General features: G+C 65.0%; 49 protein-coding genes and 2 tRNA genes (1 of these 51 cut by a window edge). 18 read left to right on the top strand and 33 right to left on the bottom strand.

From position 1 onward, the window contains the following. Window positions 1-1,622: OmpA family protein (locus I6F09_RS27205; RefSeq protein WP_225189471.1), on the top strand; the 1,622-nt coding region annotated here is incomplete at its 5' end. A gap of 50 nt (window positions 1,623-1,672) precedes the next feature. Here the strand turns inward: I6F09_RS27205 and I6F09_RS27200 are convergent. Further along, window positions 1,673-2,629 (bottom strand): homocysteine S-methyltransferase family protein, encoded by a 957-nt coding sequence (locus tag I6F09_RS27200; RefSeq protein ID WP_225157748.1) that lies wholly within the window; start codon window positions 2,627-2,629, stop codon window positions 1,673-1,675. Between the two features lie 228 nt (window positions 2,630-2,857). Between I6F09_RS27200 and I6F09_RS27195 the strand changes: the two genes are divergently transcribed. Then, entirely contained in the window at window positions 2,858-3,478 is a 621-nt protein-coding gene (locus I6F09_RS27195) for a TetR/AcrR family transcriptional regulator (RefSeq protein WP_036002793.1), read from the top strand. Window positions 3,479-3,570: 92 nt separating this feature from the next. Here I6F09_RS27195 and I6F09_RS27190 read toward each other — a convergent pair whose 3' ends face one another. The 7 genes from I6F09_RS27190 to I6F09_RS27160 form a co-directional block, all read right to left on the bottom strand. After that, a complete protein-coding gene (locus I6F09_RS27190) occupies window positions 3,571-5,328 on the bottom strand; it encodes an alkaline phosphatase (RefSeq protein ID WP_225148245.1) in 1,758 nt (585 codons plus the stop codon). 114 nt (window positions 5,329-5,442) lie between these two features. Then, a complete protein-coding gene (gene argG / locus I6F09_RS27185; protein WP_225189470.1) occupies window positions 5,443-6,780 on the bottom strand; it encodes an argininosuccinate synthase in 1,338 nt (445 codons plus the stop codon). Between the two features lie 91 nt (window positions 6,781-6,871). Next, window positions 6,872-7,648 (bottom strand): phosphatase PAP2 family protein, encoded by a 777-nt coding sequence (locus tag I6F09_RS27180; RefSeq protein WP_036002803.1) that lies wholly within the window; start codon window positions 7,646-7,648, stop codon window positions 6,872-6,874. Window positions 7,649-7,705: 57 nt separating this feature from the next. Then, a complete protein-coding gene (locus tag I6F09_RS27175) occupies window positions 7,706-8,200 on the bottom strand; it encodes a hypothetical protein (RefSeq protein WP_036024186.1) in 495 nt (164 codons plus the stop codon). A gap of 163 nt (window positions 8,201-8,363) precedes the next feature. Beyond that, a complete protein-coding gene (gene rlmN / locus I6F09_RS27170; RefSeq protein ID WP_036002808.1) occupies window positions 8,364-9,566 on the bottom strand; it encodes a 23S rRNA (adenine(2503)-C(2))-methyltransferase RlmN in 1,203 nt (400 codons plus the stop codon). A gap of 187 nt (window positions 9,567-9,753) precedes the next feature. Next, a complete protein-coding gene (locus I6F09_RS27165) occupies window positions 9,754-10,422 on the bottom strand; it encodes an invasion associated locus B family protein (protein WP_036002810.1) in 669 nt (222 codons plus the stop codon). 116 nt (window positions 10,423-10,538) lie between these two features. Next, window positions 10,539-11,378 carry an SDR family oxidoreductase gene (locus I6F09_RS27160; protein ID WP_225148242.1) on the bottom strand — a complete coding sequence of 280 codons (840 nt, stop codon included), beginning with the start codon at window positions 11,376-11,378 and terminating at the stop codon, window positions 10,539-10,541. Window positions 11,379-11,632: 254 nt separating this feature from the next. Between I6F09_RS27160 and I6F09_RS27155 the strand changes: the two genes are divergently transcribed. After that, entirely contained in the window at window positions 11,633-12,607 is a 975-nt protein-coding gene (locus I6F09_RS27155; RefSeq protein ID WP_036002812.1) for an NADPH:quinone oxidoreductase family protein, read from the top strand. A gap of 173 nt (window positions 12,608-12,780) precedes the next feature. On the opposite strand, the gene I6F09_RS27150 is transcribed toward I6F09_RS27155, so the two are convergent. Beyond that, complete coding sequence (locus I6F09_RS27150) at window positions 12,781-13,167, bottom strand: YkvA family protein (protein WP_036038785.1); 387 nt, start codon at window positions 13,165-13,167, stop codon at window positions 12,781-12,783. Between the two features lie 114 nt (window positions 13,168-13,281). Beyond that, the gene (locus I6F09_RS27145) at window positions 13,282-13,572 is read right to left on the bottom strand and encodes a 4a-hydroxytetrahydrobiopterin dehydratase (protein ID WP_036002826.1); all 291 of its coding nucleotides are present in this window, start codon (window positions 13,570-13,572) and stop codon (window positions 13,282-13,284) included. A 152-nt stretch (window positions 13,573-13,724) separates the two neighbouring features. Here I6F09_RS27145 and I6F09_RS27140 point away from each other — a divergent pair, with 152 nt between their 5' ends. From I6F09_RS27140 to I6F09_RS27130, 3 genes are all read left to right on the top strand, one after another. Next, window positions 13,725-15,170, top strand: a complete 1,446-nt coding sequence (locus tag I6F09_RS27140) for a TAXI family TRAP transporter solute-binding subunit (protein ID WP_225172098.1) — start codon at window positions 13,725-13,727, stop codon at window positions 15,168-15,170. A gap of 183 nt (window positions 15,171-15,353) precedes the next feature. Further along, window positions 15,354-16,895, top strand: a complete 1,542-nt coding sequence (locus tag I6F09_RS27135; RefSeq protein ID WP_109142011.1) for an alkaline phosphatase D family protein — start codon at window positions 15,354-15,356, stop codon at window positions 16,893-16,895. Window positions 16,896-17,106: 211 nt separating this feature from the next. Further along, window positions 17,107-17,730, top strand: coding sequence for a hypothetical protein (locus tag I6F09_RS27130; protein ID WP_225189469.1), 624 nt, complete (start codon window positions 17,107-17,109; stop codon window positions 17,728-17,730). Between the two features lie 3 nt (window positions 17,731-17,733). Here I6F09_RS27130 and I6F09_RS27125 read toward each other — a convergent pair whose 3' ends face one another. Continuing rightward, a complete protein-coding gene (locus tag I6F09_RS27125; protein ID WP_225186435.1) occupies window positions 17,734-18,114 on the bottom strand; it encodes a response regulator in 381 nt (126 codons plus the stop codon). A gap of 179 nt (window positions 18,115-18,293) precedes the next feature. On the opposite strand from I6F09_RS27125, the gene I6F09_RS27120 reads away from it, so the two are divergent. The 5 genes from I6F09_RS27120 to typA all read left to right on the top strand — a co-directional run bounded on the left by I6F09_RS27120 (window position 18,294) and on the right by typA (window position 23,789). Then, window positions 18,294-19,058, top strand: a complete 765-nt coding sequence (locus I6F09_RS27120; RefSeq protein ID WP_036002835.1) for a helix-turn-helix domain-containing protein — start codon at window positions 18,294-18,296, stop codon at window positions 19,056-19,058. A 222-nt stretch (window positions 19,059-19,280) separates the two neighbouring features. Beyond that, window positions 19,281-19,997, top strand: coding sequence for a prolipoprotein diacylglyceryl transferase family protein (locus tag I6F09_RS27115; protein ID WP_225189477.1), 717 nt, complete (start codon window positions 19,281-19,283; stop codon window positions 19,995-19,997). Continuing rightward, window positions 19,994-21,439: a radical SAM protein gene (locus I6F09_RS27110; RefSeq protein WP_225189468.1), complete on the top strand. Its 1,446-nt coding sequence runs from the start codon at window positions 19,994-19,996 to the stop codon at window positions 21,437-21,439. The genes I6F09_RS27115 and I6F09_RS27110 overlap by 4 nt, the downstream gene beginning before the upstream one ends. Further along, window positions 21,436-21,723 (top strand): hypothetical protein, encoded by a 288-nt coding sequence (locus I6F09_RS27105; protein ID WP_074447589.1) that lies wholly within the window; start codon window positions 21,436-21,438, stop codon window positions 21,721-21,723. The genes I6F09_RS27110 and I6F09_RS27105 overlap by 4 nt, the downstream gene beginning before the upstream one ends. A 239-nt stretch (window positions 21,724-21,962) precedes the next feature. Further along, a complete protein-coding gene (gene typA, locus I6F09_RS27100) occupies window positions 21,963-23,789 on the top strand; it encodes a translational GTPase TypA (RefSeq protein WP_036002847.1) in 1,827 nt (608 codons plus the stop codon). 3 nt (window positions 23,790-23,792) lie between these two features. Here the strand turns inward: typA and I6F09_RS27095 are convergent, their stop codons facing one another. Then, the gene (locus I6F09_RS27095; RefSeq protein WP_225127913.1) at window positions 23,793-25,655 is read right to left on the bottom strand and encodes an exosortase/archaeosortase family protein; all 1,863 of its coding nucleotides are present in this window, start codon (window positions 25,653-25,655) and stop codon (window positions 23,793-23,795) included. A gap of 214 nt (window positions 25,656-25,869) precedes the next feature. Here I6F09_RS27095 and I6F09_RS27090 point away from each other — a divergent pair, with 214 nt between their 5' ends. Further along, complete coding sequence (locus I6F09_RS27090; RefSeq protein WP_225127914.1) at window positions 25,870-27,117, top strand: NAD(P)/FAD-dependent oxidoreductase; 1,248 nt, start codon at window positions 25,870-25,872, stop codon at window positions 27,115-27,117. Between the two features lie 22 nt (window positions 27,118-27,139). Here I6F09_RS27090 and I6F09_RS27085 read toward each other — a convergent pair whose 3' ends face one another. From I6F09_RS27085 to I6F09_RS27070, 4 genes are read right to left on the bottom strand one after another with little or no spacing between them, the layout of a single operon-like run. Next, complete coding sequence (locus I6F09_RS27085; RefSeq protein WP_036024199.1) at window positions 27,140-27,547, bottom strand: thiol-disulfide oxidoreductase DCC family protein; 408 nt, start codon at window positions 27,545-27,547, stop codon at window positions 27,140-27,142. 60 nt (window positions 27,548-27,607) lie between these two features. After that, window positions 27,608-28,927: an SDR family oxidoreductase gene (locus I6F09_RS27080; protein ID WP_225189467.1), complete on the bottom strand. Its 1,320-nt coding sequence runs from the start codon at window positions 28,925-28,927 to the stop codon at window positions 27,608-27,610. Between the two features lie 8 nt (window positions 28,928-28,935). Beyond that, the gene (locus tag I6F09_RS27075) at window positions 28,936-29,403 is read right to left on the bottom strand and encodes a DUF2269 domain-containing protein (protein WP_225189466.1); all 468 of its coding nucleotides are present in this window, start codon (window positions 29,401-29,403) and stop codon (window positions 28,936-28,938) included. Continuing rightward, entirely contained in the window at window positions 29,400-30,299 is a 900-nt protein-coding gene (locus I6F09_RS27070; protein WP_057025833.1) for an alpha/beta fold hydrolase, read from the bottom strand. The genes I6F09_RS27075 and I6F09_RS27070 overlap by 4 nt, the downstream gene beginning before the upstream one ends. A gap of 272 nt (window positions 30,300-30,571) precedes the next feature. Here I6F09_RS27070 and I6F09_RS27065 point away from each other — a divergent pair, with 272 nt between their 5' ends. Both I6F09_RS27065 and ppa read left to right on the top strand, forming a co-directional pair. Further along, the gene (locus I6F09_RS27065) at window positions 30,572-31,081 is read left to right on the top strand and encodes a GNAT family N-acetyltransferase (protein WP_024338772.1); all 510 of its coding nucleotides are present in this window, start codon (window positions 30,572-30,574) and stop codon (window positions 31,079-31,081) included. 179 nt (window positions 31,082-31,260) lie between these two features. Continuing rightward, entirely contained in the window at window positions 31,261-31,797 is a 537-nt protein-coding gene (gene ppa, locus I6F09_RS27060) for an inorganic diphosphatase (RefSeq protein WP_036002867.1), read from the top strand. A gap of 104 nt (window positions 31,798-31,901) precedes the next feature. Here ppa and folD read toward each other — a convergent pair whose 3' ends face one another. Genes folD through I6F09_RS27045 form a run of 3 tightly spaced genes read right to left on the bottom strand, consistent with a single transcriptional unit; the run spans window position 31,902 to window position 33,468 of the window. Further along, window positions 31,902-32,786, bottom strand: a complete 885-nt coding sequence (gene folD / locus I6F09_RS27055) for a bifunctional methylenetetrahydrofolate dehydrogenase/methenyltetrahydrofolate cyclohydrolase FolD (protein ID WP_036002869.1) — start codon at window positions 32,784-32,786, stop codon at window positions 31,902-31,904. Between the two features lie 10 nt (window positions 32,787-32,796). Then, entirely contained in the window at window positions 32,797-33,162 is a 366-nt protein-coding gene (locus I6F09_RS27050; RefSeq protein WP_051056859.1) for a DUF167 domain-containing protein, read from the bottom strand. A gap of 15 nt (window positions 33,163-33,177) precedes the next feature. Then, on the bottom strand, window positions 33,178-33,468 hold the full coding sequence (locus tag I6F09_RS27045) for a YggT family protein (RefSeq protein WP_036002872.1): 291 nt from the start codon (window positions 33,466-33,468) through the stop codon (window positions 33,178-33,180). 204 nt (window positions 33,469-33,672) lie between these two features. On the opposite strand from I6F09_RS27045, the gene I6F09_RS27040 reads away from it, so the two are divergent. After that, window positions 33,673-33,748, top strand: a tRNA-Ala gene (locus I6F09_RS27040). A 122-nt stretch (window positions 33,749-33,870) separates the two neighbouring features. Here I6F09_RS27040 and I6F09_RS27035 read toward each other — a convergent pair. The 7 genes from I6F09_RS27035 to I6F09_RS27005 form a co-directional block, all read right to left on the bottom strand. Further along, window positions 33,871-34,683: an enoyl-CoA hydratase gene (locus I6F09_RS27035; RefSeq protein ID WP_036002884.1), complete on the bottom strand. Its 813-nt coding sequence runs from the start codon at window positions 34,681-34,683 to the stop codon at window positions 33,871-33,873. Between the two features lie 124 nt (window positions 34,684-34,807). Further along, on the bottom strand, window positions 34,808-35,602 hold the full coding sequence (locus tag I6F09_RS27030) for a glutamine amidotransferase (protein ID WP_109142003.1): 795 nt from the start codon (window positions 35,600-35,602) through the stop codon (window positions 34,808-34,810). Between the two features lie 129 nt (window positions 35,603-35,731). After that, window positions 35,732-36,511, bottom strand: a complete 780-nt coding sequence (locus tag I6F09_RS27025; protein ID WP_109142002.1) for an SDR family oxidoreductase — start codon at window positions 36,509-36,511, stop codon at window positions 35,732-35,734. Between the two features lie 188 nt (window positions 36,512-36,699). Next, a complete protein-coding gene (locus I6F09_RS27020; RefSeq protein ID WP_225142336.1) occupies window positions 36,700-37,221 on the bottom strand; it encodes a TerB family tellurite resistance protein in 522 nt (173 codons plus the stop codon). 178 nt (window positions 37,222-37,399) lie between these two features. Continuing rightward, window positions 37,400-38,809 (bottom strand): adenylate/guanylate cyclase domain-containing protein, encoded by a 1,410-nt coding sequence (locus I6F09_RS27015; RefSeq protein ID WP_036002893.1) that lies wholly within the window; start codon window positions 38,807-38,809, stop codon window positions 37,400-37,402. A gap of 50 nt (window positions 38,810-38,859) precedes the next feature. After that, window positions 38,860-40,230: a cytochrome P450 gene (locus I6F09_RS27010; protein WP_036002897.1), complete on the bottom strand. Its 1,371-nt coding sequence runs from the start codon at window positions 40,228-40,230 to the stop codon at window positions 38,860-38,862. 35 nt (window positions 40,231-40,265) lie between these two features. Continuing rightward, entirely contained in the window at window positions 40,266-41,627 is a 1,362-nt protein-coding gene (locus I6F09_RS27005) for a hydrolase (protein ID WP_225189465.1), read from the bottom strand. Between the two features lie 136 nt (window positions 41,628-41,763). On the opposite strand from I6F09_RS27005, the gene I6F09_RS27000 reads away from it, so the two are divergent. After that, window positions 41,764-43,452, top strand: coding sequence for an MFS transporter (locus I6F09_RS27000; RefSeq protein WP_036002980.1), 1,689 nt, complete (start codon window positions 41,764-41,766; stop codon window positions 43,450-43,452). A 134-nt stretch (window positions 43,453-43,586) separates the two neighbouring features. Here I6F09_RS27000 and I6F09_RS26995 read toward each other — a convergent pair whose 3' ends face one another. Together I6F09_RS26995 and I6F09_RS26990 are read right to left on the bottom strand one after the other, a co-directional pair. After that, a complete protein-coding gene (locus I6F09_RS26995; protein WP_036002903.1) occupies window positions 43,587-43,802 on the bottom strand; it encodes a hypothetical protein in 216 nt (71 codons plus the stop codon). 152 nt (window positions 43,803-43,954) lie between these two features. Continuing rightward, window positions 43,955-44,248, bottom strand: coding sequence for a hypothetical protein (locus I6F09_RS26990; RefSeq protein WP_036038816.1), 294 nt, complete (start codon window positions 44,246-44,248; stop codon window positions 43,955-43,957). Between the two features lie 252 nt (window positions 44,249-44,500). Here I6F09_RS26990 and I6F09_RS26985 point away from each other — a divergent pair, with 252 nt between their 5' ends. Beyond that, window positions 44,501-45,556: a polysaccharide deacetylase family protein gene (locus tag I6F09_RS26985; RefSeq protein WP_036002909.1), complete on the top strand. Its 1,056-nt coding sequence runs from the start codon at window positions 44,501-44,503 to the stop codon at window positions 45,554-45,556. A gap of 132 nt (window positions 45,557-45,688) precedes the next feature. Here I6F09_RS26985 and I6F09_RS26980 read toward each other — a convergent pair whose 3' ends face one another. The 5 genes from I6F09_RS26980 to I6F09_RS26960 all read right to left on the bottom strand — a co-directional run bounded on the left by I6F09_RS26980 (window position 45,689) and on the right by I6F09_RS26960 (window position 50,278). Beyond that, window positions 45,689-46,081: a hypothetical protein gene (locus I6F09_RS26980; RefSeq protein WP_225189464.1), complete on the bottom strand. Its 393-nt coding sequence runs from the start codon at window positions 46,079-46,081 to the stop codon at window positions 45,689-45,691. A gap of 144 nt (window positions 46,082-46,225) precedes the next feature. Then, window positions 46,226-46,301, bottom strand: a tRNA-Thr gene (locus I6F09_RS26975). A gap of 99 nt (window positions 46,302-46,400) precedes the next feature. After that, the gene (locus tag I6F09_RS26970) at window positions 46,401-48,200 is read right to left on the bottom strand and encodes a heme biosynthesis HemY N-terminal domain-containing protein (RefSeq protein WP_225189463.1); all 1,800 of its coding nucleotides are present in this window, start codon (window positions 48,198-48,200) and stop codon (window positions 46,401-46,403) included. 35 nt (window positions 48,201-48,235) lie between these two features. Next, window positions 48,236-49,468, bottom strand: a complete 1,233-nt coding sequence (locus tag I6F09_RS26965) for a hypothetical protein (protein WP_225189462.1) — start codon at window positions 49,466-49,468, stop codon at window positions 48,236-48,238. Window positions 49,469-49,531: 63 nt separating this feature from the next. Further along, window positions 49,532-50,278, bottom strand: a complete 747-nt coding sequence (locus tag I6F09_RS26960; protein ID WP_225189461.1) for a uroporphyrinogen-III synthase — start codon at window positions 50,276-50,278, stop codon at window positions 49,532-49,534. 157 nt (window positions 50,279-50,435) lie between these two features. On the opposite strand from I6F09_RS26960, the gene tsaD reads away from it, so the two are divergent. After that, window positions 50,436-50,816 carry the 5' end (the start) of a tRNA (adenosine(37)-N6)-threonylcarbamoyltransferase complex transferase subunit TsaD gene (gene tsaD / locus I6F09_RS26955; RefSeq protein ID WP_193374949.1) on the top strand. It continues 687 nt past the right edge of the window, so the window shows 381 of its 1,068 coding nt (coding positions 1-381); its start codon is at window positions 50,436-50,438; its stop codon lies off the right edge, out of view.

The following is a 50,816-nucleotide window of genomic DNA, read 5'->3' as shown; positions in this document are numbered from 1 at the left end:
CAGCGGCTCCGCCGGCTCGGCCGACGCCCGCTCCTGCGCCCACGGCAACACCGCCTGCTCCGACAGCCGCGCCCCCGGCCCGCCCCGGCGCGCCTGCGCCGGCAGTCACGCCGGCTCCAACGGCGACACCAACACCGACGACGCCACCTGCGCCAACCGCAACGCCGGCTCCCGGCAGCACGCCCGGCGCACCGCCGGCTGGTCGCCCCGGCGCACCTCCGCCCGGCGTACGTCCTGGCGCGCCGCCGCCCCCGCCGGGATCACCCGCACCCGGCGCCACGCCCGCTCCAACGGCAACGCCCGCGCCCGGCAGCACGCCGCCACCCCCGCCGCCCGGACGTCCGGGGTCGGCAACGCCCGCGCCCGGCGCAACCCCGGCCCCGACAGCGACGCCAGCCCCGGGACAACAGGGTGGAACGCCTCCTGCCGGCGCGCCCGCCGCCGGGACTCCGGCTGCGCCGCCGCAGGCTGGTGCGCCCGCCCGGCCGCCGGCACCTCCGGCCGGCGCCGCGGCTCCGACCGTGGTGCCCGGCACGCCGGCCGCAGCGCCGCCGCCCGACCGGGCACAATACAGACCGCCGACCGTCGCGCCGGCTTTCCGCGCCGCGCCGACAGTCGCCGCGCCCCTGCCGCCGCCGCCGCGTCCGCAGCAGCGTGACCTGACGCCGCTCGCGATCGGCGCGGGCGTGGTGGCCGGCGCCGTGATCGGCGCCACCATCGCCGATATCCATAACCAGCGGCGCGAGGTCGTCGAAGGCGGCCGCACCGTCTACACCGAGCCGGACCGCATCATCATCCGCGATCCGGGCGGGCAGGCTTACGTCCGCGGCAACGATCTCTATCGCTTCCGCTATGGCGCCCGCGACATCCGCACCGACACCGTCGGCGGCGAAACCCGCACCGTCGTGATCCGTCCCGACGGCAGCGAGGTGATCACCGTGGTCGGGCCGGACGGCTCGCTGCTGCGTCGTATCCGCCGGGACCCGCGCGGACGCGAGATCGTGATCATCGACAACACCTACCGCGATCCGCGGGCGGTCGGCGGCTTCTACGTCGACGTGCCGCCGCCGGTGGTCAACATTCCCTACGATCGCTACATCGTCGACGCCCAGGAGGCGCCGCCGCAGGTGATCTACGAAACGATGCGGGCTCCGCCGGTGCAGCGGATCGACCGGCGCTACTCGCTCGACGAGATCCGCTACAGCCCGAATGTTCGCATGCAGATGCCGAGCATCGACGTCAACACGATCAACTTCGAGACCGGATCGTGGACCATTCCGCCGGATCAGGCGGCGCGGCTGCAAGTGATCGCCGACGGCATCAACCAGGCGCTCCAGGCCAACCCGCAGGAGGTGTTCCTGATCGAGGGCCACACCGATGCGGTCGGCAACGAGGTCGACAATCTGTCGCTGTCGGATCGCCGCGCGCAGGCCGCAGCCGAATTGCTGACGCAGCAATTCAGTGTGCCCGCGGAGAACCTGACGTCGCAGGGCTATGGCGAGCAGTATCTGAAGGAGCAGACGCAAGGCGCGAGCCTGATCAACCGGCGCGTCACCGTCCGTCGCATCACGCCGTTGCTCAACGGCGACCAGGCCAACGCGGCGCCTCCGCCGCGCCAGTAAGACCTTCGCAAGAAGACAATGGCCGGGAGCGATCCCGGCCATTTTTCTTGTCACGCCGTCATTGCTTCCGACGGCAGGCATGCCTCGCAAACGGCGGCAACATGCCGGTGATCAGTGCCGCAACAGCCGCCGAGAATGCGCATGCCGGGGAATGCGCGCCTCAGCAAATGGTAGCGGCGGCCGAGATCTTGGGGATCACCACTGTCCAGCGCCTCCGATTCGTCGAGCTCGGCGTGGCTCTTGACCGATGCATTGGCTCTGATGCCGTGGATGCGCTGAACCCACGCCTCGCCTGCGGCGAGTGCACTCTCGAAGTGAGTTGGGTGCGCGCAATTGATCAGGAAGTATTCGCAGGCACGTTCAGTTGCGTCGTCGACCGCCTCGATCGCCTCGCGCAGCGACTCTCCCCGGACGAGGCGGCCATCGGTTTCGACCGTGAAAGAGATGGCGACCGGAATGTCCTGCCTCTTGGCTGCACGGACCACGCCCACCGCTTCGTTGATGCTGTTCAGCGTGAATGCAGTCACCATGTCGGCGCCCGCCTCGGCGAAGGCCGCGATCTGGCCTGAGTGGTAGGCTTCCGCCTCCGCCGCGTCCATGTTGCCGGCCTTGTAGCCGTCGCCTCGCGGACCGATCGCGCCGTTGATGACGCAAGGCATGCCGGGCAACTCCCAAGCGCCGCGCAATTCGTCGAGGAAGCGGATGGCGCGCATGTTGATGGCCTCGAGCCTGGCGGCATCATAGCCGAGCTTGGCGCCCCAATCAGGGTTGGCGCGCCAGGTCGGACTGTCGAGGACAAAGCCGAGCCCATGCTGCCGCGCGATACGCAGGTAGGCTTCGTAGTACTGCCTCAAATGCGCGCGGCCATCCGCGCTGTCGAGCAGCACAAATGCCGCAAAGTGGGGCAGCTCCAGCCCGTGCTGAAAGATGAGGGTTGTTTCCATGCCGCCATCGGTCAGGAAAATGCCGCCGCCGCGCTGCGGCAGACCATGTCTGTATCTGGCCATTGATCGCTCCATCATTTGGACGGGCCGCTCTTCACTCGGTCGCGCTAGGCCCGTGTTCGGTCGCGGCATTTGGTGCCGCATAATGTCGCGTCGCTCTAGAAGCCCCGTGGTGCGGCTGAACTTCCACCCGCAAGCGGAGACAAATCAATGATTTGCACGAGTCACGCGGAGGGGGCCTTGGCCCCAAGGGCGAATTTCCGCACCGTCGGTACAGTTCTGGAGACATCGATGGGAAAGGGCGAAGCGACGCGCGAGCGCATTCTCGAGATCGCGGAAGCGGCGGTGCTCGCAAAGGGCTTCGGCGCCACCTCGATCGAGGAGGTCATTGCCGAGGCCGGACTGACCAAGAGCGGCTTCTTCTATCACTTCAGGGACAAGAACGCGCTCGCACGGGAGATGCTGCGTCGCTACGTGGATACAAATGACCGCCTGTTCGACGAGATCTTCAGGCGCGGACGTGAGCTCTCCGACGACCCGCTGCAGTCGTTCCTGATCTCGCTGAAACTACTCGCCGAAGTCATGGCCGATCTGCCGAACGGCCATCCCGGCTGCCTGATCGCCAGCATCTGCTACCAGGAGCGCCTGTTCGACCGCGATGTTCGCGATCTAACCGCGCAATCGGTCCGGAGCTGGAATGCGCACTTCCGCGAGATTCTCGACGGCATCGCCGCCATCTATCCGCCCCGCGAGCCGATCGATCTCGACGATCTCGCGGAGATGATCTCGTGCGTCGTCGACGGCGCAATCATCATGTCGAAGACGCTCAACGACCCGAAGCGGCTGGAGCGACAGATCCTGCTCTTCCGCAGCTGCGTGAAGCTGGTCTTCACGCCGCCTCACTCGTCGTGAATTGATGGAACGTGAGCGGACCAGGGCGGCCCGGCCTGCCGCGCTCGCCTGCGGCAGGAATGTGATTGGGCCCAGGTTGGCAGTCGCCCCCATCATTCTCGCGCAGCCAATCCCAGCGCATCGGCCATGACACGGAACACTTCGGTATTGTCCATCGAGCCGTGCACGCGCTCGCTCCCCGGGCCCGCCGCCGTGACAATGACGTCCTCGCCCGAATGCACGCTGGCGCCGACCAGCGACGACAGATTGCCGGGGCGCAGCACCGCGCCCGGGACCTCCTTGTATTTGTCGTTGGCCTTGAAGGTGCCGTCGTCGCCGGCCTTGACGGTCGGCTCGTTGGGATTGTCGAGCTTCGGACGGAACGTCTCGTAATGATCGGGCAGGCTCGCCGAGAAAATGGCAAGCCGGCGGCTCACGTCGATGCGTGACGGGTAGCCTTCCGCGTCTGGGGCCGGATAGTTCGGAAATCCGGCCTTGTCGTAAACCCCGACGCGCTCGCGTAAGGGAACGTTGGGCACGGTGGCCATGTCGTCATTCACCGTGCCGACCAGGCTGTTGGGGTGATTGTGATCGGCCAGCACCAGGATGAGGGTGTCGTCGCCGCGTGCGCGCGCCCATTCGCGCGTCTGACGCACCGCGTTGTCGAGCATGATCGTGTCGTAGACCGCGCGCTCCATGTCGAGCAAATGCGCGTACTTGTCGATCATTCCGGATTCGACCATTAGGAAGAAGCCGGCTTCGTTCTTCGAGAGGATTTTCAACGCTGCCTGCACCTGTTCGGTCAGATCAGGCTGCTCGGGGAATTTCTTGACGCCGCCGCCCTTGAGGAATTTGCGGTCGAGCGCGCCGTCCATGTTGCCGGTGGCGAACAGGCCGAGCAGCTTGCTCGTCTCCTGCTTGGCGGCAGAGGCGCTGAGTTCGCCCGCGGTGGTCGCCACCTGATAGCCGGCATCGCGAAACTTCGCGATGTAGTCGGTCTCGTCCTTGCGCTTGGAGCCGGCAGCCGACTTCGGCAGAAAATTTGCGCTGCCGCCGCCCAGCATCACATCCGGCTTTGCCGCGAAGAACTGCTCGACGATGTCGTCATAGGCGGCGCGCCGGCGGGTGTGCGCGACCATCGCCGCCGGCGTCGCGTCTTCGATCTCGGTATTGGTGACGACACCGATCGCCATACCGAGCCGCCTTTTGGCAAGGCTAGTGATGGTTTCGACCTTGGGATCGTCGAGCGGGCTTGCGCTGCGGTCAGCGTAGACGCCGAGGGCATTAACGGCGCTCTTGTGCCCGGTCGCATAGGCGCTCGCCGAGTTCGCGGAATCCGTGATGATCGAGTCCGAGCCGGCGGTTGCCACCAGGGCCATATGGGGCATGTCGTCGATGGCGAGCTTGCCGCGGCTCTTGCCTTCCGAAATGCCCTTGGACAGGATTCGCGCGGCGACCCGATGCGCCGGCGACATGCCATCGCCGATGAACAGGATGACGTTCTTCGCCTTGCGCGGGCCGGTGTCGTAGACCGTCCAGGTGACGCTGCGCTGGCGCGTGCCGTCGCTCACCTCCACGGCGACGCTACCCGGCTTGGTCAGCGTGACGTCGCGCAGGACCAGGGCCGACTGCTCCTTGCCGTCCTCGCGCTCGACGAAGGTTCCGGAGCGGCCGAACGCGGCCGCGTAATCCGCGCCGTTCACCGTCACCTTCAACTTGGCGGGATCGACCAGCCCCGGGAGCTCGACCTTGAAGTCGAACTTGGCTCCGGCCAGGATCTCGGCGCGGTCGATCGGATAGATCGTCTGCGCCGACGATGATGATGCCCAACAGAGAACAATGAGAGAGGCGAGTGCCGATCCCCTGACCATGTGCGATGCTCCGCAATCCCGTTTCCAACAGTGGAAGCGTAGCGGTCGAGAATGACAGCGTCATTAAGCTCGGAGCGCGGATGGAGCGAAGCGCAATCCGGGCTCCGGAAAGCCTCAGCCCTTATCGCTCTCGAGCCGGAAGATCTGCGAGCCTTCGCTGCCCGACAACAGGCCGGTCTTCGAATAGAGACCGAGCTTGGTGCGGGTGTCGGCGATGTCGAGGTTGCGCATGGTGAGCTGGCCGATGCGGTCGGCCGGCGTGAAGGCGGCGTCCTCCACCTTCTCCATGCTCAGCCGCTCCGGCGCATAGGTAAGGTTGGGGCTCTCGGTGTTGAGGATCGAATAATCGTTGCCGCGGCGCAGCTCGAGCGTGACTTCGCCGGTGACGGCGCGGGCGACCCAGCGCTGTGCGGTCTCGCGGAGCATCAACGCCTGCGAATCGAACCAGCGGCCCTGATAGAGCAGGCGTCCCAAGCGCATGCCGCTGATCCTGTACTGTTCGATCGTGTCCTCGTTGTGGATGCCGGTGACGAGGCGCTCATAGGCGATGTGCAGCAGCGCCATGCCGGGCGCCTCATAGATGCCCCGGCTCTTGGCCTCGATGATGCGGTTCTCGATCTGGTCGCTCATGCCGAGGCCGTGACGACCGCCGATCGCGTTGGCCTCGAGGAACAGCGAGACCGGATCGGAGAAGGTCTGGCCGTTCAGCGCGGTCGGCTGCCCTTCCTCGAAACGCACCACGACCTTCTCGGCCTTGACGGCGCAGTCGTCGCGCCAGAACGGCACGCCCATGATCGGGTTGACGATCTTGATGCCGCTGTCGAGGCTCTCGAGATCCTTCGCCTCATGGGTGGCGCCGAGCAGATTGCTGTCGGTCGAATACGCCTTCTCGGCGCTCATCTTGTAGGCGAAGCCCTGCGCGGTCATGAATGCCGACATCTCAGCGCGGCCGCCGAGCTCGTCGATGAACTGCTGGTCGAGCCAGGGCTTGTAGATCTTCAAGCCGGGATTGGTGAGCAGGCCGTAGCGGTAGAAGCGCTCGATGTCGTTGCCCTTGAAGGTCGAGCCGTCGCCCCAGATGTTGACACCGTCTTCCTTCATCGCTGCGACCAGCATCGTGCCGGTGACGGCGCGCCCGAGCGGCGTGGTGTTGAAATAGGTGATGCCGCCGGTCGAGATATGGAAGGCGCCGGACTGGATCGCGGCTATGCCCTCGTGAACCAGCTGCGTGCGGCAATCGACGAGCCGCGCGTTCTCGGCACCGAACTCCATCGCCTTGCGCGGGATCTCGTTGTAGTCGGCTTCATCCGGCTGACCGAGATTGGCAGTGTAGGCGTAGCAGCGCGCCCCCTTCTGCTTCATCCAGAGCAGCGCCGCAGAGGTGTCGAGGCCGCCCGAAAAAGCGATGCCGACTTTCTCACCCTTGGGCAGGCTTTTCAGGATCGTGGTCATGGGGCTTCCAATCGGGTCTCAAGCTGATGTGATGGGTGCGTTCGACCGCGCGAATATCAAATTTCGCGGGGCTCGGCACCCCTTTAATAGCTCAAACCGAGGGCTCGGGGCCGGTCTTGCGGCCGAACAGGCGCTGGCGGAGCCGGTAGGCGGGCATGTTCAACCGGGTCAGGGCGGCGTCCACCGCTTCGTCCGAGAACCGCGTCCGCGGCCAGCGGTAAATCAGCGCGTAGGCGAACCAGATCACGACGAAGGTGACGAGGCCGGCGATCGACACGTCCGTGAAAAAGTGCCCGCCGAAGGCCATGCGCAGGGCGCTGGTCAAGGCGCCGAACACCACGGCGGCGGCATAGGCGAGCGGCCGCCACGCCGGCGGCGCCAGCGCGGCCGGCGCCAGCGTCCAGAACGCCGTCGCGCCTTCGCCGGAGAAGAACGAGCAATTGCGCCCGCAAGTGCCGCGCGGATCCCACCACGGCACGAATTGCTGATCGCCGGCAAACTCGGTCACCACCACCGGACGCGGACGGCCCCAATAATTCTTGAACGTCAGGTTGGTCAAAATACCGGCCGACATGGTCATCGTCACCAGCAGGAAGATGACCGTACGCCCCGGCACCATCAGCGGCCGGTCGGGCCGGATCATCTTGACCACGAGCGCGACGATCGAGGGAAGGGCGAAGGCCCAGGCGATCCACATCGCCGCATCGCGCGCAAAGCCGGCCCACCCGTTCAGCTTGAGCGGAAACGTCTTGGTCTCCGCGTCGAAGAACAGCGAAGCGAGCTTGAGGTCGAGCTCGGGATAGAGGCCGAAGACGACGCCGATCACGAGCCACAGCGCCAGGGCAATGAAGAGTCCGGTACGGTTCATGGCGCGCGGTTTAGCGGAGTGGGATGGAGATGGAAACCCCAGGGGAGGGTAGGAAACTCACCGCGGGCCCGGCCTTGAATTCGCCGGCAATGGCGGCGGTGGTTTCCGCGGGGACGGCGGTTCGCGCCAGACGCCGGCGTTGCGGCCGGCGATCAGCCAGTAGACGAAGCCGGCAACGATGCCCGCGCCGGTCATGATCTCCAGGTGACGCCGGACGATGCCCTCAAACTGCAACGTGTCGGAATGGAACGGGACGAGGCCGAGATAGCAGGCGAGCCCGACAAGGCCGCCGCCGACGGCATAGGCGATCGCACTGCGGATATAGAGCGCTTCGGTGATCGCGACGATCACCGCCGCCGGCACCAGCGCAAAGCCGGACACGAAGATGAAGCCGAAGCCGAGCAGGATGTCGATCGTGCCCTGGTCGACCGGACCGGCGCCGAGATCGGCGAATTCCGGAAACAGCAGCGCGACGACGACGATCATGCCGCCGACAAAGCAGGCGGCGAGGAAGCCGATGAAGATGACGACGAGGCGGCCGATCAGGGACATGACGTCAAAATCACCTCGCCGTCATTGCAAGGAGCTCGCGACAAAATTGCGCAGCAATTTTGCGCTGATGCGACGAAGCAATCCAGACTGAGGCCGCGGAGATATTCTGGATTGCTTCGCTGCGCTCGCAATGACGAGGAGGCGAGAGCACGGGCATGACACACTAATCCGTCATCGCCATGGCGCGCAGCGCCTGGCGCTCGCGCGCTGAGAGCTTTTCCGTCTCCGACTTGAGCTGGCCGCAGGCGGCGAGGATGTCGCGGCCGCGCGGGGTGCGCACCGGCGAGGAATAGCCGGCGTTGAAGATATATTCGGAGAACTTTTCGATCTGGTCCCAGTCCGAGCATTCATAAGCGGTGCCGGGCCAGGGATTGAACGGGATCAGGTTGATCTTGGCCGGAATGCCCTTGAGCATCTTTACCAGCAGCTTGGCGTCGTCGAGCGAATCGTTGACGCCCTTGAGCATCACATATTCGAAGGTGATGCGGCGCGCGTTGGAGGCACCGGGATAGTCGCGGCAGGCCTGCAGCAGCTCCTTGATCGGATATTTGCGGTTGAGCGGCACCAGCTCGTTGCGCAGCTCGTCGCGCACCGCGTGCAGCGAAATCGCGAGCATGACGCCGATCTCCTCGCCGGCGCGCACGATGTTCGGCACCACGCCCGAGGTCGACAACGTGATACGGCGGCGGGAGATGCCGATGCCTTCGTTGTCGCCGACGATCAGAAGCGCATCGCGCACCGCGTCGAAATTGTAGAGCGGCTCGCCCATGCCCATCATCACGATGTTGGTGACGCGGCGCGTGCCGTCCTCGCGATCGGCCCAGTCGTTGAGACGGTCGCGCGCGACCATCACCTGGCCGACGATCTCGCCGGCGGTGAGGTTGCGCACTAGGCGCTGGGTGCCGGTGTGGCAGAAGGCGCAATTGAGCGTGCAGCCGACCTGCGAGGAAACGCAGAGCGTGCCGCGGTCGGTCTCGGGGATGTAGACGCATTCGACTTCATGCGCCTTCTGAACATTGTCGCCGCTCGGCAGGCGCAACAGCCATTTGCGGGTGCCGTCGTTGGAGATCTGCTCGGCCACGACTTCCGGCCGGTCGACGGTGAAATGCTGCGCGAGCTCGGCGCGGATGCCCTTCGAGATCGAGCTCATCTCGTCAAAACTCTGGGCGCCGCGGAAATAGAGCCAGTGCCACAGCTGCTGCACCCGCATCTTGCGCTGCGCCGGTGCGACGCCGATCTCGCCGAGCCGATCGGCAAGCTCGGTGCGCGACAGGCCGATCAGCGACGGCTTGGCCGGCGGCACATAGGTTTCGAGCGGGGTCTTCTCCACCAGGAGGCCGTTGTGCGGCTCGGTCGTCGGTTGCATTGAATGGACCTAATGGCTTGGTCGTTCCGGGATGGTCCGAAGAGATCGCGAAGCGACCCTGAGGACCAGACCCGGAACCTCGGAGATTCCGGGTTCGTGCTGTGCGCGCCCCGGAATGACGAAGAAATCTGGAACGGCCCTTATATAACAACCGGAACCGCCGATTGCGACCTTATCGCCCGCAGTCTTAACGCCGGCAATCCTGCGCGATCTTGTCGAGCGCCTGGGCGAGGCCCTTCAGCGAGAAGGTGTCGGTCGTCTCGGTCCCCTTGGCCGAGACGCCTTTGACGACGAGATCGGCGGATTTGCGCATGGCTTCGACCATCCGCTCCTCCTCGGCCGCGTTCTTGATCCAGAGCCCGTCCCCCTGCGTGTACATGGCGAAGGAGGCGCCGCCGACCTCGGCGGTCGATTCCGAGCCCGGCTTCAGCGCATAGCCGATCATGACCGAGACTTCGTTGTTGACCTTCTCGGCCGGCCGGGTCGAGACGAAGGCATAGGCGGGATCGCGCGGCCGGTTCGGCGGATTGGTCTTCGACGATGACGGCTTGGCCAGCGCGAAGCAGACCTTCTTGCCGTTCGGCGTCGCCGAATAGGCACCCCAGGTGCCGAACTGCCCGATCAGGGTCGGCTCCGCGCCCCCCGCAACGGCCGCAGCCGGGGCCGCCGGCTTGCTCTCGGGCTTCGGGGCCGCCTTTGCGTTGGTGTTGGCCGGCGGCGCCGCCGGCTTCGGTGCCGCCTCTTTTGGAGCTGGACTGGACTTGGGCGTCGGTTGCGCCGTCTGCGCCCGCGCAGACACGGCGATTCCCCCGGCCGCCACGCCAGTCATCAAAGCTAAAATCAGCACCCGCCACATGCCGCGTTGGTTCCCTCAATATTGTGACTGGAAGATGGCCCGAGCGCGCTTTGTCCCCGGGCAGGGATAGCCGGGAAAGTTCAATTTGGGAAGGCAGTTAGCGGTATCTTCGGCGGCTAGGCCCTGGATCGGGCGGCGCGTTGCGCGGCCCATTGCGCCTCGGTCCAGCCGAGCAAATCCTCGGCGCCGGAACTGCGCAGATGCGCGCCACCGTCGATCACCACCATCTCGCCATTGATGTAGGCGGCATGATCCGAGACCAGGAAGCTGGCGAGATCGGCGAGCTCGCCGTGCTCGCCGGTGCGGCCGAGCGGATTGCGCGAGGTCCAGCCTTCGTCGCGGCCTTCGGGACGGAGCTGCCCGGTGGCCCCTGCGGTCGGAAACGGGCCCGGCGCGATCGCCACGGTCCGGATGCCCTTCGGGCCCCATTCCACCGCAAGACTCCTGGTCATCGCCAGCAGTGCGGATTTCGCCATCGCCGAGGGAACGGTGAAGGCGCGGCCGGTAATGGTGGAGGTCGAGAGGATCGACAGCACGACGCCGCGATGGTTAGCCTCGATCCAGCGCCTGCCGGCGGCGAGCGTGCAGTACATCGCGCCATGCAGTGTCGGCGCCAAGATCGCGTCCGCGGCGCGGAAGGAGAGATGCTCGCTCTGTGCGATGAAGGTGGCAGCGGCATTGTTGACGAGGATGTCGAGCGGCGCCTCGCGCCAGATCGCATCCATCATGCCGTCGACCGCCGCACCGTCGCGGATATCGCAGGCGATGGTGATGACCGTGCCGCCGGTCTCGTCGCGCATCTCGCGCGCCGTCGCCTCGAGCCGCTCGAGCTTGCGGCCGCAGATCACGAGCTCGGCGCCGAGCGCGAGGAAGCGACGCCCCATCGCAGCGCCGAGACCCGAACCACCCCCGGTAATGAGGGTGCGCTTGTTCTTCAGCAGGCTTGTTTCAAACATCGTTTGAATCCTTTCTCCGCGGATTTCGTCATTGCGAGCCACCGGGTCCGCGCGAAGCGCGGCCCGATGACGGGCTTCGCGAAGCAATTCAGACTATTCCGCAGGACGGACTCTGGATTGCTTCGCTGCGCTCGCAACGACGGAGGATAGGCCGTCGCTGACCCCAGACAAAGAATCCGGATTGTCGCCACTGCCTAAATCCGGCAGAAACGGCCAAACTATAATTCCACCCGAAACGCCCTCAAGGTGCCGCCATGAAAGCCATCCTCTGCTCGCAATATTGCCAGCCCGACGACCTCGTCCTGACTGAGGTGCCCGATCCGGTGGCGGGGCCCGGCGAAGCCGTGATCGCGATCAAGGCGGCGGCGCTGAATTTCTTCGACATCCTGATGATCCAGGGCAAGTACCAGATCAAGCCGCCGTTCCCGTTCTCGCCGGCCGCGGAAGTTGCGGGCGTGATCGAGAGCATCGGCGCTGGTGTCACTGATCTCAAGGTCGGCGATCGCGTGGTCGCCTCCTGCGGCCACAACGGCGCACGCGAGAAGATCGCGCTGCCGGCGGCATCGATCGTGAAGATCCCCGACAATCTCGACTACGACCGCGCGGCCGGCATCATCATCATCTACGGCACCGCGCTGCATGCGCTGGAAGATCGCGCCAGCCCCAAGCCGGGCGAGACGCTCGCTGTGCTGGGCGCGGCCGGCGGCACCGGCCTTGCGGCCTGCGAGCTCGGCAAGCTGATGGGCTTGAAGGTCATCGCCTGCGCCTCGTCGGACGAGAAGCTCGAATTCGCCAAGGCGCACGGCGCCGAGCTGACGCTGAACTATGCCAAGGAAGATCTGAAGGAAGGCCTGCGCAAGCTCACCGGCGGCAAGGGCGTCGACATCATCTTCGATCCCGTTGGTGGTGCTTACGCCGAACAGGCGCTGCGCTCGATCGCATGGGAAGGCCGCTTCCTCGTCATCGGCTTTGCCGCCGGCGACATTCCCAAGATGCCGCTGAACCTCGCGCTCCTGAAGGGCTGCGACATCCGCGGCGTGTTCTGGGGCGCCTGGACCCGGCTCAACCCGGCCAAGAACCGCGCCAATCTGGAGAAGCTGGTGAAGTGGACCGCGGAAGGCAAGATCTCATCGCATGTCGACCGCACCTTCCCGCTGGCGCAGACGGCCGATGCGTTGAAGGTGTTGGCGGGACGTCAGGCCATGGGCAAGGTGATCTTGCATCCGTGAGGATGCGAGACGGAAACGCGTTTGTCGCGACCTGCACACCACACACTCACTGTCATCGCCCGCGAAGGCGGGCGATCCATTACTCCGTGACGTCAGCGATTGAACCGGGAGGCCGCGGCGTACTGGATTCCCCGCCTTCGCGGGGAATGACAGCGGAAGGCGTGGCGAAACTGTTACGCTGCCTCGACGTCCGCCTCCTCCACCCCACGCTTCAGCGCGGCGCGGGCGGCCTCGCGATGCTCGTTCGTGATGTGGCCGGCAACCATGCGGATGGCAGTGGCGAGCACGGCGGCGTCATCGGCGAAGCCGAGCATGGGCATCACGTCCGCGACGAAATCGAACGGCAGGACGAAATAGGCGATTGCACCGAGCAGCGAAGCCTGGACGTGACGCGGCGTCTGCCGGTCGAACGCGCAGTAATAGGCGGCAAGTAGATCCTCCGCGAACGGCAGATGCGCAGCGACCCGCTTCAGCTTGCGCCAGAAGCGGCGGCGCACGCTCTCGCGATCTTCCGCGAGCCGATCGGCCGGCTCGAAGCCAACGCTGTGCTCGGCAGCCATGCTCAAATGCTCCCCGTTCTGCGGGAGGCGGAGGACCGCCCGATCCCGGCTGATCACAAGATGGGGATGCAGCCGGTCTCTGCAAGACGTCTGCTTCAAGACGTCTGCTTGGTGTCAGCCTGCGATGGCGTTCATCGCCTTGGCGAGCGCCATGTCGCGCGCGGTGACGCCGCCGGCGTCATGGGTCGACAGCACCACCTCCACCGTCTTGTAGACGTTGCGCCATTCGGGGTGGTGATCCATCTTCTCGGCGACCAGCGCGGCGCGGGTCATGAAGCCGAACGCCTCGTTGAAATCCTTGAAGACAAAGGTTTTCCCGATGGCGTCGCGGCCTTGGACGTCAGTCCAGCCGGATAGTCCGCCCAGCGCCTGCCTGCGCGCCTCCGCCGAGAGCCGTTCTGCCATGGTCGTCTCCGTCCTCTAGGGGGAACTTTACTCTAACACCGCCCCGGCGCCCCGGTTCATACGGGATTTCCTGCATCCGCTAACCATGACGGAGATGTAACCCCGCCGGACAAGAAATTTGCTACAATTGCGGGCGTAAATCGCCGGCCAAGATGAAACCGAGCCTGAAGCGCCTCTTTGGGAGACCGATGACCGGGGGATTGGACCTGGCCGAAACGCCCCCTCCGCCTTCGCCGCGATCCGCGGCGCGGAAGACGGCGCTCGTGTCTCTGGCGTTCCTGCTTGCGATCGTCGGCGTGGTCGCCGGCGGCTATTACTTCGCGATGCGTCCCGTGACGCTCAGAATCGCGGTCGGCCCCGCCAACAGCGACGACGTCAAGGTCGTGCAGGCGCTGACGCAAGGCTTCGCGCAGCACAAGAGCTATGTGCGGCTGCGCCCGATCCAGACCGACGGCGCAACCGCCAGCGCCAATGCGCTCGCCGAAGGCAAGGTCGATCTCGCCATCGTGCGTGGCGATCTCGACGTGCCGAAGAACGCACAGGCGGTCGCGACCCTGCGCAAGAACGTCGTGGTGCTGTGGTCCGTGCCCGCCAAGGGCAAGAAGAAGGGCGCGAAGATCACCAAGGTCGCGCAACTCGCCGGCCACCGCATCGGCGTCGTCGGCCGCACCCAGGCCAACGTCAATCTGCTCAAGGTGATCCTGCACCAATACGGCGTCGACCCGGCCAAGGTCGAGATCGTGCAATTTCCCGTCAATGAAGTTGCCGAGGCGATCAAGGCGCAGAAGGCCGACGTCTATCTCGCAGCAGGCCCGGTCAACAGCAAGATCACGGCGGACGCGATCTCGGCATCGGTCAGGGAGGGCGGCACGCCAACCTTCCTCGCCATCGATTCCGCCGATGCGATCGCGCAAAACCATCCAGTCTATGAAGCGGGCGAGATCCCCGCCGGCACCTACGGCGGCTCGCCCGACCGTCCCGAGGACGAGGTCAAGACCATCAGCTTCGCGCACCACATCGTAGCGCGCAAAGGCGTGTCCGAGGCCGACATCGCAGCGTTCACGCGCCAGCTCTTCGCCGTGCGCCAGCAACTGGTGACGGAATTCCCGCTGGCGGCGAAGATCGAAACGCCCGACACCGACAAGGATGCGGTGATCCCGGTGCATCCGGGTGCGGCCGCTTTCGTCGACGGCGAGGAGAAGACCTTCCTCGACAAATACAGCGATTACATCTGGTGGAGCCTGATGGCGCTCTCGGCCATGGGCTCGGTCGGCGCCTGGTTCGCCGGCTATCTGAAGAAGGACGAGCGCGACAACAACAATCACCAGCGCGAACGCTTGCTCGACATGATCGCCGCGGCACGCAAGTGCGAGACGACCGAAGAGCTCGACCAGATGCAGACCGAGGCCGACGAGATCCTGCGCGACACGCTGCGCTGCTTCGATCACGGCGCGATCGAGGAAGCCGCGCTCACCGCCTTCAACATCGCACTCGACCAATTCCACGCCGCCGTCGCCGACCGCAAGGCTGTGTTGTTCAGCCTGCCGCCGAACCTGCAACGTGCCAGCGCGCAGTTCCGGGCCGCCGGCAACGCGTGAGCCCGAGCGCGTTATTGCTGCGTCACATTGTCTCAATATAGCTCCCAACGTCATTCCGGGGCGATGCGAAGCATCGAACCGGAAATCCATTGCGCAGCATTCGCGGGGAGACATGGATTCCGGGTCGGCGCTACGCGCGCCCCGGAATGACGGACTCGACCGCAAGCCCGGGGTCGGAGCCTCATGACCATCACATTCTCCCGCCGCCGCTTCCTCACCAGCAGCGCCGGTGCGCTCGGCACGCTGGCGATGCCGTATCTTTCGCGCGCGGCTGATCGGCCGGCGGTCACCCACGGCGTGCAAGCGGGCGACATCACCGTCGATGGCGGCGTGGTGTGGGCGCGCGCCGACCGTCCATCGCAGATGCTGGTCGAGGTCGCCACGAGCGAGTCCTTCAAGAACGTCCGCGCATTGCCGCCGATTGCGGCGCTGCCCGAGAGCGACTTCACCGCCAAGATGCTGGTCGAAAATCTACCCGCCGGCCAGGACATCTTCTACCGCGTCCGCTTCCGCGATCTCTCCCACAGCGCGATCGAGGGCGAGGCGGTGACCGGCCACTTCCGCACCGCGCCGGCCGACCGCCGCGACGTCAGCTTCGTCTGGGGCGGCGACGTCGCAGGGCAGGGCTGGGGCATCAATTCCGACGACGGCGGCATGGTCACCTTCTCGACCATGCGCAAGCACCGGCCGGATTTCTTCCTGCACTCGGGCGACACGATCTATGCCGACGGTCCGATCCAACCCGAGGTGAAGCTCGCCGACGGCAAGATCTGGAAGAATCTCACCATTCCGGAGAAAGCCAAGGTCGCCGAGACGCTGGACGAGTACCGCGCCGCGTACAAATACAATCTCACCGACGACAATCTCCGCGCCTTCAATGCCGAGGTGCCGGTCTTCGTGCAGTGGGACGACCACGAGGTCACCAACAACTGGTCGCTGTCGAAAGACTTGCCGGCCGCCTACAAGGTGCGCGACATCTCACTGCTCGCAGCTCGCGCGGGCCGGGCGTTCCACGAGATGTACCCGATGCGGGAGAGCATCACTGAACCCGGCCGCGTCTATCGCCAGATCTCCTACGGCCCGCATCTCGACGTATTCGTGCTCGACGAGCGCAGCTATCGCGGGCCGAACGGTGCCAATCTCGAAACCGCCTATGGCCCCGCCAGCTATTTCCTTGGCCCGGAGCAGATCGCCTGGCTCAAGCGCGGCCTGCTGAATTCACGCGCGACATGGAAGGTGATCGCATCGGACATGCCGATCGGCCTGATCGTCTCCGACACGCCGAAGGGCGGCTCGGAAGCCGTTGCGCAGGGCGACGGCCCGGTGCGTGGCCGCGAGTTCGAGATCGCCGACATCCTGCGCTTCATCAAGATGGCGCCGATCAGCAACACGGTGTGGCTGACCGCGGACGTGCACTACGCCGCCGCGCATTATTACGATCCGAACAAGGCGCAATTCCAGGAGTTTGAGCCGTTCTGGGAGTTCGTCTCGGGCCCGCTGCACGCGGGCACGTTCGGCCCGAACGCGCTCGACAATACCTTTGGCCCCGAGGTGCGCTTCGTCAAGGCGCCGGGCAAGGATAGCCAGAACCTGCCGCCGTCCGCCGGCATGCAGTTCTTTGGTCACGTCAAGATCGACGGCGCGTCCGGCCGGATGACGGTGACCCTGCGCGATCGCGCCGACGTCGCGCTGTGGTCGACCACGCTCGATCCGAAGCTTGCGTGACGGCCAATTCGAAGCCGGATGAACCCTCCGGCCGGCTCGGACGACAATTGCGAGCGCCAGCGCATTTTCGAGGGCGTGATGCCGTCCGAGCCATGTTCGAGTTGATACCGTGCCGTTCAGCCGCCCAACGATCGTTATCGCGCTGCTGCTGAGCGCAGCATCCCCCACATGCGCGCAGACCCAAGAGAAGGCTCAGGACAGAGCGACGCTGGTGCGCGAGGCCCTCGCTTCGCCTTACGGCAAGGCGCTGACCGCCGAGCTCGGCAAGTCACTGCGCGCAAGCGCCGACCCGGCATGTCTGACGGACAAGGGGTTGGCTGCCGACCAGCTCGAACCGCGCGGCCGCGATATCGTCATCAGATGGGGCACGCGCATGTTGGAAGGCGCATCGGCGTTCATCGACCGGCAGATCTCCGACAATCCATTTGCCGGCGCAGCCGAATTGGAAAGCCTGAAGAGCAATCCGGATGTGAAGCGCTATCTCGCGATGGAAGAGCCGATACGTCAGGCGAAGATCCTGGATTTGATCTTCGAGCATTTCGACCGCTACAACGTGATCGCCCGCGTGAAACTTGGAGGGGTCTATCCATTGCAGACAGACAACGAAGCTCTGCTCCGTCTCAATCCGACCGATGCAACGGAAGAGCGGTTGGAGACGTTCGCCAGGAAGAGTCGCTCGAAGGCGCTGAAACGTTTCCTGCAATTGTCCGATCAAGAGGCGATTGCGCAGAGTGCGGCGATCAAGAAGGCCTCCTCGCGGCCGCCGTTTCCGCACACTTTCTTCAAGGGCGTCGAGACCGACCTCGCCGAGCTCTGCATTCGCTCGGGCCAATAGCGATCAGGTGTCCCGTGCCTGCAGCGCCGCCTCCAGCGCCTCGCTCGAGCACGGCTTCTGCAGCCGGGGCCGGCCCGCCAATTCGGGCGGAATGCGCACCTCGGCGCCGTAGCCGGTGACGAACACGAACGGAACCTTCAGCGCGATCAGCCGCTCGGCGATCGCAAAGCTCGTCTCGCGGATCAGCTCGACATCGAGCAGCGCGAAATCGGGTCTCCGTTTCGCAATGGCGTTCAACGCCTGCGTCACCGAACCCACGGTCCGCACGGCGGCGACACCAAATCCGAGCAGGCGATCCTCGAAATCGATCGCGATGATCGGATCGTCCTCGACGATCAGAACATCGGCCGGCCAGCCTGTGCCATTGGAGTGTGCAGGTACCATGATCGCATCTTGGTTTGGGGGTTTTTGGATCAGGACTGCCGCGACACGATGCCTGCGCGCAGCGCATCGGAGGGTTCCCGGAACGAAACTCACCACATCATCGTTCTCTGGTCTGTCCACTTGTGCACACAGGAAACGGATGGAACTCGCTAAGGTGAAAGGAAGGGTGGGAGTTCAGAATGGATGCGCGTATCGGCAAGATCACCGAGGTCGAGAGCCGGCCGGCCAACAATCTGCTGCGGCGTTTGAGTCAGGTCGACTACGGCCTCGTGGCGCCGCACGTGACCGTCGAGGACTCTGCAGCCGGGCACTTGCTCTACAATCCCGGCGATGACGTGCAGGTCGTCCACTTCCCCTGCGGCCCGTCGCTCGCGACTTTCCTCGTCCCCAACGAGGATGGCCGCGACGTCGAGACCATTCTGGTCGGCCGCGAAGGCGCCGTGGGCGGCATCGTCAGCGAGGGATTTCTGCCGGCCTATACCCGGATCTGCGTCAAATTCGGTGGACCGTTTGCGCGCATTCACGTTGCCAAGCTGGAAGCAGCCAAGCTGCGCTCGGCGTCGCTGCGCAACGTCTTTGCCCGCTATGCCGATTGCATGCTGGCCCAGATCTTCCAGTCGACCGCCTGCAACGCGATCCATTCGATCGAGCAGCGCACCGCCAAATGGATCCTGGCGGCGATGGAGCGGACCGGCGACGAGACCAGTGTGCCGCTGACCCACGAACAGCTCGCGACTTTGCTCGGCGTTGGCCGCTCCTATGCCAGCCGCGTGCTTCAGTCGTTCAAGGCCGAAGGCGTGCTCGACACGCGGCGCGGCTCGATCCTCGTCCGCAACCGCGACGGCCTGAGGCTGCGCGCCTGCCTGTGCAACGATGCGGTGAAGATGCATTTCGAGGAGGTGCTGCGCGGGGTCTATCCGACCGAGGAGCGGGAGGCCGGGTAAGCGGTTCTTGCTTTCTTCCTTCTCCCCCTGTGGGAGAAGGTGGCGCGAAGCGCCGGATGAGGGGTTCTCTCCGCGCTCACACTTGCAAATGAGTATGCGGAGAGATACCCCTCACCCCAGTGAGCCTGTGTCTGCGAGCGGTGATGCCCTCTCCCACAAGGGGAGAGGGCGCAATCATGCGCATCGCGCTGTTTGAACGTAGCCGTGCTATACTGGCCCCGCATGAGCGGGGCTTTCCTTCACACTCTCTTCGACATTCTGGCCTGGCTGGCGGCGGCGGCCGCCGTCTATTGGCTGTCGCGACGGGGCTTGCAGTTTCCCTCGCAATCCTTCGCGCTGCCCTATATTGCCGCGCTGGTGTTTGGCGCAGGCATGGGCGCCTATCTGTTCGGCTCCGCCAATCTGTGGCTGTCGGGGCAAAGCGGCATTGCGCGCTCGGTCGAGGGCGGGCTGGCGGGCGGCATCGTGGCGATCGAGCTCTACAAATGGTCCGCAGGCGTCACGGTGCGAACCGGCGCGCGCTTCGCGCTGCCGCTGGCGCTCGGCATCGCGATCGGCCGGATCGGCTGTTACTTCGCAGGGCTCGACGATTTCACCTATGGCACGCCGACGGCGCTGCCCTTCGGCCATGATTTCGGCGACGGCGTTCGCCGCCATCCCGTGCAGCTCTACGAGAGCGCGGCCATGGCGCTGTTCGCGCTCGGCTATGTGCTGGCGGTCTTGAACCGGAACGCGTTCACGATCACCAATGGTTTCTACCTGGTGCTCGCCTATTACGGAGCGCAACGCTTCCTATGGGAATTCCTCAAGCCCTATGGCACGCTGATCGGGCCCCTGACCCTGTTTCACCTGCTGTCGCTGTCCGTCCTGCTCTACGCCGCATTCATGCTCGCGACGGCACCCAAAGCGAGACGCTTACAAAAAGAGTCACTTGCATGAACGCGCCGTTGCGTAAGTCGCGTCCCTACATCTTCTGGGGCCAGACCCAATCTCTTTGCGAGATCTGCCTGAAGCTGGTGCCGACCAAGATCCAGATTCTCGGCAACGAGGTCTGGTACGAAAAGCGCTGCAGGGAGCACGGCGTGCAATCGACGTTGGTGTCGACCGATGCCGCCTATTGGCGGCTGTGCAAGGATTTCATCAAGCCGGGCGACCGGCCGCTGCAATTCCAGGAACGAACCCAATTCGGCTGCCCCTATGATTGCGGTCTCTGTCCCGACCACGAGCAGCATTCCTGCCTGGCGCTGATCGAGATCACCGAGCATTGCAACCTCACCTGCCCGGTCTGCTTTGCGGAGTCCTCGCCGGCACGAACCAAATTCACGCCGCTCGCGAAGGTGGAGAAGATGCTCGACGCGCTGGTCGCCAGCGAAGGCGAGCCCGATCTCGTGCAGATTTCCGGCGGCGAGCCAACGCTGCATCCCGACTTCTTCGCGATCCTGGACGCCGTGCGCGCCCGGCCGATCCGCCACGTCATGATCAACACCAACGGCCTGCGCATCGCCCGCGAAAAGGATTTCGTGGCGCGGCTCGCCGAAAATAGGCGCGGGCTGGAGATCTATCTCCAGTTCGATTCGCTGCATCGCGATGCGCTGATCAACCTGCGCGGCGCGGACTTACGGAAAATCCGCCAGCAGGCGCTAGAGAATCTCGAGCATTACGGCATCTCGACCACGCTGGTCGCGACCATCAAGCGCGGCGTCAACGACTCCGAGATCGGCGACATCGTGCGCCACGCGCTGACCTGGAAGTGCGTGCGCGGGGTGACGTTGCAGCCAGTCCAGGATGCCGGCCGCAACGAGAGTTTCGACAAGAATACCGACCGCATCATGCTGTCGGAAATCCGCAAGCGCGTCGTCGAGACCGGCGTGTTCGGGGACAAGGACATGATCCCGCTGCCCTGCAATCCTGAGAGCATCTCGATCGGCTATGGCCTGCGCAACGGCGAGAAGGTGCTGCCGCTGACCTCGTTGATTCCGCAAGAGCAGCTGGTTGCGGTGATGCCAAACACGATCAGCCCGGAAAAGTATCCGATGCTGCGGGAAAAGTTCATCGACCTGTTCTCGCTCTCCTCAGGGCCCCTCAACACGTCCGAGCGCGTCTGCGAATTGTTGTGCTGCCTGCCGAGCTTTCAGGTGCCGGACGGGCTCACCTACGAAAACGTCTTCCGCGTCACCATCGTGCAGTTTCTCGACCGCTTCAATTTCTGCGTCGGCAACGTCAAGCGCAGCTGCATCCATTTCGTGACCGAGCAGGGGGCGATCATCCCGTTCGACACCTACAATCTGTTCTATCGGAATGGCGCCATCTCCCGGATTCGCGCCGGGCTCGAGGGGCAAACCTATCAGGAGGCGAGGCAAACCGAGGAGGCACCACGATGAGCGACACGCCACCGCCGGTTCTACCGCCACCCGCACCAACGCCCGGCCCAGCTCGCAGCGGTTGCCTCACCGCGCTGATGGCGATCGCCGGGATCTTCATGCTGCTGCCAGGTCTCTGCGCACTCCTGTTCGGCGGAGTGTCGATGTTCGAGGACGGCAAGATCACTGGCGACATCGCGCCGTTCGTCCTTCTGGGACTGGTCGTGGGCATCGGCGGGGTCGCCATGATCTGGGCGGCCATCAAGGGGCGCAGGGTCCCCGCTCACCCCCCGACCCAGCCCTAAGCCCCGGGGATTCCCGGACAAAATTCAGTCAACCAACGGTCAAAGAACACATTGTTTTTTGGCCGTTTTTGCATATATTGCGCCGCAACGCGCAGGGCGCCCGGTCTGATATGGCCGGGCTTCCTTTTTGGGCGGAAAGCGCCCCGTTTCCAGTCTTCCAGCGTTGTTTCGAGAAGAGGTCCCGGTCCGACCGGCGAGATCGCGCTTAACCCATTGTTCGACCGCAAAGAAGCTCACTCATGAATCTTCGTAACGTCGCCATCATCGCCCACGTCGACCACGGCAAGACGACCCTGGTCGACAAACTCCTGCAGCAGTCCGGCACGTTCCGCGAGAACCAGAAGGTGACCGATCGCGCCATGGACTCCAACGATCTGGAGCGCGAGCGCGGCATCACCATCCTGGCCAAGGCGGCCTCGGTGCAGTGGAAGGACACCCGCGTCAACATTGTCGACACCCCCGGCCACGCCGATTTCGGCGGTGAGGTCGAGCGCATCCTCAACATGGTGGACGGCGCCCTGGTGCTGGTCGACGCCGCCGAAGGCCCGCTGCCGCAGACCAAATTCGTGGTCTCCAAGGCGCTTAAGGTCGGCCTCAAGCCGATCGTCGTCATCAACAAGGTCGACCGCCCTGACGCGCGCCCGACCGAAGTCATCAACGAGGTGTTCGACCTGTTCGCGGCGCTCGATGCCAGCGAGGAGCAGCTCGATTTCCCGATCCTCTACGGGTCGGCCAAGCAGGGCTGGATGGCGGATAGCCCCGAAGGTCCGCAGGACAAGGGCATGGAGCCGCTGTTCGACCTGATCCTGCGCCACGTGGCCCCGCCGAAGGTCGAGGAAGGTCCGTTCCGCATGATCGGTACCATCCTCGAAGCCAACCCCTATCTCGGCCGCATCATCACCGGCCGCATCTCTTCCGGCACGCTGAAGCCGAACCAGCAGGTCAAGGTGCTGAACGCCGACGGCAAGCTGGTCGAATCCGGGCGCATCACCAAGATCCTGGCATTCCGCGGCCTCGAGCGCACCCCGCTCGATGAAGCCGAAGCCGGCGACATCGTCGCGATCGCGGGCCTCACCAAGGGCACCGTCGCCGACACCTTCTGCGACCCGACCGTCGAGGTGCCGCTGCCGGCGCAGCCGATCGATCCGCCGACCGTGTCGATGTCGTTCATCGTCAACAACTCCCCGCTCGCCGGCACCGAAGGCGACAAGGTGACGAGCCGCATGATCCGCGACCGTCTCCTGCGCGAAGCCGAGGGCAACGTCGCGCTGCGCGTCGTCGAATCCGCCGACAAGGACGCGATGGAAGTGTCGGGCCGCGGCGAACTCCAGCTCGCGATCCTGATCGAGACCATGCGCCGCGAGGGCTTCGAGCTCTCGGTGTCGCGTCCGCGCGTCGTCTACCAGAAGGACGAAGCGACCGGCGCAACCATGGAGCCGATCGAGGAGGTCGTGATCGACGTCGACGAGGAGCATTCCGGCGTCGTCGTGCAGAAGATGAGCGAGCGCAAGTCCGAGCTGATCGAGATGAAGCCGTCCGGCGGCAACCGCCAGCGCCTGGTGTTCTACGCGCCGACCCGCGGCCTGATCGGCTACCAGGGCGAATTGCTCACGGACACCCGCGGCACCGCGATCATGAACCGCCTGTTTCACGGCTATGCCCCGTACAAGGGCGAGATCCAGGGCCGCCGCAACGGCGTCTTGATCTCCAACGACCAGGGCGAAGCGGTGGCTTACGCCATGTTCAAGCTGGAAGACCGCGGCCCGATGATGATCGAGCCGGGCTGGAAGGTCTATCGCGGCATGATCGTCGGCGAGCACACCCGCGACAACGATCTCGAGATCAACGTGCTCAAGGGCAAGCAGCTCACCAACATCCGCACCACCTCGAAGGACGAGGCGGTGCGCCTGACCCCGCCGATCCGCATGACGCTGGAAAAGGCGCTCGCCTATATCGAGGACGACGAGCTCGTCGAGGTCACCCCGAAGTCGATCCGCCTGCGCAAGAAGCACCTCGACCCGAACGAGCGCAAGCGCGCGGAAAAGGCCAAGGAAGCGGTGGCGTAGGAGTTACCCGGGTTCGCCCGGCGCATCCTCGCCGCGACTGATGAAGCCGATCGTCGTTGTCTCGTCGGAGAGATTGATCGCGTCCCGCAGAGCCGCAAGATGCGGTGCCTTCCAGGTATCGGGTTTCCGGTCGACATTCCAATAGGCGGTGTGGGTGAAGAAGTCCGCACCGCCGGCCAATCTCGTCGAGACCGGGAGGTCAACGATGTGCCGGCCGAAGATCGGGGCTAACGGTCCACCGATCACGTCGCCCCAGAAGATCTGTTCGATCGGGAAATAGATATTGGTCCAGCGCGTTAACCCGAACAGCGCACCGTGGTGGATCTGCCGAATCTTCTTCCTCGGATTGTCGAAGGCCAACAAGCCATCCTGCTGGAGCCGCTTCGGCGGACAGGTCGGAAACTCGCGCTCTTCGACACGACGCCTGAAATCTGCGCGCAATCTCTCGTGTCCATCCTTCTCGGCGGTATCGGGATCCTTTGCCTCTTCGCACATCAAGAAATAAGCGTGGGATAGTGCGCTTCCGAGCGTGACGAAGTCGGTCACCAGCCAGCTCTTGAACTCCCGCTGTTCGACAGGCCGCCTGACGGTCACGTCGGCGATGTTTGCGATCAACTGCCGTGCCTTGCGGCGAAGCTCCACTTTCTCCTCATGGGTGGCCACTTTCTCGGGCTGCCACGGCGCACCATCGACGTCCAAAAACTCCTGGCCGAGCAACGTGACAGGCGGCAACTCGTCGCTAATCCTGCTGAAATAGGCCCGCAGCATATCGTAGGCGACGACAGTGCCTAGGCTGTGAGCGACAACGACAATGCGGTCGTATCGGCCGCTTTCATGCAGACGCGCCAGCGTGTCTACGGCCTCTTTCCGGATGGCCCGACGAACGGCGACATTGGCCGGTGAGCCGCGGAAATAACGCGCGGCATCGCCGAGATAGGGCTGGAGGAACGCACCGTTGGCGGCGAGATAGATGCCGATCACACCAAATGCGATCGGAGCGCTCCAGGGCGAATTCAATCCCCAGGGCCAAGCCTTGAGCACCGTTTCGGCCAGTGATCTGTCGTACCAGTACTGATCGGCCCAGATGAAGGCAAGGGACATGAGTAGCGAGACCGCGAGTGTACGCCAGAACGCGCGCAATCCTTGCTGTCCCATCACAAGGTACGTCGTCAGCAACGCATACAAGGTCGGAAGACCAATCAGCGTCAAGATCTCGGCGCCGTCGAGGAATCCGTTTCCGCCGGGGAAAGTACCCTCAAGCCAAAGATAGCCGAGGCCAGCGGCGAAACCCGCGACGCAGAAGGCAGCCAGCCACGGGACGAGACGAAGAGCCTGCCATTTGAGTGCGACGCAAAGGCCGAACACAAGACTGCATAGAATTAGAAGCAAGGGCGCAATCAGGATATTTTGCGCGCTGGTTTCCGAGAACAGCAACACGCCCCTGATTGCCAGCACGGCAAACGAGAGGTTCATCAGGCACAGAAAGATGGACGCGGTCCACCAGAGCGCATTGAGTCCGGTTCTCATGACCGGCCCCTTGCGGCACAACTCGTAGAGCCAGAGCAGCACGGCGACCGCCTTGGTTTCGCTCATGAGATGAGCCCAGTAGAGCTCGTGAAAATCGGCCACGCGCTTGTCCGCCGATCCCGGCACCTCGCTGGTCGTCATCACCGTCAGATCGATGTCGACGCCGCTCTTCTCCGGATGCGTCCAGAGCTTGTTGGCTTTGTCGTCGGGATTGCCTTCGTTGTGCCAAACGCCGCGGATGACGCCGCGTACAGTTTCCAGCGCGCGCTGGCTGCCGATACCGTGAACTACCAGAATTGCGGTTCGCTTGTGCTCTACACCCGGGTCGATGTTCGGCATGGGGAAATTCCTCGAAGAATGGATTGAAGAGAATGCGAAATTTGAATACAACCTTGGCACGAAAAACAAGGCGGTTCGGATCCGATGACTTAGCGATCTTCGTCACAAAAGTCGCGCAACCGGAGACAAGGTGGCATCCGGAATCCGCGTGCGCTGCGGAAGGTATGCGCCGGCCCGGCTTCAGCACTCTTCGCGAACGTGCTAGAGCCCGCCCATGACCTCCCTCCCCTCCTCCGTCGACGTCGCGATCATCGGCGCCGGTGCCGCCGGCCTCGGCGCAGCGCATGCGCTGCATGGCTCCCGCCTCTCGGTGATCGTGCTGGAGGCACGTGACCGGCTCGGCGGCCGGGCCTGGACGGTGCAGGCCTCACCCGAGGTGACGTTCGACGTCGGCTGCGGCTGGCTGCATTCGGCCGACAAGAACTCTTTCGTGCCGATCGCGCGACAGCTCGGTTTCGAGCTCAACAAGGACCTGCCGCCCTGGCGCGAGCGGGCCTACGGCAATGCCTTTCCGGAAAGCGAGCGCGACGATTTCATGCGCGCAATGGACGCGTTCTATGAGCGTCTGTGGGAAGCGGCGCAAACAGGTAAGGACGAGGCCGCGAGCTCGCATTTGGAGCCCGGTAATCGCTGGAATCCGATGATCGACGCGATCTCGACCTATATCAACGGCTGCGAGCTGAAGGATATGTCGACGCTGGACTGGGACGCCTATGAGGACACCAACTTCAATTGGCGCGTCCGCCGCGGCTATGGCGCGCTGATTGCGGCCTATGGTGCGCCCTGCCCGGTGGCGCTGAATTGCAATGTCGCGCTGATCGATCATTCGGACAAACGCGTCCACATCGAGACGTCGCGGGGCGCGCTGACCGCGGACAAGGCGATCGTCACCGTGCCGACCAATCTCATCGCGGAAGAAGCCATCCGCTTCTCGCCGCCGCTCCCCGCAAAGGTGAACGCAGCGGCGGGCCTGCCGCTCGGCGTCGACGATAAGGTGACGCTGGCCCTCGATGACGCCGAGACCTTTCCGACAGAAGGCAATCTACGCGGCGCCACCATGCGCACGGAGATGGGCACCTATCACATCCGCCCGTTCGGCCAGCCCTGCATCGAGGGCTTTTTCGGCGGCAGCTTTGCCCGCGCGCTGGAAGATGCCGGCGACGGTGCCATCGCCGCCCAAGCCATCAGCGAGATCGCGGGTTTTCTCGGCAACGATATCCGCCGCAAGCTGAAGCCGCTGTATGAATCGCGTTGGGCCCGCGATCCCTTTGCGCGGGGGTCGTATTCGCATGCGCTGCCCGGCCATGCCGGCGACCGTGCCGTGCTGGCTGCGCCGGTGGATGCACGTCTGTTCTTCGCGGGCGAGGCGACGTCGCCGACCTTCTTCACGACCGCGCATGGTGCACGGGACAGCGGCGAGCGGGCGGCGAAGGAAGTGCTGGCGGCTCTGGGCAAGCCTTAGCTGCAAGCTCCGTCATTGCGGGCTACTCGATCACTCGCGCTCGCAAATCCGCATCTGGCACGAAGCAGGCGTCATACTTTCCGAAGATGCGATAGCGGTTGCGCGCGACGAGGCTGTAGACCGCATCCCGCAGCGGCTTCGGCAACACGAATAATGCGCGCACCCAGCGCCAGCCTGGGAGTTGCGACAGCACCGTCAGCACAGCATCCGACTTCATGAACACCTCGCCGCCGTGGACAACCGCGTTGGTGTCGGGATCATCGGGGTCGATGCCGAACGTGCGCGCGAGCCGGGCGCCATAATCCGACTGGATCGGCGTGAACCGAAACTGCCTCGCCGTGTCGCGCTTGGCGACGAAGCGGACCCAGCGTGAGCAGAAGATGCAGACGCCGTCGAACAGAATGACGTCGTCCTCAGGCCATTTGGGCATCAGACTCTCTTTTTGACGCGTTTTCTTCACGCGAACCGGAATCCACTTCGCTCGAAAACGCTATCGGTTATCCAGCATCAGGAGCGCGACGACCATCAAGACGATCGCCGGCCCGGTCTTCACCAGCGCGCCAAGCGGCTCGATCCAGAGGTCGGGCGTCAGGATCGCCGCGCCCAGCATATAGCCGAGCGAAGCGAAGATACCCGCGACCAAGCCGATCGCAGCCGTTCGGCGGAAGGCGATCAAGACACCGATGCTCATGTCCATCAGGCTGGTGCCGATGGTGATGGGATCAACCAGCGCGGGCGGAAAGTTGTGCGCGGTCAAAATGCCGGCGGCGGCACCGTAGGACACGAACAAGGCGATGAAACCGGAGACGACCCAGAACGCGACCAGGCTTGCGAAAATCAGCGCCTTGACCAGGAACAGGCGCGCGAACCATTTGTCCTGGATGCTGGCAGGATGGCGTCCGATCGCCTCAGCCAGATGCTTCGGCGCGATACCCGTCGCGGCGCTCCACGCTGACGGATCGCCAGTCACGCCGCGACGCAGCTCGGCAATGGCGGTCGAGCGCATCGGCGGCGTCCAGCCGAGATAGCAGGCGACATCGCCGAGTTTCACGCCGAGATCGAGCAGGAAGCGGGGCATCGCGATGCGCGGCCAGCCGTCCGTGCCGAACGCATGGCGAAACGGCTTGATGACGCCGGCCATGGTGATCGGTTCGGCCTGCATCAGGTCCCAGCTCACCGCCCTCAACGAGGCATCGTCGATGTCGCGCGCGGCGAGCCAGGCGATGGTCGCCGTAATATCCTCGAGCGCCACGGGCTGAAATGGCGTTGCCATGTCCTTGGCCGGCAAATCGATCGGAAAGGCTGCAAGCGCGCGGAGCATGGCGCTACCGCCATAGGCTGACGGTGCGACCACGAAGCCGGGCCGCAGGATGGCATGAGGAATGCCGCTAGCCCCGATCAGGCGCTCGGCCTCGCGTTTGGTCGTAGCGAAGGCGGTGCGGTCCGCCTCCGCGGAGCCGGGGATCGAGATGTGCACCAGCCGGATTGCGCGGCCGCTGCCGCCGATCGCCCGAAGCAGTCGCGCGACGAAATCGCGATGCACCGCGCTCGTGTTGCTGCCGGGGCCATCCTGGAGCACGCCGAGACAGTTCACGACGACGTCTACCGCGTGCTCGCTGAGGAGACGCGTCAGCGCGGCCGTGTCGAGGATGAGGATCGGCAGCTCGATGTCCAGCGCGCTCATCCTCTGCGCCGGCGACAGGCTCCGCGCCACGCCGACGACGCGAAAGCCCCGCGTGCGCAGATCGTCGGTGACGAAGCGGCCGATCAGGCCGGAGGCGCCGAGCACCAAAACGGTTCGCTCACTCATCGCTTCTCTCAAAACGGTTTCGCGATCATCAGCCACAGGATGGCCATCGTCGCGCCGAAGCCGGGGAAGCCGAACGCGAACCAGCGGCGGAATAGCACGAAATAGCGCTGTGGGAGCGCACTGCGCTGCGCAGCAGCCTTGCGCGCGAGGTCGCGCATCTCGATCTGCATGAACACGACCGGCACCCAGAACAAGCCGGCAATCGCGTAGAGCGCGAGTGAGGCCAGCAGCCAGCGCTCCGTGATCGAGGTCGCCGACAGCATCATCAGCACGCCGCCGCTGACCGGCTGGAGGATCACGGCCGACACCGTGAAGATCGCATCCGCGATGACCACGACCGAAGCGGTGCGGGCGATGAACTCCGGGTCCTGCGTGCGATGCGCCATCAGCATGAAGAAGGCGATGCCGGTCCCGGTGCCGAGAATGACGATGGCGCCGAGGACGTGAACAAATTTGAACAGGAAATACAGCGTCATGGCTTCTTGGTCGCCACAGGCTTGGGCGGGTTCAGCGCCCGCGCGAGCTCGCCGCTGGCGGCTTTGACGCCGGCTTCGGTTTCGATCATCCAATGGCCTTCGCTGCCGACGGCCGGCAGCGGGCGAAACTCAGCCTTGCCGCCCGTGCCGCGAAACGCATCGACGAGTTTCTGCGAGAATGCCGGCGCGAAATAGCTGTCATTGGGCGCAACGAGCCAGGTGACGGGAATGCGCGCGGTCTTGCCGAATTCCGCTGCGGCGGCGAGCAGGGTGTGCGGCGCGCAGATTCGGTTCGGCTCATCATTGGCATGGCCGCCGCGTCCCGGTGCAAACACGGTGATGGCGGAGATCACCTTCGGATCGGCACCGGCGAGCGCCAGCGCACCCCATCCGCCGGCGGAATGGCCGATCACGATCGCGCCATCCTTGCGGATGAAATCCTGCTTTTGCAGCTGGACCAGCGCCAGTTTGATTGCGTCGGCCGTTGCGCGGCCCGAGCGCGTGTAGTCGGGCTCGCCGCAGCCGCCCTGATCCTCGAGGTAGCGGCCGCCGGTGGCACCATGGCCTGGCCGCTCCGGCACCAGCACGGCAAAGCCGCGCGCGACGAGATAGCCGGCGAGCGGGCGGTATTCCGGCTGCGGCATTTGCACCCGACGTAGCGTGTTCTGCGTCGAGGCGTGTGCGATCACCGCGAGCCGGAACGGACCTGGGCCCGAGGGGCGAAACAGCAGGGCATGCGCAGCAAGATCTGTATCCGGCGTTGGCACGCGCCATTCCTGCCGACGAAACGGTTCGCCCTCCTCTCCCGATGGACCGAACCTGACCTCTGCGCACAGAGGCGGCGCGGTCAGCAAGGCCAGCAGAGGCAGGAGCGCGATGGTATTGAGGAGCCGCATGAATTGCCGAGGGCGAACAAGAACAGCGACAGGCACACTAGTAGGAACGAATCACAATGAGCGGACTTTCTGCGGTGCCCATTGCCGTTCCTTCGTTGCCGCAAGCAACAGGAGTTTTGCACCGACGGCACGCACGCAGGTGCCCTCGGAGTTGCCGTCCTGTCTTTTTTCGGCACAACTCGGTTGAAATACTGATGCAGAAAGTCCACAGGTTAACCGATAATTAACGATAGGTCTTGCCGCCGGCGCGGCGACTTGGTTTGATCGCGTCCATGAGCACAACCCTGATCGAGGTCCGGCCGGCCAAAGCCGCAGATGCAACTGCGGTGGCGTCGACCCATGACGAAGCCTGGCGTTCGGCCTATCAGGGCATCATTCCCGGCGCCGAGCTGGAGAAGCTGATCAACCGCCGCGGTCCGCAATGGTGGGACAGCGCGATCCGCAAGGGCAGCCGCGTCAGCGTGCTGGTGTTCGGTGACAAGATCGCGGGCTATGCCAATTACGGCCGCAACCGGGCCCGCAGCCTGCATTTCGACGGCGAGATCTACGAGCTTTATCTGCGGCCCGAGTTTCAGGGCCTCGGCTTCGGCCGCCGCCTGTTTGCCGCCGCCCGCCGCGACCTGATGCAGAGCGGGCTGAAGAGCATGGTGGTGTGGGCGCTCTCGGACAACGATCCCGCTACCGAGTTCTACCGCGCCCTGGGTGGTCGCATGGTGGCGCGCTCGTCGGAGCGTTTCGGACCGAAGGCGCTCGACAAGGTTGCCTTCGCTTGGACCAATTGAGCTGCTGAAACCCTAGCCGGGCAGCGTTCCCATCCGTCGATACCGCAGGCCGCTTGCGCCGGTGATCACCGGATTCATTATTTCACAAAAACGCGATGGATCAGCGGGCCAAGCCCGCGTATGACAGCGCCAAAATCGCTGCCGGGCGCGATTTATCCTCGGCAACAACGGAGCCTTGAATGCGTATCGATGCGGTCTCGATCGGAAAGAACGTCCCCCACGACGTCAATGTCATCATCGAGGTCCCCGTGGGCGGCGAACCGATCAAGTACGAGATGGACAAGGAGGCCGGCACGCTGGTGGTCGACCGCTTCCTCTACACGCCGATGCGTTACCCCGGCAATTACGGCTTCATCCCGCATACGCTGTCGGATGACGGTGACCCCTGCGACGTGCTGATTATCAACACCCGCGCTATCATCCCCGGCGCCGTCATGAGCGTGCGCCCGGTTGGGGTGCTGTTCATGGAAGACGAAGCCGGCGGCGACGAGAAGATCCTGGCGGTGCCGTCGTCCAAGCTGACGCAGCGCTACGACAAGGTGAAGTCGTATTCCGATTTGCCTGACATCACGCTGCAGCAGATCCAGCACTTCTTCGAGCACTACAAGGATCTCGAAAAGGGCAAGTGGGTGAAGATCCTGCGCTGGGGCGGCCCGGAGGAAGCGCACCAGCTGATCCAAGAAGGCATCGAGCGCGAGAAGAAGAAGAAGGGCTGATCCGCACGGTCATTCCGGGGCGCGTCAGAGCGAACCCGGAATCCAGAGGTCGGGGCGCGAGATTCCGGGTTTGGCTCTGCGAGCCGCCTCGGAATGACGCTCAACTACACCGCCGGCTTCGGCAGGCCGGCGATCGCGCAGGCCGCGCGGAGCGTGTTCACCAACAGGCACGCCACCGTCATCTGGCCGACACCGCCCGGCACCGGCGTGATCGCGCCGGCAACGGCAAGCGCTTCCTGATAGGCGACATCGCCGACGAGGCGCGTCTTGCCGTCCTCCTTCGGGATGCGATTGATGCCCACATCGATCACGGTCGCACCCGGCTTCAGCCAGTCGCCGCGCACCATCTCTGGCCGGCCCACCGCCGCATAGACAAGATCCGCTTTCTTCACGAGGCCAGGCAGGTCGCGCGAGCGCGAATGCGCGATCGTCACCGTGGCGTTCTCGTTCAGCAGCAATTGCACGAGCGGGCGGCCGACCAGGTTGGAGCGGCCGATGACGATGGCGTTCATGCCTTCGAGCGAGGCGTGCACGCTTTTGGTCAGGATGATGCAGCCGAGCGGGGTGCAGGGCGACAGCGCCTCGAAGCCGCCGGCGAGCCGGCCGGCATTGTTCGGATGCAGCCCGTCGACATCCTTGGCGGGGTCGATGGCGTTGATGACCGCTTCGGTGTTCAGCCCCTTCGGCAACGGCAATTGCACGAGAATGCCGTGCACGGCGGGATCGCGGTTGAGCTTTGCCACCAGCGCAAGCAGGTCTGCCTGGGAGACGTCGGCCGGCAGCTTGTGCTCGAACGAGGCCATGCCCGCGGCCTGGGTCTGGGTGTGTTTTGAACGGACATAGACTTCGCTGGCGGGGTCGTTGCCGACCAGGACCACTGCAAGGCCCGGCACCAGATTGTGCTCGCGCTTGACGCGGGCGACCTCCTCGGCGACGCGGCCACGGAGCTCCGCCGCAATGACTTTTCCATCGATGATATCAGCGGTCATGTCCGTTCTCTCAATCTGTCGGTTTGGCCGATGTGAGCTGGCGCAGGGTTTCGCCGAGACGCGCCGGATCGCCGTCGACCGCGATCTGCTTCAGCCGCGACGTGGCTCCGGATAGCAATTTTACATTGCTCTTGGGCACGCCGAGCGATTTCGCCAGCAGCGCCAGCACGGCCTTGTTGGCCTCGCCGCCATCGGCAATGGCGCGCACCCGCACCTTGAGCACGCTGCGGCCATCCGAAAGCTGCTCGATCCCGTCGATGTCGTCGCGGCCGCCGCGCGGCGTCACCCGCAGCGCGATGCTGATTCCTGCGGCCGAGTAGCGCCAAGGGTCCTTAGGGCAAGGCTCCTGACAACAAGGCTCCTTGTTGGCAACCAAGGCGCTCCCGCCCGCTTAGACCACGTTCGGGTAGATGTAGTACAGGATCACCCGCTCGATGAACATGATGATCAGGATCAGGATGATCGGCGAGATGTCGAGACCGCCGAGGCTGGGCAGGAAATTGCGAATCGGCGCCAGCAGAGGCTCGGTGATCCGGTAGAGGAACTCCGCCACCGCCGACACGAACTGGTTACGCGTGTTCACCACGTTGAAGGCGATCAGCCAGGACAGGATCGCGGAGGCGATCAGCAGCCAGACGTAGAGGTCGAGCACGATGATGACGATGTCGAGAACGGCACGCATGGCTTATGAGGCCTCTGGCTTTTGGAAACTCTGGCTCGGTCGGGATTGACGCCCCGTTTGCTAGATATCGGTTCCGTCAGGCCCAAACAAGGGAAGTCGGCACCCTGAGAGCTAAAACCGGGTTACGCCCGTCCTTGACTTGACCTTGGCGGGGACTTAAATGGCGCCCGGTTGTCGGCCGCGTTCACCAGAGCGGCCAGCAAAGGGGCCATAGCTCAGCTGGGAGAGCGCGTCGTTCGCAATGACGAGGTCGGCGGTTCGATCCCGCCTGGCTCCACCAGCCTTCGCTCGCTTCGCGAGCTACGGCTAGGCAAGCCAGCCGTGCTCTCTCGTAGCGAAGTGAGCGAAGGCTGTCCCGCCATAGCCCGAAGGGCGACGGCGGACCCTCTCCGTGAACTCCCCCTACCTCCCCGTAAACCTTGGCGGCCGCTTCTCCATGAAGCTCGCCACGCCCTCCCTGAAATCACTCCCGTTCAGCGCCACCATCATCTCCCTGTTGGCCTCGATCGTCGCCTCGGCCAGCGTCTGGAACGGCACCTCGTAGAGCTGGCGCTTGATCACGGCCATCGCGCTCGGCGAGACGAAATCGGCGAGATCGCGCGCGTAAGTATACGTCTCTTCACGCAGCTTCTCCGGCGGACAGAGCCGGTTGACCAGCCCGATCCGCAGTGCCTCCTCGCTCGACACGCGCCGCGCCGAGAGCAGCAGATCCAGCGCATTGGCGTGGCCGACGATGCGCGGCAGCATCCAGCTGATGCCGTGCTCGGCGATCAGGCCGCGCCGCGCGAAGGCGGTGGTGAACACGGTGTTGTCGGCGGCAAAGCGAAGGTCGCAATAGAGTGCATGCACCAGTCCAATGCCTGCCGTCGCGCCGTTCAGCATGGCGATCACAGGCTTCTTGATGGAAGGATAATAGCCGTACCGCGTCTGCCAGTCTGGCCGGCGATTCATGTCGAACGGCGGCAGGTTCGAGGCGCGCCTGACGTCGTTGGGATCGAGGCCCTTCAGCGCATCCATGTCGGCGCCGGCGCAGAAGGCGCGGCCCGCGCCGGTGAGGACGATGACGCGGACATTGTCGTCGGCGCTCGATGCCTCCATCGCGTTGCGCACGTCGCGCTCCATGACCGGCGTCCATGCATTCATGCGATCGGGGCGGTTGAGCGTGATGGTCGCGATCTTGTCGCTCACCTCATAGAGAATGTGTTCGTAGGCCATGACGCTCTCCCTTGTTTGCCGGCACGCGTTCGCACGCGCTCGTTAGAAGCGAGCCTAGCATACCCCGGGATGGGAGAAGGACTTGCGCCAAGGACCTGCGCCAAGGACTTGCGCGAAGCCGCGATTACTCGGCGGCTTGCGCCAGCATCGGCCGGCGCTCCAACCAGCCGTCGAGGAAATGATCGAGCCAGGCGCGTTCGGCGACATCGTAGACGGCGCGATCCGCGAAATGATGATGCCGCTGCCGTGCACCGGGCGCGCTGAATCCGTCATAGCCGCGCGTGGTCCAGCGGCACATCATCGCATAGGTCACATCGGGGTGGAACTGCACGCCGAAAGCATTGCCCGTGCGGAACGCCTGCACCGGGAAATCATCGCCTTCGGCGAGCAAGTCGGCGCCTCCAGGCAGCTCAAAGCCCTCGCGATGCCAGTGATAGACCTGCGCCGGCCAGTGCGGGCAGAGCGCGCGGCCCGCGGCGGTCGGCCTGATCGGGTAGTACCCGATCTGCGTCAGCGCCTGCGCATGCGGCGCGACACGGGCCCCGAGCTGCATCGCCAGCATCTGCGCCCCTAAGCAGATGCCGAGCAACGGGCGCTGCTCGCGGAGCGGAATTTCGATCCAGTCGATCTCACGGCGAATGTAGTCGTCGGAATCATTGGCGCTCATCGGCCCGCCGAAGATCACGGCCCCGGCATGCTGATCGAGCGTCTCGGGCAGGGGATCGCCGAAGCGAGGACGGCGGATGTCGAGGCGGTGGCCGAGCGCGCGCAACGCATTGCCGACGCGGCCGGGTGTCGAGCATTCCTGATGCAGGACGATCAGAACCGGCAGCCGGGTTTCAGCGGCGGCGACGCTCGCCGCCCTCTGTGGGAAGGCGACCACCTCTGCGCCACCAAACCTGTCCGTCCGGAACGACATGGCCTCTGCGAGTGCTATCGGTTCAGACCGCCAGCATAGCTAAGCGATGGTTAACATCGTGTGAGTTTGCGCACACACGCGCACGTCTGGAAGCAAGCTCCGGGCCACTACGGACGCGGGCGGCGGCGTTCAGCGCCGCTGCCGCTGGAACCGGCTAGTGGCCGCCAGGATGAAGCCGCGTGGGAAGAAGCGCAGCGCGAACGGCACAATCTTGTTGCCGAGGCCGGGCAGCACTGCCCGTTTGTTGGCCATCAGAGCGCGATACGCCTCCCGCGCAACCTCGGCAGCTGAGACGTTGAGAAAGGCCGTGTCATGTTGCGAGCCGACGCCGGCGCGGGCCTGGAATTCCGTGGGGACCGGGCCCGGGCAAAGCACGGTGACACGGACGCCGCGGGGAGCGAGCTCCGCCCGCAATGCTTCGGTGAAGGAAATCACATAGGCCTTGGATGCGTAGTACACGGCCATGCCGGGGCCGGGCAGGAAGCCTGCAACCGAGCCGACATTGAGAAGACCGCCCTTGTTCCGGATGAGCTGATCGGCGAAGCGCAGCGACAGATCCGTCAGGGCGCGGACGTTGACATCGACGATACCGAGCTGCGCGACGCGATCGCGCTCGATGGCATCGCCGAATACGCCGAAGCCGGCATTGTTGACGAGATGATCGAGCTCGACGCCTTCGGCGGCAAGTGTCGCGGCGATCCTCTCACCGGCATGCGGGTCCTCGAGATCGCAGGCGATCACGATCGGCTTCTTGCCACCCTTGGCGGCGATCTCGTTCGCGAGCGCTTCGAGCCGATCCACCCGTCTCGCCGTCAATGCGAGGCGATGTCCATTGGCGGCAAACACACGCGCCAGCTCCATCCCGATGCCCGCCGAGGCACCGGTGATCAACGTTACCCGCTCATTCACGATCGAAGTCTCTTGAAGTGAAGTCTGTGGTCCCGGCAATACCAGAACGAGAGCATAAGCCGTGCGCGCCAGGCAAGCGGCGCTGGCAGCATGGCTGCTTGTGAGAGCGACAGTGGAAGCAGGAAAGACCGGTATTTGCAGTCGAATCCGCAGAAGCGGGGGACCGCCGGGCTTATATTAAAGTTTCGTCATGTGGCTCGCAGGCCAGGCAATCCGCCGGGGACCGGTCCGACGGCGCGATCCCTGACCTGGCCACCGGCACGCTCCGCAATGGCGTGCTTCAGCTCGATCCGGTCACGCTGGGAGATGCCGAGCAGGTCGGACGCGCGCCAGACCACATTGTCCTCGAACTCGCTGACCTCTCCGTCGGCATAGACCAGCTCCCACATCATCTGCACGATCCGCTTGCGACCCGCTTCGTCGAGCGAGCGCATGATGACGCTGGTGAAGTGATAGAGGTCGACGGCCTCGCCTTCGACCTGGGTGGCGTCGGCGATGAGACGGTCAGCGGTGCCGCGGTCGAGCCCGAAATGGCTTTCGATCAGGCTGTGCAGCTTGCGCTGCTCGGCCGCGCTCGGCTGGCCGTCCAGCGAGACCACATGGACCAGCAGCGCGGTCGCGGCCAGCCGGTAATCGCTGTCGCCAAATGCGCGGTCCTGGGCTTGGGGACCGACAATGTCGGCGATGAATTGGCGCAAGCCGTCGAGCATAGGTCCTACCGAGATTGATGACGCCGCAAGGAGCGCGGCCGTTACCAGCATTATATGAGCAAGAAACCCAACCGGCGCAACGTGCGTCAGTTCCGCGCGCGTATTACGTTTCGGCAATCTGTTCAGCGTCATTCCGGGGCGATGCGCCAGCATCGAACCCGGAATGACGAATGATGCCTCACGGTATCTCGTACACCACCATCTTGTCGGCGATGCCACGGAGCGCGGCCTGCTTCTGGATCGGCTTGATGGCGCGCTGCTCGAGCACCTCGGCGACTGCGGGAGCGTCCAGCACCGGGCCGGTGATGTGGATCTCCTGCGCGGTCGACAGGCTCTGCACGCGGGCGGCGATGTTGACGGTCTGGCCGAAATAATCCTGCCGCTCGTTGAGCATGACTGCGAGGCAGGGGCCTTCGTGGATCCCGATCTTGAGAATGAGGTCGTTGGCGCCGCGCTGCTTGTTCAATTCGTCCATCGCCGCGCGCATGCGCAGTCCCGCGGTGATGGCGTGCTCGGGCCTGACGAAGGTCGCCATCACGGCATCGCCGATCGTCTTCACGACCGCACCCTTCTCGGCGGCGATGATCTCCAGCAGCGCGCGAAAATGCGCCCGCACGAGGTCGAAGGCATTGAGGTCGCCGACCCGCTCATACAGCGCCGTCGAACCCTTCAGGTCGGTGAACAGGAACGTCAGGGACGTGATCTTCAGTCGCTGGTCGACATTGAGGTTGTCGGCCTTGAAGACGTCGCGGAACGTCTGGTTGGACAGCATGCGCTTGGCGGTCAGGATCGGCTTGCGCTTGCCGATCATCTCGTGCAACGCGTGGTCGGCAATCCAGACCGAGGGCAATACGCGACTGTCCGATTGGTTCTCGAGCATGAGACGCAACGGTCCGGGGCGCATCACGGTGGTCCCCGTCGGCGCCTCCAGCTTGTTGAACATGATCGACAGCTGCTGACGCTCGCTGGTCGGCTCACCCTGAACGTCCAGGAAATGGGCGGAATGGGTGACCGGCTCGAACACGATGATGAACTGGCTCGGCAGATTGAGTGAGAGGATCGCCTTCTCGCCGGCGGGCAATTCGAGGGCTTCGAGCGTTACCTGGTTGATCAGGCGGGAAAAGGATTCGTCGTTGATGTCGACGCCTGAGCTCCAGAACATCTGCCGCACATACTCCCAGATCGGCAACGTGTCGGGATCATGAGCACCGATGCGGCGGACCCGCGGGCTGACGGTGAAGGCCACTTCGACCATCTCGTCGACGGAGGCCTCGTATCCGGCGGCGCAGAGCGCGCAATTGTAGTCGTCGTGCTTCAACGACTTCAGTGTGGCGTGCGCGCCCAGCACGCCTCCGCAGCCGGGACACAGCACGTTCCAGCTCATGTCGAACAGGCCGAGCCGCGAGGCGTGCAGGAAGCCGGAAATGACCTTCTCCTGGTCGAGCCCGGTCCGGTCGGCAAAATCCAGCGCATTGATCCGGTTGAGATCGCGATCATGACCGTTGGCGATCAGCTGCGCGATGGCCTCCACCACAACGGAATCGGCGGTCTGCTTCAGAACGGAGAACTGGGCCTGGATGTCGCTCATGGCGGAACTCTATGTAGGCCGGGTCACGCCAGCGGCCAGACGCGAGCCTGTCACCGACGCGTGATGCGGAACAGGGGTGAATGGTCCGGCTGGGTGGTGACGACGCCGAGCGGAATTACGGGGGTCGCGGGGTCGGCAAGCTCGATTCGGTACGCTCCGATCAGCCGCGCCAGCGCCAGCACGGATTCGGCTTGGGCAAACGGTGCGCCGATGCAGACGCGCGGACCTGCGCCGAACGGCAGGTAGGCAAAACGGTCCGGCGCCTCCTGCGACATGAAGCGCTTTGGAATGAATGCGTTCGGCTGATCCCACAGCTTCTCGTGCCGGTGCAAGAGCCAGGGCGCGATCATGATGATGTCGCCCTTGCCGATCTCGACGCCCGCCGCATTGTCCCTATCGCGCGCGGCACGCGCGACCAGGAAGGCCGGCGGATAGAGCCGCATGGTTTCGTCGATCACCGCGCGGGTGAATTTCTGGCGATCGATGTCGGCCATGCTGTCGAGATGCTCGCCGCGGGTCTCGGACGCCACCTCCTCCTGCGTATCGGGATCGAGCGCGAGCAGGTAGAGCGCCCAGAACAGCGCCGTCGCCGTGGTCTCATGACCGGCGAGGATCATGGTCGCGACCTCGTCGACCAGCTGCTCGTCGGAGAAGCCCTGGCCCGTCTCGGGATCGCGTGCCTCGTCCATGAGATCGAACAAATCGCGCGGCGGCGCACCGTCCTTCTTGCCCGCCTTACGCCGCTCGGCGATCAGCATGGCCACGAACTCGGTCCAGCGCTTGCGGAAACGGGCGCGGGCAAAATCCATCGGGCTCGGCCAGGACACCGGCAGCACCATGTCGAGGAAGTACGGACGCCCCAACCGCGCGGCATATTCCATGATGAAGTTGCGCAGGGTTGCGCCGTGCTGGTCCATGCCGAACGAGAACATCGTGCGACCGGCGATCTCAAGCGTCATGCGCTGCATGATCGCGCGCAGGTCGACCGGCTCACCGGTTTGCGCGTCCAGCTTGGCGATGGTTTCGTCGAGCACGGCCGTCATGTGCGGAACGAGGTTTGCGGTCGCGCGCGGCGTGAAGGCCGGCGCCAGCGTGCGGCGCTGAAACGTCCAGGAATGACCTTCCGCGATCAGAAGGCCGTCGCCGAGCACGGGGCGCAGCATGCGGATGCCGGCCGGCGTGCGCGTGTAGTTCTCGTAATTGCTGAGCAGCACGTGCCGGATCGCGTCCGGCTGGTTCAGGATGAAGCTATTGCGGAAGAAGAAGCGGCCAGAAATGACCTCTTCCTCGTAGGCGCGTTGACCCCAGGTCGCGATCATATTCTGCCTGATGACCGCGAGCCGGCCGAAGAACGACATATCGTCGGGCGCTCGCGGAGGAGCCGGAGGGGTGATGGGCCGACGCACGCTGGCGATATTCATGGCTCTCTCCCGCAAGGTGGGACGAAGGTAAATAGCTAGTAAGTCAGCTCGGCGATGGCAATCCGGTTCTCGGACGCAGGCCAGGCGCGTGCCACAATCCGTTCTTCGCCGAATTGGGCCACGATGTTACGGCCAACCTCGGTGGCGGGAAGCCGCAGGGTGGCTGCCGCATCCGTGGGCACGCCCGGCTTGACGTCGGCCGGCTCCTTGCCGTCGAGCAGCACCACGTCGCGCGGCAGGCCGAAATAGCCGCGCGGGCGCGACATGATCACGACGGCGCCGGCGGCCTTGTCGGCCGGCCCGAGCGGCCGCGCGGGCCGCAGATGCACAACCTCGGACGAGCGCGGGAAGGGCGAGCGGTAGATGTGCGTCGTCGGCGCATCCGGCGAGGTCAGCACGAATTCGAGCGACCAGGCGGGATCGACCTGCGCCGGCCCCCAACGGCCATTTGAGCCTGTTGTCGAGCTGTACAGCGCACCTTCTTTGCGCTCCCCGGTATCAGGATCGACACGGAAGACATCGACGATTGCACCCGCGACCGGACGATTGGTCGGCACGCCGCCGGGCGTACCCGTGACGAGGCCGCTCAATCTCACGCTGGTCTCCGGCACGATCGCGATGCGCGCAGGTTCGCGCCCCGCGATGAACTTGTAAATCTCGCGGAACGCGCGCGGGTGAAACGCCACCTCGCGATGGTCGAGCGCGCCGAGCACGAGATTGGTGGCGCCCTTCAGCTCCGGCCCTTCGGCGGTGACATTGGTCGGCATGCCGGGCTTGCCGATAAAGCGGCCGTCGGGTTGCGCGAATTTGTCCAGACCGTCGCTGCGCAGCGTGAGGAAAGCGACTCCCGGCGTCACCTCACTCTCGCCCTCGTTCAGTCCGCGCAGGAACGTGCCGCGGCCATTGAATTCGTTGTTCGGCTGGTCGTCTGTTGCGAACACGCCGTGATTGGGCGTACCGCACAGCACCGCATGGCTGACATCACCGGCGCCGCCGTTCTTGATGACGTTACGGATCGCGTAGCCGCCGCGCGAGCTGCCGACCAGCGCCACGCGGGCTGCGCCGGTGCGGCGCTTCAACTCGGTGATGGCGGCAGCGAGCTCGAGGCGCTGGTCCTCGGTCGAGGAGCGACCCGCCTGCTCGACCTTGTCGTCGTTGCGCGCCAGCGGGTCGGTGAAATTGATCGCCATCATGCGATCGCGCGCGATACCGTTGGACTCCATCCGCCAAAGCGTCGTCATCCAGAGCGCGCCGTAATCGCCATTGCCGTGGACGAACAGAATCGGCGGCAGCTCCGTGGCGGGCGCGGTCTGCGCCAGCGCGCCCGTCCGCAAGCTCGCAAGTGCGAAAGGCACGCTCGCAGCCCCTCGCAAAATCGTCCGTCGCGACAGCTTCATCAGTTCCTCCCGGCAAGCCTAGCTCTTTGCACTGCTTATACCGGCCTAAGCACTGGACAGCGAAGGACTTTCGCGGGCATCACTGAATTGGCCGGAATCACCACGACCACTTCTGCCATCCGACATGGAAGGGGATATGACCGAGCAGCCGAACCGCCCGAAAATGGCCGCCGACGGCATCACAGCGCCCCTGCGGTACACCGTGTTCCGGCGGATCTGGCTCGCCAGCCTGCTCTCCAATCTCGGCCTCCTGATCCAGGGCGTGGGTGCGGCCTGGGCGATGACGCAGATGGCGGCCTCGGCAGACAAGGTGGCCCTGGTGCAGACCGCGCTCATGCTGCCGATCATGCTGATCTCGATGCCGGCCGGCGCCATCGCCGACATGTATGACCGCCGCATCGTCAGCGTGATTTCGCTGTCGATCGCGCTGATCGGCGCGAGCGTGCTCACCGTGCTGGCCGGCTTCAACCTGATCACCCCGGAATTGCTGCTCGCCTTCTGCTTCATCGTCGGCAGCGGCAATGCGCTGTTCGGTCCGGCCTGGCAGTCCTCGGTCAGCGAACAAGTGCCGCCCGAGGCATTGGCGTCCGCGGTGGCGCTGAACGGCATCAGCTACAACATCGCGCGCAGCTTCGGTCCGGCGGTCGGCGGCGTCATCGTCGCTGCGCTCGGTGCGGTGGCCGCATTCGCCTGCAATGCGATCCTCTATCTGCCGCTGCTGGTGGTGCTGCTGCTCTGGCGCCGCAACACCGAGGTGTCGCGCCTGCCGCGGGAAAAGCTCAACCGCGCCATGGTCTCGGGCGTGCGCTACATCACCAATTCGCCGCCGATCAAGATCGTGCTGTTGCGCACGCTGGTGATGGGCCTGATCGGCGGCGCGGTGATGGCGCTGATGCCGCTGGTCGCGCGCGACCTCCTGCATGGCGGCGCGCAGATGTATGGCATCATGCTCGGCGCCTTCGGCATGGGCGCGGTGATCGGCGCGCTCAACATCCACGAATTGCGCAAGCGCATGAGCGGCGAGGCCGCGATCCGCGCCTGCACCATCACGATGGCCTTCACCATGGCCGCCCTCGCTTTGAGCACGGAGCCGGTGCTGACGGCGGCCGCGCTGGTGCTAGGCGGCGCAGTCTGGATGGCGGCGATCGCGCTGTTCAATATCGGCGTGCAGCTCTCGGCCCCGCGCTGGGTCGCCGGTCGCTCGCTCGCAGCCTTCCAGGCCGCGATCGCCGGGGGCATCGCGATCGGCGCCTGGGGCTGGGGCCATCTCACCGACTATGCCGGCGTCGAGATCGCATTGCTGACCTCGGCCGGCCTGATGCTGATCTCGCCGCTGCTCGGCATCTGGCTCACGATGCCGCGTGTCGGAGCCCGCAACGAGGATGCGGACATGCTGGCCGATCCCGAGGTGAGGCTGTCGCTGACAGGGCGCAGCGGCCCGCTCGTGGTCGAGATCGAATATCGGGTTGCGCAAGAGAATGCGCGCGCGTTCCACAACGTGATGCAGGACGTGCAGCTCTCGCGCCAGCGCAACGGTGCCTATGGCTGGTCGATCGCGCGCGACATCGCCGACCCCGAGCTGTGGACCGAGCGCTATCACTGCCCGACCTGGCTCGACTATTTGCGTCAGCGCAACCGTGCGACCCAGTCCGAACGCGCGCTGCATCAGCAGGCGATCGATTTCCACATCGGTCCCGAGCCGGTGCGAATCCGCCGCATGCTGGAGCGCCCCTTCGGTTCGGTGCGCTGGAAGGACGACACGCCGGACCGTGCCAACAGCGAGGTGCTGCCGGTGGTCGCGACCGCGGCGGGAAGCAGTACGTAGGCCTCTCGTCATTCCGGGGCGCGCCGTAAGGAGCGAACCCGGAATCCATTTATCGCAGGAGTTGGTCGCGCGATGGATCCTCAGGTGCGCAGTTGCGCACCATAGTTCGCGCTTCGCGCGCCCCGGAATGACGATCACTGCCCGTGCTGGGTCAGCACCTTGTCGCAGGCCTTGCTCAGCTTGGTGCGGTTCTGCTTCAGGCAGGCCAGCACGGCACCGTCGCCATTGTCCATTACGGGACGGCAGAAGCGCGTGACGTCGCGCGCGCAGGCATCATGGCCGGGCTGCTGTTGCGCGGAGGCGCTCGATGCGCACAGGAGCAAGGAAATAACGAAAAGCAGTCTGGTCATCGCGCAATTGCCTCTTACCCGGAAAGACGTGCGGGCGAAGCTAGTGCGACGATCCCGCACCTGCAACGGCTTTGTTGACTAGCTGCAGGGCGCCGCCGCATCACCCCGGCTTCATGCCGGGGGGCATGACGAGGGGAGCTGCAGCGTCTTGGTTACTGTGTGTCCTGAGCGTCAGCGACCTTGCGCGAGGCGCCCTTGGCGAGGGTCTTGTCCATCACCGCGCGGCATCCGGCGCTGAGGTCCGAGCGATGCTTGATCATGCACGCGGTGATCTTCGGGATATTGGGGATCTCGGCCGAGCAGAGACGGAAGGCATCGCCCGTGCACATCTGCTGCGCCTCGGCCGAGAAGGCGAAGCTCGCGCCCGTCGAAGCGATCGAGACGATGGCGGCAAAGCCCAGGGCCAGGCTGGTGTCGCGGATCTTGCCGGTAAACGACTTGGTCATTTGAAGCTCCCGTTGGCGCCGCCTCAGCGGGCCCGTTGTCGATGGGAGCTACGATGCTCCGGCAAAACCGTTTCCACTGTGATGACGCTCACGGGAGACCCGTCCTCTGTGATCTCAGTCACTCAGACGCAGCCCACTGAAATTCCTTCGCAACCGCTGTCGTGTTGGTGTCACGTTAACTCTTACTTCGCATTAATGGCTCGTCGCGCGGGAAATTCCGCCGGTTTGGTTGCGTAATTGGAAAGAGTAACGATGCGTAATGCGTTGGGCCTGATGCTGGCCAGTGTAGTTGCGGCGGTCGTGATCGCCGCCGGCGGTTGGTTTTATTATTCCGCGCGCGCCGACCAGGGCGCTCCCAAGACAGTTGCCGCCCGTGCCGCCGACCCATTGCCGGCACAGGCGAAGCTCGCCGCCAAGGACGACGTCGAGACCACCGCGGCCGTCGCGGCCAAGCCGGCCGCAGCAGCTCCAGCACCTGCCCCCGTGCCGGTCATGCCGATGCAGCCGAAGCAGGCCTGCGCCAATCCGAACGCGCTGGGCGTGTCCCGCGTCGTCGAGATCGACACGACGGGCGGCCCCGGCTTCGGCTTCGAGCATTTCAAGCAGTTCGACTTCCTGACCGAGAAGGAGGTCGTGCTGACCTTCGACGACGGTCCGTGGCCGGTCAACACGCCCACGGTGCTGAAGGCGCTCGCGGACGAATGCACCAAGGGCCTGTTCTTCTCGGTCGGCAAGCACGCGACCTACCATCCGGAGATCCTGAAGCAGGTGCTGGCCCAGGGCCACACGGTGGGCACGCACACCTGGTCGCATGTCAATCTGAACAGCAAGAAGTTGACCGAGCAGCAGGTCAAGGACGAGGTTGAGAAGGGCTTCAGCGCAGTGAAATTCGCGCTCGGCACCAACCCGGCGCCGTTCTTCCGCTTTCCGCAGCTTCAGCACAATCCCGCGATGGTGAGCTATTTCGGCACCCGCAACGTCGCGATGTTCTCGACCGAAATCGACTCCTTCGACTTCAGGAAGGGCGCGACGCCGGAGAAGATCGTCGAGACCGTGATGACGAGGCTGGACAAGCTCGGCAAGGGCATCATCCTGATGCACGACTTCCAGAAGAACACGGGCCTCGCCCTGCCGACGCTGCTCGCGCGGCTGAAGGCCGGCGGTTACAAGGTCGTGCAGATGAAGGCCAAGACGAGCCTCCAGACGCTGCCGGAATATGACGAGGCGCTGATGAAGGACATGAAGGTGCCGACCGCAGGCACGAACTCCCGTCCGATCGCGAGCGTCGTGCAAACGATCTCGCAATAAGCGCCAAATCCAAAACTCTTGCGTCATGGCCGGGCTTGTCCCGGCCATCCACGTTTTAGGATCAGGCGCGAAGACGTGGATGCCCGGGTCAAGCCCGGGCATGACGGCGAGATCAGGGTACAGGTCGGCGCCTCACCAATAGATGCCGTGGCGATGCAGCTCGCTGATGATGCGGCGCTCGGTCCAGCTGCGCTTGGGTTTCGGCTTGTCCGCCTTTGTCGTCATCTTGGTGGCAGGCTTGGTCGTCGTGACCGGCGCGGAGGCCGTCGCCGGTGTGGTGACCGTCGGAGTGGTCGCCACTGTCGGCGCAGAGAGCGACACCGCCGGCGGACGATCGGAATATTTCGGAGCCTCGGCGGCCGGCCCGGCTTCGCTCACCTGCGCCGTCACGGTGCTCACCGATGTCGTGGTTTGCGGAGTGGAGGTCTGTTCGCCTGCCGCCGCCAGCGACAGACCGCGGGAGCCGCCTGCCTGGGCGGAGGCCGAAGCCAGCAGCATGGCGGCAATCAGAATGATCTTGCGCATGTGAAGTCTCCCCGTGTTGGCGTGACAGGACGTTAGGGGAGCCATGTCTGCGATTATGTGATCGCGATCACGCAGCCGAGCGAGCCCTGATGCAGGCTGATGCCTGGTCATCGGAGCGCTTGGGGATCGGATGAACCGGGGCGCTGGTGCCGCAAGAGGGATTCGAACCCCCGACCCCGTCATTACGAATGACGTGCTCTACCGACTGAGCTATTGCGGCGAACCTGCCGGGACCAAAGCAATGCCGGCCCCGATACGCGCGCCCCTGATATCGGGCATGGCCCGAATTGGCAAGGACAAGCGGGAGGCGAAATACCGCTCACGCGCCCCAGCGGGACCAGAATCCGCGCCAGCCGCCCGCTTGGGCTTTGGGCGTGCCGATTTGTTCCGTAAATTCGTCGCTTGGGCCGTCGTCGTCGATCCCGGGATCGTCCGGTGCGCGGACGATCGGGATGACGGTCTGAGTCGGCGCCGAGGCGGGCTTGCTGAGGTTGGCGCGGGTCCGGAAGACCGGCGTCGGCGCCGGCGGCGATGATTCGGCGGGCGCCGGAGCCGGATTCGCCGGCTCGGCGGGCGTGACGACCGGCTCGTCGACCTTCGCAGTTTGCTCCCCAGTCTCCTTGGCCACTTCCTTGGTAGCCTCCTTCGCGGCGTCCTTGGCCTGAGGGGGTGAATTGTCCTGCGCGGCCGGTGCCGGCAGCGGGGCCACCTCCGGCGGTTCCACCGCGGCTTCGCTGGGAGCGGCGGTCACCCGCTTCGGCGGCGGAGCGGCCAGCATGGCTTCCTCGAAGGCCGAGGATTCGAGCGTGGGGCCCTTGTCCGAGGGCAGGCTCGCGACCGGCGCCTGCCACTGGAACGCATCGAGGCGGCCGGTGACCGGGGAGACCGGACGCCAGCGGTCGCTGACATAGCCGTCCGCGGTCCAGGCGGGATCGAGCCGGGCGCGCACCGCGCGCAAGGTCCAGGCGCGGGCGCGGCCGCCGTCACCATGCTCTGTGCGCTCGATCTCGGCCATCAGCAGCGCGACGCGCTGGGTCGGATCCTTGAGATAAGGCGCGAGCACCTCGCGCGCGCGGGCGAACTCGGAGGCCTCGATCGCAACACGCGCGATCGCGAGCTGCCCTTCGACATAACCGGGCTTGTCGGCGGGGGTCTTCGCGGCGAGAGTTTCTACCCGCTGCAAGCGGTGCCACGCGGAATCGCCGAGCTTCACATGCGCATAGGCATCCGCGAGATCGGGATGCGGATTGGCGAGCCAGGCGGCTTCGACCAGCTTCATGGCGCGGCGCACCTGATGCGCCTCGCTCTCGAATTTTGCCGCGAGCACGGCCGCCGGCACCAGGGTCGGCGCGAGCTTGACCGCCTCCATCACGCTCTCGCGCGCGACGTCGCGGTCCATCGTTTCCAGCTCCAGCGCACGCGCGGCGAGCAGCACACCGCGCTGCCGGCGATAGGTCTGCTTGTCGATCAGGCCCGCGGACAGATTCGAATCGAGGATCGCGAGCGCGCCGCTCCAGTCGCCGCGCGCGCAGCGGAAGCCGAGCACCGCGTGCGAGGCCCAGGTCGCGGACGGCGACAGCTTGATCGCTTCCTCCGCAATCATCACGGCGCCGACCGCATCATCGGCGCGCTGCGCCTCGATGAAGAGACCGCGCAGGCCGAGCAGCCGCGTGTCCTCGCGTTCGGCCATGGCGCGGAAGACGCGTTGCGCCTCGTCGCGATTGCCTTCGAGCTGCGCCGACTGCGCGTGCAAAAGCAGTGCGAGCGGATCGTTCGGTGCATGCCGCCGCGCCGCCTCGGCGTGCCGGCGCGCGAGCGCGGAATCGCCGTGGCCGATCGCGAGCAGGCCATGGGTGATGGCGTGACGGCCGCGGGCATGGCGCTTGTCATGACGGCGTCGGCGCAAGCGCCCCGGCATGCGCCAGATCATCGTCAGGATGCTCCAGACCAGCACGACGGAAGCGGCGAAGAGGCCGAGCAAGAACACGAACCTCGGCAGCGTCGTTGAGATGCGGAAGCTGCCCGCGGTCAGGACGAGATCACCGGACTGGTCGGCGACCCAGGCCGCGCCGGCCGCCGCCAGTGCGATCAAGACGAGAAAGAGGACGATGCGAAGCATGGCGATCCCTATACGCGCCGATTGTTGCGCGAATCTTATTGAGTAGATTTGGCGAGATCCGCCATGGCATCGTCGGCGAATTTGCGGGACGCGGCGAGCGCGGCGTCGCGGGCGTCGGCTTTGTCGAGCCAGGCCTGCGCCGGAGCACGATCAGCCTCGGGCAGCGTCTTCAGCTCGCGCCGCGCTTCGGCGAAATCGCTACGGAGCGCCGCCGCCGTGACGCGCGTCACGATGGCGCCGCGATCGTTGCCGACGCCATCGGTGCGCTCGATCCGCACGAGCTTTGACGCGCCGGCCTGGAGCCGCTCGACAATGCCGGCCTCGCTCGACGGAGCTTCAGCCGGCGGCGACAGCTTCGGCACGATATTGAGGAGCTCGCGGCTCAGCGCCGCCGATGTCGGGATGCCGGACGATGCAAACGCCTCGAGCGGCTTGAGCATATCGGGCTTGGTCGCCAGCGACCGCGCCGCCGCCAATTGCGATTGATAGGGATCGCCGTGGCGAACGGCAACGTCGAGCAGGGACGCCGCGACCACATAGCGGAGCGGCTTGTCGTCCATCGTCTTGGCCTCGGTCTTGGCCTCGGCGATCTTCTCGCCCTGCTGCGCAAGCTCGGCCCGCTCGGTCTTGCTCGCGCGCTCGAGCTGGGCGATGCGGTCGGTGAGCGCGGCAAGATCGGGCGCGGCACTCGGCGGCGCGGATTTCGCATCGTTCAGCGCGCTCGCCGTCTTATCGAACTGTGCGCGCAAATTGGCGATGTCGCCGCGCAGTGCGCTCGCCGCTTTCTCCAACGCGTCGATCCGCGCGACTTGGGCCGGATCGGCCGCCGGCCTCGCGGCCCTGGCTTCGACCGCGGCAACGCGTCCGCTCAGCGCATCGACGGTCGCACTGGTGACCTGCGGCGCGGCCGGCGGGGCCTGCACCGCGGGCCAGCCCAGCATCCAGCCGACTGCGATCACGACCGCAGCCGCGGCAACGCCGGAGAACGGCGCGATGACCCAGGGCGAAATCGGCGCCGATACAGGCACCGCCGCGGAGGCCTGCTGCTCTGCAGATTCGGACTGAGGCTCGGCCTTGACCTGTTCCGAGCCGGGCTCTTCCACCCTGGCCTGCTCCTGCGCGACATGCTCGGATGCCTCGGACTCGCCCGCGACCTGCTGCGGCTGGGTCGAGACTTCCGTCGCCTCGAGGTCGATGGTGGGCGGGGTGCGCTTGGCACGACCCGGATCGGGCGCCAATCCAGCGTCTTCAGGCTTGTCGTCGGCCATCGTGACGGTTCCTCACACTTCCATACCAGGGTGGATTAGATTGCGTCGGATTCGGCCCGACCTTTACGCCAAACGGGTCCGCAACGCACGCTCCAAGGTGTCGAATAGGGCAGTTTCGTCCGGCGTTGCGGCCACCAGAACCTGTGACGCGCCGGCATCGCGCAGCACGCCCGCAACAGTCTCGGACAGGCAGCAATGCGGGATCGCCAGCGCCGAAATTTCGACACCTTCGTCCCGCGCCGCATCGAGGAACGCACGTGCGCTGCGCCGGGAGTAGTGCAGCACCGCCTCGATCCCGTGGGCGGCAAAGCCCTCGCACACCTCGCGCGGCAGATGCTTCACCGGCGCCATGCGGTAGGTCGTCTGCGTCACCACGCGGAAACCTTCCGCCCCGAGTTCGCCGCCGAGGTCGCGCGACAGATCCGCGCCGGCGAGATACAGCAGCGTGCTGTTTTTCTTCAGCACCTTGTCGCACGCGCTCTGCATCACCTTGTCGCGCAAGGACGCGGCGTCGCCCCCGGCGACGATCACCTCGGCAAAACCAGCCTCTCGCGCCACTGCAGCCGTATGTTCGCCGACCGCGAACAATGGCAGCTCCAGCAGACCGAGGTCCGGCAATTGCGGCGCTATAGCGCGAATCGCGTTGGCCGAGGTGACGAGAACGGCATCATAAGAAACTTCGCTCTCGCCTTGGAAGGCGACCGGCTCGAGCTTGAGCGCCGGCGCAAGCAGTACCGCATGCCCGCGCGTGCGCAGATTGTCCGCCGTCGCCGCATTGTCGGGATGCGGCCGTGTGACAAGAATGGACATCGCTGCTGTTCCCGGACCATTTGGCGGTGACGCATTGACCAGAACGGCTGCGCGTGACGATTGCGCAAGCCGACCCCGGGATGCTACCGGACGTACCAGAACTCTGCTTTATGGATGAGCGCAAGGGCGCAAATTGGATAACAATTCGCCAATGCTGGTGCTGGGCATCGAAACCACCTGCGACGAGACCGCCGCGGCCGTGATCGAACGCGCGGCCGACGGCAAGGGCAAGATCCTGTCCAACATCGTGCGGTCGCAGATCGAGGAGCATGCCCGCTTCGGCGGCGTGGTGCCGGAGATCGCCGCGCGCGCGCATGTCGACGTGCTCGATGGGATCATCGACCGCGCCATGAACGAGGCCGGCATCGATTATGCTCAGCTCGACGGCGTCGCGGCGGCCGCGGGGCCCGGGCTGATCGGCGGCGTCATCGTCGGACTCACCACCGCGAAGGCGATCGCGATGGTGCACGACACGCCGCTGGTCGCGGTGAATCATCTCGAAGCGCATGCGCTGACGCCGCGTCTCACCGACGGCATC

This window comes from Bradyrhizobium sp. IC3195 (assembly GCF_020193585.1).
GTDB lineage: Bacteria > Pseudomonadota > Alphaproteobacteria > Rhizobiales > Xanthobacteraceae > Bradyrhizobium > Bradyrhizobium yuanmingense.
This window is presented reverse-complemented; position numbering and strand designations above follow the sequence as displayed.

Excerpts from the sequence above, each read along its gene's own strand:
- I6F09_RS27200 (WP_225157748.1), bottom strand. The coding sequence starts at position 2,629 with ATGGCCAGATACAGACATGGTCTGCCGCAGCGCGGCGGCGGCATTTTC.
- I6F09_RS27195 (WP_036002793.1), top strand. The coding sequence starts at position 2,858 with ATGGGAAAGGGCGAAGCGACGCGCGAGCGCATTCTCGAGATCGCGGAA.
- I6F09_RS27190 (WP_225148245.1), bottom strand. The coding sequence starts at position 5,328 with ATGGTCAGGGGATCGGCACTCGCCTCTCTCATTGTTCTCTGTTGGGCA.
- argG (WP_225189470.1), bottom strand. The coding sequence starts at position 6,780 with ATGACCACGATCCTGAAAAGCCTGCCCAAGGGTGAGAAAGTCGGCATC.
- I6F09_RS27180 (WP_036002803.1), bottom strand. The coding sequence starts at position 7,648 with ATGAACCGTACCGGACTCTTCATTGCCCTGGCGCTGTGGCTCGTGATC.
- I6F09_RS27175 (WP_036024186.1), bottom strand. The coding sequence starts at position 8,200 with ATGTCCCTGATCGGCCGCCTCGTCGTCATCTTCATCGGCTTCCTCGCC.
- rlmN (WP_036002808.1), bottom strand. The coding sequence starts at position 9,566 with ATGCAACCGACGACCGAGCCGCACAACGGCCTCCTGGTGGAGAAGACC.
- I6F09_RS27165 (WP_036002810.1), bottom strand. The coding sequence starts at position 10,422 with ATGTGGCGGGTGCTGATTTTAGCTTTGATGACTGGCGTGGCGGCCGGG.
- I6F09_RS27160 (WP_225148242.1), bottom strand. The coding sequence starts at position 11,378 with ATGTTTGAAACAAGCCTGCTGAAGAACAAGCGCACCCTCATTACCGGG.
- I6F09_RS27155 (WP_036002812.1), top strand. The coding sequence starts at position 11,633 with ATGAAAGCCATCCTCTGCTCGCAATATTGCCAGCCCGACGACCTCGTC.
- I6F09_RS27150 (WP_036038785.1), bottom strand. The coding sequence starts at position 13,167 with ATGGCTGCCGAGCACAGCGTTGGCTTCGAGCCGGCCGATCGGCTCGCG.
- I6F09_RS27145 (WP_036002826.1), bottom strand. The coding sequence starts at position 13,572 with ATGGCAGAACGGCTCTCGGCGGAGGCGCGCAGGCAGGCGCTGGGCGGA.
- I6F09_RS27140 (WP_225172098.1), top strand. The coding sequence starts at position 13,725 with ATGAAACCGAGCCTGAAGCGCCTCTTTGGGAGACCGATGACCGGGGGA.
- I6F09_RS27135 (WP_109142011.1), top strand. The coding sequence starts at position 15,354 with ATGACCATCACATTCTCCCGCCGCCGCTTCCTCACCAGCAGCGCCGGT.
- I6F09_RS27125 (WP_225186435.1), bottom strand. The coding sequence starts at position 18,114 with ATGGTACCTGCACACTCCAATGGCACAGGCTGGCCGGCCGATGTTCTG.
- I6F09_RS27120 (WP_036002835.1), top strand. The coding sequence starts at position 18,294 with ATGGATGCGCGTATCGGCAAGATCACCGAGGTCGAGAGCCGGCCGGCC.
- I6F09_RS27115 (WP_225189477.1), top strand. The coding sequence starts at position 19,281 with ATGAGCGGGGCTTTCCTTCACACTCTCTTCGACATTCTGGCCTGGCTG.
- I6F09_RS27110 (WP_225189468.1), top strand. The coding sequence starts at position 19,994 with ATGAACGCGCCGTTGCGTAAGTCGCGTCCCTACATCTTCTGGGGCCAG.
- I6F09_RS27105 (WP_074447589.1), top strand. The coding sequence starts at position 21,436 with ATGAGCGACACGCCACCGCCGGTTCTACCGCCACCCGCACCAACGCCC.
- typA (WP_036002847.1), top strand. The coding sequence starts at position 21,963 with ATGAATCTTCGTAACGTCGCCATCATCGCCCACGTCGACCACGGCAAG.
- I6F09_RS27095 (WP_225127913.1), bottom strand. The coding sequence starts at position 25,655 with ATGCCGAACATCGACCCGGGTGTAGAGCACAAGCGAACCGCAATTCTG.
- I6F09_RS27090 (WP_225127914.1), top strand. The coding sequence starts at position 25,870 with ATGACCTCCCTCCCCTCCTCCGTCGACGTCGCGATCATCGGCGCCGGT.
- I6F09_RS27085 (WP_036024199.1), bottom strand. The coding sequence starts at position 27,547 with ATGCCCAAATGGCCTGAGGACGACGTCATTCTGTTCGACGGCGTCTGC.
- I6F09_RS27080 (WP_225189467.1), bottom strand. The coding sequence starts at position 28,927 with ATGAGTGAGCGAACCGTTTTGGTGCTCGGCGCCTCCGGCCTGATCGGC.
- I6F09_RS27075 (WP_225189466.1), bottom strand. The coding sequence starts at position 29,403 with ATGACGCTGTATTTCCTGTTCAAATTTGTTCACGTCCTCGGCGCCATC.
- I6F09_RS27070 (WP_057025833.1), bottom strand. The coding sequence starts at position 30,299 with ATGCGGCTCCTCAATACCATCGCGCTCCTGCCTCTGCTGGCCTTGCTG.
- I6F09_RS27065 (WP_024338772.1), top strand. The coding sequence starts at position 30,572 with ATGAGCACAACCCTGATCGAGGTCCGGCCGGCCAAAGCCGCAGATGCA.
- ppa (WP_036002867.1), top strand. The coding sequence starts at position 31,261 with ATGCGTATCGATGCGGTCTCGATCGGAAAGAACGTCCCCCACGACGTC.
- folD (WP_036002869.1), bottom strand. The coding sequence starts at position 32,786 with ATGACCGCTGATATCATCGATGGAAAAGTCATTGCGGCGGAGCTCCGT.
- I6F09_RS27045 (WP_036002872.1), bottom strand. The coding sequence starts at position 33,468 with ATGCGTGCCGTTCTCGACATCGTCATCATCGTGCTCGACCTCTACGTC.
- I6F09_RS27035 (WP_036002884.1), bottom strand. The coding sequence starts at position 34,683 with ATGGCCTACGAACACATTCTCTATGAGGTGAGCGACAAGATCGCGACC.
- I6F09_RS27030 (WP_109142003.1), bottom strand. The coding sequence starts at position 35,602 with ATGTCGTTCCGGACGGACAGGTTTGGTGGCGCAGAGGTGGTCGCCTTC.
- I6F09_RS27020 (WP_225142336.1), bottom strand. The coding sequence starts at position 37,221 with ATGCTCGACGGCTTGCGCCAATTCATCGCCGACATTGTCGGTCCCCAA.
- I6F09_RS27015 (WP_036002893.1), bottom strand. The coding sequence starts at position 38,809 with ATGAGCGACATCCAGGCCCAGTTCTCCGTTCTGAAGCAGACCGCCGAT.
- I6F09_RS27010 (WP_036002897.1), bottom strand. The coding sequence starts at position 40,230 with ATGAATATCGCCAGCGTGCGTCGGCCCATCACCCCTCCGGCTCCTCCG.
- I6F09_RS27005 (WP_225189465.1), bottom strand. The coding sequence starts at position 41,627 with ATGAAGCTGTCGCGACGGACGATTTTGCGAGGGGCTGCGAGCGTGCCT.
- I6F09_RS27000 (WP_036002980.1), top strand. The coding sequence starts at position 41,764 with ATGACCGAGCAGCCGAACCGCCCGAAAATGGCCGCCGACGGCATCACA.
- I6F09_RS26995 (WP_036002903.1), bottom strand. The coding sequence starts at position 43,802 with ATGACCAGACTGCTTTTCGTTATTTCCTTGCTCCTGTGCGCATCGAGC.
- I6F09_RS26990 (WP_036038816.1), bottom strand. The coding sequence starts at position 44,248 with ATGACCAAGTCGTTTACCGGCAAGATCCGCGACACCAGCCTGGCCCTG.
- I6F09_RS26985 (WP_036002909.1), top strand. The coding sequence starts at position 44,501 with ATGCGTAATGCGTTGGGCCTGATGCTGGCCAGTGTAGTTGCGGCGGTC.
- I6F09_RS26980 (WP_225189464.1), bottom strand. The coding sequence starts at position 46,081 with ATGCGCAAGATCATTCTGATTGCCGCCATGCTGCTGGCTTCGGCCTCC.
- I6F09_RS26970 (WP_225189463.1), bottom strand. The coding sequence starts at position 48,200 with ATGCTTCGCATCGTCCTCTTTCTCGTCTTGATCGCACTGGCGGCGGCC.
- I6F09_RS26965 (WP_225189462.1), bottom strand. The coding sequence starts at position 49,468 with ATGGCCGACGACAAGCCTGAAGACGCTGGATTGGCGCCCGATCCGGGT.
- I6F09_RS26960 (WP_225189461.1), bottom strand. The coding sequence starts at position 50,278 with ATGTCCATTCTTGTCACACGGCCGCATCCCGACAATGCGGCGACGGCG.